This is a genomic window from Pseudonocardia sp. ICBG162, assembly GCF_020496225.1.
GTDB lineage: Bacteria > Actinomycetota > Actinomycetes > Mycobacteriales > Pseudonocardiaceae > Pseudonocardia > Pseudonocardia alni.
Map to the genome: position 1 here is coordinate 336,573 of NZ_JAHLJD010000017.1, position 56,311 is coordinate 392,883.

Genomic DNA, 56,311 nt, shown 5'->3' on the forward strand with positions numbered 1-56,311 from the left:
CCCGAGCGGCGCAACGCGCTGACCTGGGACATGTACGAGGGGCTGGTGGCGGCGTGCGAGCGGGCCGACGCCGACCCGGAGGTCCGGGCGCTCGTCGTGCGCGGCGAGGGCGGCCGGGCCTTCGCCGCGGGCACCGACATCGGCCAGTTCCGCGCGTTCACCTCGGGCGCCGACGGGGTGGCCTACGAGCGCCGGGTCACCGCCGTGCTCGACCGGGTGCGCGCCGTCGGCGTGCCCACCGTGGCCGCGGTGGCCGGGTACTGCGTCGGCGGCGGGCTGGGCATCGCCTGCGCGGCCGACCTGCGCATCGCGACGCCCGGGTCCCGGTTCGGCGTGCCGATCGCCCGCACGCTGGGCAACTGCCTGTCCGCGCGGACCCTGGACCTGATGGTCGAGGCCCTGGGCCGCCCGCTGACCGCGGACCTGCTGCTCACCGCGCGGATGCTGGAGACCGAGGAGGCCGCGCGGGTGCCGGGGTTCCTGCACGCCGTCGTCGACGACCTCGACGCGGGGCTCGACGCGCTCACCGGGCGGCTCACCACCGGCGCACCGCTGACGATCTGGGCGACCAAGCGGCTGCTGGACGACCGGTCCGCCGACGACACCGCGGTGGTCGACCGGGTCTACGGCTCGGCCGACTTCCGCACGACGGTCGCCGGTTTCGGGCAGGGCGGCACCCCGAGCTGGACCGGGACCTGATCCCGGGCTCCGGTCCGCCACCGTGGCGGACCGACGCCCCGGGGTGGGCGCCGGACCGCCGGCCCCGGGTGGCGGGACCGACGGGCCCGGACCGCGGTCAGCGGCGCCGCAGCGGCCGGGCCGGGCCGGTCAGCGGCGGGGTCGTCCCGCCCTCGGCCTGGACCTGGCGGCGGGCCTGCAGGTAGAGCGCCGGACCCGACACCAGCCCGCGCAGCTTGCGGGCGCCCGCACCCCCCGGCAGCGCGACGACGTCCTGCGGCGCCGGGTGCTCCTCGACCGTGACCGACCCGAACCGCTCCGGCGACGGCCCGGGCCCGCCGACGACGGCGGGTGTCTGCTGCTCGTGGCGGGCCCGCGCGACGGCCTTCGGCGCCGAGGACTCGCGGCGCACGATGTCGCGCAGCCGCCCCAGCGCGGCCGGGAACCGGCGCACCGCCAGCCGGCGCGCCCGCGGGTCCAGCGCCACCTTGCCCAAGAAGGCGCCCAGGCCGAGCGCGTAGCCGCCCATCTGGTCGCGCAGCTCGCCCGACGAGGGCCGGTGGTGGTGCCACACCCACGCCGAGGGCAGGTAGGCCAGGGTGCCGCCGTCGAGCACGATCCGGACCAGCAGCTCGATGTCCTCGCCGCCGCGGGTGGACCGGCCCGGGCCGAGCGCCTCGTCGAACCCGCCGAGCGCGCGGACCGGCTCGGCGCGCACCGCCAGGTTGGCGCCGATCCCGAACAGGCCCGGGGAGAACGGGAACACCGGGGAGTCCGCGGGCGGGTCGTCGAGCCGGAACCGGCGTGGCAGGAAGCCCTTGTTCCAGGCCAGCGCGACGTCGGCGGCCCGCTCCTCGGGGGTCTCCAGCCGCGCGGCGAGCACGGGCCCGCTCAGCGCGGTGAGCCCGGGGTCCTCGGCGAAGGACCCGGCGATCCGCGACGCCCACCGCGGGTCGGGCTCGGTGTCGTCGTCGGTGAACGCGACGACCGCGGTGCGGGCCTCGGCGAGGCCGCGGTTGCGCCCGACCGACACCCCGCGCCGCGGCTCGCGGACGTAGCGGACCCGCGGGTCGTCGCAGTCGCGGACGACCTCGCGGGTGCGCTCGTCGGGCGGGTCGTTGTCGACGACGAGCACGGTCACGTCGGGGTGGTCGCCGGCCAGCACCGCGGCCAGGCAGCGGCGCACGCTCTCCGGCCGCCCCCGCGTCGCGACGACGACGGTCAGCGGCTCGGCCGACACCGCGGGCTCCCCCGGCGGCTCGCGCCCGGCGACGGCCGCGGCGGCCCGGGCCAGGTCCGCGGCGCGCGCCCGGCCCTCGTGCAGCGGGACGTCGGCCTGGCCGACGGGGACACCGCCGTCGGTGACCAGCAGCCGGGCCGAGCCGAACCGCGGCGGGACGACGAGGTCGCCGGCACCGCGGCCCGTGCCGTGCACGGCACGGTGGTGGGCCAGCTCGCCCACCCAGACGGGGCCGCCTGCTCGGTCCGGCACTGCTGCGACCTCCCGGGTCGTGGGTCCTCTGTCGGTGGGTCCGTGTCGGTGGCCCGGCCCCGGGACCCGTCCGTTCGCGGACGTGCCCCCGTGTGCCTACGTCGCGGACCGCCGCCCGGTTCACCGTGTGCGGCCGACGTCACGTTGCGCCGCACCGGGTCCCGCCCCGGGCACCGGACCCCGGCGTCGAGCCGGCCGGTGCGCCGCGCCGGTCGCGGCCGGCACGCACCCCGATCGTGGCAGAGCACCCGGTACCCGCGCTCACCAGGCACGGGACACCTCCTGCACACTGCTCCGTCCGCCACGGCCCGGACGGCCTCCCGGCGCAGTCACCGGAGGAGGTGCCGCCCGGGCGTCGCCGGCGGGCGTGCCGGGTTCGTGACGGGCTGGTCCGTCCGGGGCTTTCCCGGTCACGGTGCGCACCGCGACATCGGCTCGCGCACACCGTTCGGCGCAGCACACCGACCGTACGACCCGAACGGCGCACCGCACCCACCGTTGGGCGTGGCTCCGGTGCGTGGGTCGCTCCGGACCGGCCGTTCGCCGCACACCCGGCGAGCCCGGTCGGTGTCCGTGTCACGGAGCGGTTACGGTCCCTCCTGGCTGGCCGACGAGATGTCGGCTGGTGCGCCTGGTCGGTCCCACGCTCCCCGCTGACCGACACTCCCCCTGGCGCCCACCCAGCACGCAGCGGGCGGAGCCGTGTCCGGTCACGAGGACCGGGGCGGATCCGAGGTGGCGAGGACCCCCGAATGACCACTGCACTCACCCCGGACCTCCATACACCCGAGAGCGACGTCCCCCGGCGTCGCCGGGACCGTGACGCCGGCGCGGGCATCTCCGCCGCCGAGCTGCTCGCGCGCTACTCCGAGGCCGGTTTCGACGCCCCCGCACCCGGCAGCCGTCGCGCCCGCCGTTCCGAGGTCCCCGGCCCGGGCCTGGAGCGCATCGACACCCCCGCGACCGGCCTCCCCGCCGCGTCCGGCGGCGACACCGTCATCACCCGCGACGCGCCGGACACCCCCGCCGGCGTCACCTCGCGGACCGCGATCGGCCTGCTCCGCGGCACCTCGGACACCGGGCCGCTCGGGCGCCACCCGCGCGCCGTCGTCGCGACCATGTCGGCGACGCTGGTCGGCGCCACCGCGGTCATGGGCGTCGTGTCGACGCTCAGCTCCCCGGAGCAGTCCCCCGAGACCTCCGCGGACATGGACCTCACCGGCGCGGCCAACGAGGCCACGATGAAGCTGTCGGTCCCGGCCGCGGGCTCCGAGCACGGCGGCACCGGCACCAGCGACGCCGCGTCCACCCTGACCAGCGGATTCGAGCACGTCACCGCGTCGGTCCCGCAGGCCTTCGAGAAGGCCGACGCGGCCCGCATCGCCGCCGTCGCCCAGAAGGAGGCCGCGGCGAAGGCGGCCGAGGCCCGGGCGAAGGCCGCCGCGGCGTCGGCCCGGCACGGCGGCGGGGACGACGACGGCGACGGTGACGGCGGCGGGCTCGGCGACATCGTCGGCGGCCTGACCGGCTCCTCCGACGGCGCCCAGGCGCTCGCCCAGGCCAAGCAGCAGCTCGGCAAGCCCTACAAGTGGGGCGCCACCGGCCCGAGCGCGTTCGACTGCTCCGGCCTGATGGTCTGGGCGTTCGAGCAGATCGGCGTCGACCTGCCGCGCACCTCCAGCGCGCAGTCGCAGATGGACGGCACCCCGGTCTCCAAGAGCCAGCTCAAGCCCGGCGACCTGGTGTTCTTCTACTCCCCGGTGAGCCACGTCGGCATCTACGCCGGCAACGGCAAGGTGCTCCACGCCTCCACCAGCGGCGAGCCGGTCAAGTACTCCGACATCGACGCGATGCCGTTCCACAACGCGGTCCGGGTCTGACCGACCGCGTCACCGAACGTCCGAGGCCGGTGCCCCTGGGGAGGGGCACCGGCCTCGACGCACGTCAGGGGCGGACCCGCCCGTGTCCGGTGGCGGCCTCGAACGCCGCCGCCACCTCCAGCAGCCGGGTCTCGGCCCGGGGGGCCGCGACGAGCTGCAGCCCGACCGGGGACCCGGCCGCGGTGAACCCGGCGGGCACCGACAGCGCGGGACACCCGGTGGCGCTGATCAGCGTCGCCGACCGCATCCACCCCAGGTAGTCGGGCTGCGCGACCCCGGCGACGGTGTCCGGGTACTCCTCCTCCACCGGGAACGGCTCGACCTGCACGGCCGGGCAGGCCAGCACGTCGTAGCGGGTGAAGAAGTCCGCGACCACCTCGTGCAGCCGGGACTGCGCCAGGTGCGCGCGGGTCAGGTCGGCGACGGTGAGCCGGCGCCCGGCGTCGACGTTGCCGTGGATGGTGGCCTTGACCTGCCCGGGGTGTGCGTCGACGACCGGCCCGAGCCCGATCAGGAACTGCCAGGCCCGCAGCGTGGTGAACACGTCGTCGGCCTCGTCGAGGTCCGGGCAGTCCGCGGTCACCTCGGCGCCGATCGCGCCGGTGAACACCCCGGGGACGTCGGCGAGCACCGCGGCCGGGCCGGGGTCGACCGGGATCCGCCCGCCCAGGTCGGGGGCCCACGCGACGCGCAGGCCGCGCAGGTCCACGTCCGGGCGGGGCGCGACGAACGGGCCGTCGAGGGACAGCGGCGCCCGCGGGTCCGGCCCGGCCAGCACCGACAGCAGCAGCGCGACGTCGGCGACGGTGCGCCCCATCGGCCCCTGCACCGCCAGCACCTGGCGCGACAGCGGAGCCGGGTACGACGGCACCCGCCCCGGGGTCGGCCGCAGCCCCACGACGTTGCACAGCGACGCCGGGTTGCGCAGCGAGCCGCCCATGTCGCTGCCCTCGGCCAGCGGCGCCATCCCGCAGGCCAGTGCGGCCGCCGCCCCGCCCGACGAGCCGCCCGCGGAGTGCCCGGGCCGGTAGGGGTTGTGCGTCGCGCCGAACACCGGGTTGACCGTGTGCGACCCGGCCGCCCACTCCGGGGTGTTGGTCTTGCCGAGCCGGATCGCCCCGGCCGCCGCCATCCGGGCCACGACCAGGTCGTCGGTGCGGGGGACGTGCCGGGCCATCAGCGGCGACCCGTGGGTGGTGCGCATCCCGACCGTGAGGTGGGTGTCCTTGTGCAGGGCGGGCAGCCCGTGCAGCGGTCCGTCCGGCCCGGAGCGGACCAGCCGGTCGTCGGCGGCCGCCGCGGCGGCGAGTGCACCGTCGGCGTCGAGGGTGACGACGGCGTTGACGTGCCCGTTCACCGCGTCGATCCGCTCCAGGCAGGCCCGGGTCAGCTCCCGCGAGGACACCTCGCGCGCGGCGACGAGCGCGGCCAGCTCGACGGCGGGGCGGTCGACCAGGGGGACGTCGGGTTCCGGTTCCACCCGCACACACCTACAGCGAACGCAGCCGCTCCGCGACCGCCTCGGGCAGCACGTCGGAGATGAACGCGCCCGCGCCGGACTCCGACCCCGCCAGGTACTTGATCTTCCCGGGTGCCCGGCGGATCGAGTGCAGGCGCAGGTGCAGCCGGGCGTCGGAGCGACCGTCGGACTCCAGCACCGGGGCCTGGTTCCAGCCCGCGACGTAGGGCAGCTCGTCGTCGTAGAGGGCGTCGAGGCGGCGCAGCACGTCCAGGTAGAGGGTCGCGAACTCGGCGCGCTGGGCCTCGTCGAGGGCGGGGAGGTCCGGGGTCGGACGGTGCGGGTACAGGTGCACCTCGACCGGCCAGCGCGCCGCCTGCGGCACGAACGCCGTCCAGTGCTCCCCCGCGACGACGACCCGCTCCCCCGCCCGCTCGGCGGCCAGCTGCGTGTCGAACAGGTTCTCCCCGGTCGCCTCCCGGTGCGCGGCGACGTGGGCGAGCATCCGCTGCGGGAACGGCGGGACGTAGGGGTAGGCGTAGATCTGACCGTGCGGGTGGGACAGCGTCACGCCGATCTCGGCGCCCCGGTTCTCGAACGGGAAGACGTAGCGGACCCCCGGCCGGGCGCCCAGCTCGGCGGTCCGGTCGGCCCACGCCTCCAGCACCAGGCGGGCGCGGTCGGGCGTCAGCCGGGAGAACGGGGTGTCGTGGTCGTCGGTGAAGCAGACGACCTCGCACCGGCCCGACGCCGCCTGCGGCACCGGGCCCGGCTCGGGCAGCGGCTCGCCGGGCGCCGACCCGAACGACGGGAAGCGGTTCTCGAACGCGACGACGCCGTACTCCGGGCTCGGCACCTCGGTGTGGCGGCCGTCGCGGCTGGGGCACAGCGGGCACTGGTCGGCCGGCGGCTTGTAGGTGCGGTCCTGCCGGTGCGCGGCGATCGTCACCCACTCCCCGGCCAGCGCGTCGTAGCGCAGCTGGGAGGCGGGCACGACCCGCGGGAGGTCGCGGGCGTCGACCAGGTCGGCCGGGTCGCGGGGGGCGTGGTCGGGGCCGTCGAACCAGATGATCTCCCGGCCGTCGGCCATCCGGGTGGTCAGCTTCTGCACCTTCTGCACGTACGTCACCTTCCGGGGCGGGCAATGATCACGTGGTCGACCTCGCCCTCGAGGACCGCACGGTCGGCGTCGGCCAGACCGGAGTCGGTCACGAGCACGTCGGCCTCGGACAGCTCGGCGATCGTCGAGATCCCGACGGTGCCCCACTTGGTGTGGTCGGCGACGACCACGAGCCTGCTGCCGGACTCGATGAGGGCGCGGTTGGTGTCGCGCTCGGTGAGGTTCGGGGTGGAGTAGCCCGCCGCGGCGCTCATGCCGTGCACCCCGAGGAACACCGTCTCCAGGTTCAGCGAGCGCAGCGCGGTGATCGCGACCGGGCCGACCAGGGCCTCCGAGGGCGTCCGCACGCCCCCGGTGAGGATCACCGTGGTCCCGCGGGCGTCGGCGCCACCGGTGTGGAACGCGTCGGCGACGGCGACGGAGTTGGTCACCACGGTCAGCCGCGGCACCGCGGCGAGCAGCTGGGCGAGCCGCCAGGTCGTCGTGCCCGCGGACAGCCCGATCGCGGCGCCGGGGGTCACCAGCTCGGCGGCCGCGGCGGCGATGGCGTCCTTCTCCTCCAGCTCGCACACCGACTTCGCGGCGAACCCGGGCTCGGAGGTGGTGTGCTCGCCGACGGCGGTCGCGCCGCCGTGCACCTTGTCCACCAGGCGTCGCCGGGCCAGCACGTCGAGGTCGCGGCGCACGGTCATCTCGGACACGCCGAGGTGGTCGGCGAGCTCGGACACCCGCACCGCGCCGCGGGTGCGGACCTGCTCCACGATCACCTCGCGCCGCTGTTCGGCGAGCAGGCTCATCGCGTCCGGGCCGGACACCGTCGGGACTTCACCCGCACAGAATGCAACACAACCGAACGTGCGGCAAGGGTCGACCGTGCGTGTCGGGACCCGGTCGCCGGCGGAGCGGAGGTCACCGAGCGGTCTCGAACTCGAGCGAAAGTGTTCACTTCTGATCGAGTGCGGTCTAGCTTGTGCGTTGGTCCGCGCAACGTGCCGTCGTGCACCACCGGCCGGCGGACCGGCAGCGCACGCACTCGACGGCGAGGAGCTACCCGAGATGGATCATCACGAGACGGCCCGGCGGGCCCCGGGGACGTCCCGGGAGGACGCGGCATGACCGCCCAGGAGGTCCTGCGCCTCAACCCGAACCTGGTCGACTACCTGCTGGTCGCGTTCTACTTCGTGCTGGTGCTCGGCATCGGCTTCGCGGCGCGGCGCTCGGTGTCCTCCAGCCTCGACTTCCTGCTGTCCGGCCGGTCGATGCCGGCCTGGATCACCGGTCTGGCGTTCATCTCGGCCAACCTGGGCGCGATCGAGCTGATCGGCATGGTGGCCAACGGGGCCCAGTTCGGCATCCCGACGGTGCACTACTACTGGCTGGGCGCGATCCCGGCGATGGTGTTCCTCGGCATCGTGATGATGCCGTTCTACTACGGCTCCAAGGCCCGCAGCGTCCCGGAGTTCCTGCTCAAGCGGTTCAACAAGACCACCCAGCGGGTGCAGGCGGTGATCTTCGCGGTCGCCTCGATCCTGATCGCCGGGGTCAACCTGTTCTCGCTCGGCCTGGTCCTGGAGGCGCTGCTCGGCTGGTCGCTGTACCTGGCGATCCCGGTCGCGGCCGTCGTCGTCCTGGGCTACATCTCCCTCGGCGGGCTGTCGGCCGCGATCTACACCGAGGTCCTGCAGTTCTTCGTGATCCTCGCGCTGCTGATCCCGCTGACCGTCGCCGGGCTCAACCGGGTCGGCGGCTGGGACGGCCTGACCCGCGCGGTCACCGAGGGCCCGAGCGGCGGTGCGGACCTGAACGCCTGGCCCGGCACCCCGCTCACCGAGATCGCGAACCCGTTCCTGTCGGTGCTGGGCATCGTGTTCGGCCTCGGGTTCGTGCTGTCCTTCGGCTACTGGACGACGAACTTCGCCGAGGTCCAGCGCGCCCTGTCGGCCAAGTCGATGTCCGCCGCGCGGCGCACCCCGATCATCGGTGCGTTCCCGAAGGCGCTGGTCGTGCTGGTCATCGTGACCCCGGGCATGATCGCCGGGATCCTGGTCCCGCAGATCGCCGCGGTGAAGTCCGGCGGCGGCGACGCCGTCGAGGGCATCACCTACAACAACGCGCTGTCGCTGCTGATGAAGGAAGTCCTGCCCAACGGGATCCTCGGCGTCGCGATCGCGGGTCTGCTGGCCGCGTTCATGGCCGGTATGGCGGCGAACATCAGCTCGTTCAACACGGTGTTCACCTACGACATCTGGCAGGACTGGGTGCGCCCGGGCCGCGCCGACCGCTACTACCTCGGCGTCGGCCGGCTGGTCACGATCGTCGGCTGCGTGCTCGCGATCGGCACCGCGTTCATCGCGTCCGGGTCGGCGAACCTGATGGACTACATCCAGTCGCTGTTCAGCTTCTTCAACGCGCCGCTGTTCGCGATCTTCATCCTCGGCCTGTTCTGGAAGCGGATGACCGGGCCGTCGGCCTGGATCGGCCTGCTCTCCGGCACCACCGCGGCGGTGCTGGTCGACATCCTGGTCCGCACCGACGTCTGGACGATGTCCAGCCAGGCGGGCAGCTTCGTCGGCGCCATCGCGGCGTTCGTCGTCGGTGTCGGCGTGTCCGCGGGGGTCTCGATGGTGACCACCCCGAAGCCGGACGCCGAGCTGGTCGGGCTGACCTGGAGCCTGACCCCGAAGGAGGCGCGCACCCACTCCACCGACGGTGACGACGCCGGCTGGTACCGCAGTCCGAACGTCCTCGGCGCGCTGGTGCTGGCCCTGACCGTCGTCCTCTACGTCGTGTTCGGCTGAGCGGAGACCTGCGATGAGCTCGAAGAGTGAGAACCACCCCGACCACCACGGGACCGACGCACCGGTGTCCTCGACCGCGGCGAACCTGTTCGACCTGCGCTCGGTGATCGCCCTGCTGTTCGGGGTCTACGGCATCGTCCTGCTGGTCATGGGGATCGTGTCGGGCAACGACCCGGAGAACCTCGCCAAGACCGGCGGGACGAACCTCAACCTCGACACCGGCATCGGCATGCTGGTCATCGGGGCGTTGTTCGTGCTGTGGGTGTACCTGCGACCGCTGAAGCTGGCCGCGCCGGAGCAGCAGGACTGACCGCACTCCCCCGGCCGGGGGCGCCCTCAGCGCTCCCGGTCGGCGGGGGTCGGGTAGACCGGGTTGAACGCCGCGAGGGTGTAGTCGTCGATCCGGCGCGCCACGCGGGTCAGACCGGAACGCAGGACGCGGAGGGTGTCGCTCATGGGTGGGGGTCCCTTCGATGTCGGCGGTGGAACCGCCTGGTGTGGACGAGGGAGCCCGCCGGGTGAGGCGGGCGGCCTCGTCACCGGACACGTCCAGGATGCACTGAATCGATCCCGACACGCCGCCGATCGCGAGCGCGGTCACGGTGTGAGGCCGGTCGCGGCGTGCGGGTGATCGCCCGCGACGGGAGCGCGGAGACCGAGATCGCCCGGTCGCGCTTCCTCTGCACCGTCGCCCGGGTCGCCGACGTCGGGGCCGCCCAGGCCGTGATCGACCGCGTCCGCCGGGCCGGTCCGGACGCCACCCACCACTGCACCGCGCTGCGCATCGGCGACCCCGGCACCGGGGACCTCACCGCCCGCAGCAGCGACGACGGCGAGCCCTCGGGCACCGCCGGCGTCCCGATGCTGGAGGTGCTCACCCGGCGCGGGCTGACCGACGTCGTCGCCGTCGTCTCGCGCTGGTTCGGCGGGACGAAGCTCGGCGCGGGCGGGCTGGTCCGCGCCTACTCCGGCGCCCTGACCGCGGCCCTGGACGCGGTCGGCGAGCTGCGCCGGGTCCGGCACCGGGAGCTGCTGCTCGCCGTCGGCCACGACCGCGCCGGGCGTCTGGAGCACGACCTGCGCCACTCCCCGTACCGGCTGGGCGAGATCACGCACGGCACGGACGTCACGCTGACCGTCGCCGTCCCGGAGGCCGAGACCGGTGAGTTCGCCGACTGGCTCGCCGCCCACACCGGCGGCGACGTCGAGGCGCTCGACGCCGGCCCGCGCGACCTCTACCTACCCTGAGCGCGTGCACATCCGCGCCGCCACCGACGACGACCTCCCCGCCGTCCTCGCCGTGCTCCGCCCGATCTTCGCCGAGGGCCGCACCTACACCGTCCCGCCCGACGCCGACGACGCCTGGGTCACCCGCATGTGGATGCTCCCGCCGCCCGCGCGGGTCGTCGTGGCAATGCGGGACGGACGGGTCGTCGGCACCGCGAAGACCGGGCCCAACCAGCCCGGGCCGGGCTCGCACGTCGCGACCGCGAGCTTCGCCGTCGACGCGGGCGAGGCCGGGCGCGGCACCGGCCGCGCGCTCGGCGAGCACGTGCTGGCCCTCGCCCGCGCGGACGGGTACACCGCGATGCAGTTCAACGCCGTCGTGGCGACCAACACCCGCGCGGTCGCGCTGTGGCACTCGCTGGGCTTCGCCACGGTCGGCACGGTGCCCGACGCCTTCACCCTGCCCGACGGCGCGACCACCGGCCTGCACGTGATGCACCGCTACCTGTGAGCCGCACGGCCTGAACCGTTGCAGCTCTGTACCAGCGGAGTTAGTCGTGCCTACACTGCGTCTTCGTCGGACCTCATCACCTCGCGGGGGCGCACATGACGAGCACGGGCACGGCCGCGGCGGCGGCACCGGTCAGCGTGGAGCAGCTGCGCCGGCGCGGCTGGCGCGGCAGGCTCGCCGTCCTCGGGCCCGCGTTCGTCGCCGCCGTCGCCTACGTCGACCCGGGCAACTTCGCAACGAACTTCTCCGCCGGTGCCGGCTACGGCTACCTGCTGGTCTGGGTGATCGTCGTCGCCAACCTGATGGCGATGCTCATCCAGTCGCTCTCGGCCAAGCTCGGGCTCGCGACCGGCAAGAACCTGCCCGAGCTGTGCCGCGAGCACCTCACTCCGTGGCGGAACCGGTTCATGTGGGCCCAGGCCGAGCTCGTCGCGATCGCGACCGACCTGGCCGAGGTGATCGGCGGCGCGGTCGCCCTGCACCTGCTGTTCGGGATCCCGCTGTTCACCGGCGGGGTGATCACCGGCGTGATCGCCTTCGTGCTGCTGGGCCTGCAGTCGCGCGGGCACCGGCCGTTCGAGCGGGCGATCGTGTTCCTGCTCGCGATCATCATGGTCGGGCTGGTGTCCACCGTGGTGCGCACCGACGTCGACGGTCCCGCGCTGGCCGCGGGCCTGGTCCCCGGCTTCGACGGCGTCGGCTCGCTGGTGCTCGCCACCGGCATCCTCGGCGCCACCGTGATGCCGCACGTGATCTACCTGCACTCCGCCCTGACCCAGGGCCGCCTGGTCGCCCGCGGGCCCGAGGACACCCGGTTCCTGCTGCGGGTCGGGCGCACCGACATCGCGCTCGGGATGGGCGTGGCCGGGCTGGTCAACCTGTCGATGCTGGTCGTGGCGGCCGCCCTGTTCGCCGGGACCGACGTGCCCGGCACCGACACCCTGGAGGGGATCTTCGCCGGGCTGGGCACCGAGCTCGACGCCGTCGCCGCGTACGGGTTCGCGATCGCGCTGCTCGCCTCGGGGTTCGCGTCCTCGGGCGTGGGGACCTACGCCGGGCAGGTCATCATGGCCGGGTTCCTGCGCCGCCGGATCCCGCTGCTGCTGCGCAGGCTGCTGACCCTCGCGCCCGCCCTGCTCGTGCTGGGCATGGGGATCGACCCGACGCAGGCGCTGGTGCTCTCCCAGGTCGTGCTGTCGTTCGGCATCCCGTTCGCCCTGGTCCCGCTGGTGTGGCTGACCGCCCGCCGCGAGGTGATGGGCGACCTGGTCAACCACCGCGTCACCACGGCCGCGGCGGTCGTCGTCGCCGCGGTCGTGGTGGGACTGAACGCCTTCCTGATCTGGGAGGCCTTCGTCGCCTGAGTCAGCGGCCGCGCCACACCGGGTCGCGCTTCTCGGCGAACGCGGTCGCGCCCTCGCGGGCGTCCTCCGAGGTCAGGACCGGGCCGATGATCGCGTCGTGGCGCTCCCAGCGGTCGGCGCCCCAGTCCGGGCTCTCCCGCACGATCCGCTTCGACGCGGCGACGCCGAGCGGCCCGTTCACCGCGATCCGCGCGGCCAGCGCCAGCGCGGCCTCCAGCGCGGTGCCGTCGTCGACGACGGAGTTGACCAGACCGGCGGCCTCGGCCCGCGCGGCGTCGATCGGGTCGCCGGTCAGCAGCATCTCCAGCGCCAGCGCCCGGGGCACCCGGTTCGCCAGCTCCAGCGCACCGCCGGCGGCGGCGACCAGGGATCGCTTGACCTCCGGCACTCCGAAGCGGGCACCGCGACCGGCGACGACGAGGTCGCAGGCCAGCATGATCTCGAACCCGCCGGCCAGCGCCCAGCCCTCGACGGCGGCGATCATCGGCGTGACCGGCGGGGCCTGGGTGATCCCGCAGAGCCCGCGCCCGGGCACCGACGGACGCTCGCCGCGCAGGAACGCCTTGAGGTCCATCCCGGCCGAGAACACCCCGCCCGCCCCGGTCAGCACGCCGACCCGCAGGTCCGGGTCGGCGTCGAGCTCGTCGACGGCCGCGGCGATCGAGCGCGCGACGTTCTCGTTCAGCGCGTTCTTGGCGCGGGGCCGGTTGATCGTGATCAGCAGGACGCCGTCCCGCCGCTCGACGAGCACCTCCTCCTCGGAAGCGGCCGGTCCGGAAGGAGTCAGTTCTGACTGCTCTGTCATGGGGCCACCCTAGATCGCGGGGGCCACCACCGGAACCGAGTGCTCCCAGTCCGCGAGCAGCGTCCGCAGCGCGGTCACCAGGGCCAGCGGCTGGTCGATCATCACGTGGTGCCCGGCCCCGGGGATCTCGACGACCGGCGCCGCCCGGCCCATCCGGTCCACGACCATCTCCCCCATGTCCGCCGGGACCAGACCGTGCTCGGCTCGGAACAGCGCGATCCGGCAGCCGGGACGCCCGAGGTCGCCGGGGGTCAGCGAGATGCCGGCGAAGATGGCCGGGTCGAACTTCCAGCTCCAGCCGCCGTCGACGGCGCGGATGCTGTGCTCGGCGATGTGGCGGTGCACGTAGGGCAGGTCGCCGGGCTGCTCGGGGATGGTGCGGAACCGCGCGATCAGCGCGTCGCGGTCGGGGTGCACCTTCGCCGGGCCGAACGCCCGCTGCTCACGGGCGGCCCGCTCCTCCGGCGACCGGTCCCGGACCGGGGAGTCGACGGCGACGGCGCCGGCCAGCTCGTCGCCGTAGCGCAGGGCCGCGGTGAGCGTCACGAACCCGCCCATGCTGTGCCCGATAAGCGTCGGCCGGGGGCCGAGGCCCGAGGCGTCGATCACGGCGCGCAGCTCGACGGCCCAGCGGTCCAGGTCGTAGGACGGTGCCCGCCCGGAGTCGCCGTGCCCGGACAGGTCGACCGCCACGACCCGACGCGTGCCCTCGGCCAGCAGCGGGGCGATGTGGTCCCACCAGTGCAGGTGCGCCGCGCCGCCGTGCACCAGCAGCACCCCGGGCCCGCCCGGGGTGCCCCAGCTGCGGAAGCGGACCTCGACGCCGTCGCTCTCGGTGCGGCCGGGCTCCCCCGGCTCGGCGAGTGCGTCGGTGAACCAGGTGGGCGGAGCGGTGGACACGCGGGGACCTCTGTTCGTGGGACGGGGACGACCGTTCGAACCTACGCCCCTCGTCAGTTCTGACCACGCCCGGTAACGGGGTGCGGGGGCCGGGCGACCTGCGTCACCGAGGGGCCGACGAGGAGGCGCGATGACCGGTACGGCGACGGGGACGGTGGTGCGGGCCGTGCCACGCGACCCCGGGGCGTGGGACCGCACCGACCGGCGCCTGGGGAGCGCACTGGTGTCGCTCGCGCGCGACGCGGACGCCCCGGCGGGGACCGCGGACGCGGTGCGCGGCTGGCGCCGGATGGCCGGTCCGCTGCGCGCCGCCCAGCACCGCCCCGGGTACGGCCCCGGGCCGTGCCCGGACCTGTGCCTGGTCCCGGTCGGACCGGCCGACGTCGCCGCGCTCGGCCTGCTCGCCGCCGCCCTCGGTGCCCGGACGCTGCCCGGCGCCGACGAGGGGCCGCTGCGCCGGGCGGCCGCCGCGGCCGGCACCACGGCCACGGCTCTGGTGCTGGAGCTCGCCCGGGTGCACGGCGTCCTGGACCTCGACCTGGGCGCCGACGGCGAGCTGCTCTACGCGCTGGCCGGGGTCCGCACCGCGGGGACCACGGCCGCGGCCGCGCACGACGCGGTGGCCGCCCGGGTCGGGGCGATGTGGGCGGCCGGTCGGGCGCCGCACCCCACACCCACCGTCGACGACCGGGGCTGACCCGCCGGCACGGTGATCGTGCCAGGGGTGGCGCCTTGTTGACACGTTTTCTACGATGACGGTGTGTCTCACAACGAGGTGGAGTCCGCGAGCCGCACCCGGACGGTGACCACGCAGGACGGCCTGGAGCTGGTCGTGGAGGAACGGGGCGACCCGTCGCACCCGACGGTCGTCGCGGTGCACGGCTACCCCGACGACCGGCACGTGTGGGACCGCATCGCCGCGGACCTCGCCGCCGACCACCACGTCGTCACCTACGACGTGCGCGGCCACGGGGGCTCGGCCGCCCCCGGCGCCCCGGCCGGCTACGACCTGGAGCTCCTCGCCGCCGACCTGCGCACGGTGGCCGACGCCGTCTCCCCCGACGCCCCGGTGCACCTGCTCGCCCACGACTGGGGCTCGATCCAGACCTGGCACGCCGTCACGCGCGAGGACGGCACCCCCTCGGCGATGGACGGCCGGGTCGCGTCGTTCACCTCGATCTCCGGCCCGTGCCTGGACCACGTGGCGCTGTTCCTGCGCCGCCGCGGGCTCCGCGACCTGCGGCCGGTGCTCACCCAGGCGCTGCACTCCTGGTACACCCTGGCGTTCCGGGTGCCGGTGCTGCCCGAGCTGATGATCCGCAGCGGGCTGCTCGGCGCGATGGTGGCGAGGACCGAGCGGATCCCCCGCCCCTCGGTGCGCGACGCGGTCAACGGCCTGGAGCTCTACCGGCGCAACCTGCCGCGGCGGCTCGGCCGCCCGCAGCCGCGCCGCACCGACGTCCCGGTGCAGATCCTGGCTCCGCTCGGCGACGCCTACGTCACCCCCGCGATGGCGACGAGCGCCGCCGGGTTCGCCCCCGACCTGCGGGTCCGCTACCTGCCCGGCGGGCACTGGATCGTCCGCAAGCGCGCGGGCGTGATCGCCCGGTGTGTCCGCGAGCTCGTCGCCGAGCGCAGCGGCGGGACCGCCGCGCCCGCGCTGGCCCGGGCGGGGGCCCGGGGCGCCGCCCTGGTCCGCACCGGGGGACGGCCGGGCCGGGCGTCGCGCTGGGAGGGCGGGCTCGCCGTCGTCACCGGGGCGGGCAGCGGGATCGGCCGTGAGATCGCCCGCCAGGTCGCCGACCTGGGGGGCCGGGTCGTCGTCGCCGACGTCTCCGAGGCCGGCGCCGCGGAGACCGTCGACCTGGTGACCCGGCGGCACGGGCCCGGCCGCGCGGTGGCCGCGGTCGTCGACGTCGCCGACGAGGCCGCCGTCGCCGCCCTCGCCGAGCGGGTCGCGGCCGAGCACGGGGTGCCCGACCTCGTCGTCAACAACGCCGGGATCGCCGTCGCCGGGTCGTTCGCCGACACCACGGCGCAGGAGTGGCAGCGGATCGTCGACGTGAACCTGTGGGGCGTCGTGCACGGCTGCCGGCACTTCGGCGCGCTGCTCGCCGCGCACGGCGAGGGCGGCACGATCGTCAACACCGCCTCGGCGGCGGCGTACCTGCCGTCGCGCTCGCTGCCGGCCTACGCCACGACCAAGGCGGCGGTGCTGATGCTGTCGCAGTGCCTGCGCGCCGAGCTGGCGGGCGCCGGGGTCGGGGTCACCGCGCTGTGCCCCGGGTTCGTCGACACCCCGATCACCGGGGCGACCCGCTTCGCCGGCACCGACGACGCCACCCAGGCCGCCCGCCGTCGCGACGCCGCGGCCGCCTACACCCGGCGCGGGTACACCCCGCAGCGCGTCGCCGCCCGCCTGGTCCGCGCCGTCGAGCGGGACCTGCCGATCGCCCCGGTCACCGCCGAGGCACACGTCGGGCTGCTCGCGTCCCGGCTGTCCCCCGGCCTCGTCCGCGCGCTCGCCCGCGTCGACGGCACCCGCTGAGAAACCCGTCCGAGAGGAGAACCGCCGTGAACAGCCCCGCCGCCGGTGACCCGGCCGCCGACCGCATCGCCCTGCAGGCCCGCGACGTCCACTTCGACTTCGCCGAGCTGCGGACCGACTGGATCCCCGGCGAGCCGTTCGCCTCGCATCTGATCGACGTGCTGCACCTGCTGCTGCCCGAGGGCGAGCGCTGGTTCGTGGAGGTCTTCTCCCGCGCGCTGCCGATGGTCCGTGACGAGGCGCTGGCCGAGGACGTGCGCGGGTTCATCGGCCAGGAGGCCGTGCACGCGACCTCGCACCAGGGGGCGCTGGACCACCTCGTCGAGGCGGGCGTCGACGTGACCCGCTTCGTCGAGCAGGTCGAGTGGATCTTCAAGGAGCTGCTCGGCGACCGCGGCCTGACCGGCGACGCGGCCCGGGAGTGGCTGGTGGAGCGGGTCGGGCTGATCGCGGCGATCGAGCACTTCACCGCCGTCCTCGGCTCCTGGATCCTCGACTCCGCCGCGCTGGACGCGGCCGGGGCCGACCCGCACATGCTGGACATGCTGCGCTGGCACGGCGCCGAGGAGGTCGAGCACCGCAACGTCGCGCACGACCTCTACACCCACCTCGACGGCCGCTGGCTGCGCCGGATCCGGGCGATGGCGGTCGCCGGCCCGGCGCTGGCGAAGCTGTGGGTCGACGGCACCCGGCACCTGTGCGCCCGCGACCCGCACCTGCGCGGGACACCGCAGCGCCGGGCCCGGCTGCGCGACTACCTGCGGGACTCCCGGCGCGGGCTCGTGCCCGGGCCGTGGCTGTTCACCCGCGCCGTCCTGACCTACCTGAGCCCGCGGTTCCACCCGGCCGCGCACGGCGACACCGACGCCGCGGTGGCCTACCTCGCGGTCTCCCCCGCCGCCCGCGCCGCCGAGGCGGGCCACACCGGCCCGGCCGAGGGGTCCGCGGCATGAGTCCCGCGCTGCTGCCCGGCACGGGCTCGACCGCGCCGCCGCCGCACCCGAACCGCGGGGCCACCGCGCTGTCGGTGCTCACCGCGGTGACCCAGACCCTCGCGACGGCCGGTGCCCGGCGCCGCCGCCCGGTCACCCCGGTGGACCGCACGCTGCTCGTCGAGGTGCACGCCGTGCGCCGTCCCCGCCCCGACGTCGCCGAGCTCGACCTCGTCCCGGCGGGCGCTGAGCCGCTGCCGGGCTGGCGGCCCGGCGCGCACGTCGACGTCGAGCTGCCCTCGGGGGTCATGCGCCAGTACTCGCTGTGCGGCGACCCGGACGACCGGTCGGTGTACCGGATCGCGGTACGGAGGGTGCCCGGGGGCACCGGCTCGCACGAGATGCACGCCCTGCGCCCCGGGGTGCGGCTGCGGCTGCACGGCCCGCGCAACGCCTTCCCGCTGGCCACGGCGCCGTCGTACCTGTTCGTCGCCGGCGGCATCGGGATCACCCCGATCGCGCCGATGGTCCGGGCCGCGCACGCCGCCGGGGTGCCATGGCGGCTGGTGCACACCGGCCGGGACCAGGCGTCGATGCCGCTGTCGGACGCACTCGCCGCGCTGGCCCCGGACCGGGTCCTGCGCCGCCCCGACGACGTCGAGGGTGTCCCGTCGGCGGCCGAGCTGCTGTCCGGGACCGGGGCCGACGCCGCCGTCTACTGCTGCGGCCCGCCGCCGATGATCGAGTCGCTGCGCCGGGCGCTGCCCGCCGGGCAGCGGTTCCACTCCGAGCGGTTCTCCCCGCCCCCGATCCGCGACGGCCGCCCGTTCACCGTCCGGATCGCCGGTGGCCCGGACGTCGCGGTCCCCGCCGACCGCACCGCGCTGGACGCGGTCCGCGAGCTGCGCCCGGACGTGCCGTACTCCTGCCGGCAGGGGTTCTGCGGGACCTGCCACGTCCGGCTCGTGGAGGGCACCACCGTGGGCGACCCGGCCGGGCCGGGCCTGACCGCGCTGTGTGTCGGGCGGGCCACGGACGGGACGATCGTCGTCGATCTCGGGCGCTGAGGCGTGGGATCCGTACCCTCGTCGGTGATGACCTCACCCGCACGTCCACCCCGGCGTATGACGCCCGAGGCCCGCCGCGCACAGCTCGTGTCCGCCGCGCTCGACCTCTACGGCGCCCGCTCGCCGGAGGAGGTGGCCGTCGAGGACGTCACCCGGGCCGCGGACGTGTCCCGGGCGCTGTTCTACCGGTACTTCTCCGGGATGGAGGAGCTGCACGTCGCGGCGCTGGGCAGCGTCGCCGAGGAGCTCATCGACCGGGTCGCGCTGCCCACCGACGGCCCGCTGGACTCCCAGCTGGCCGACGCGCTGGACGTGTTCCTCGACGTCGTCGGCCGGCACTCGCGGGCCTACGTCGCGCTGCTGCGCAGCGGCTCGGTCGTCTCCACCGGGGAGACCGACGCCATGGTCGACGGCGTGCGCGACCACATCGTGGACCTGCTGTGCGTGCGCGGCGGCGTGCCCGACCCGACCCCGCTGCAGCTGATGACCCTGCGCGGCTGGGTCGCGCTGGTCGAGGGCTCGGTGCTGGTGTGGCTGGAGGCGGGCCGGGTGCCCGCCCACGCCGAGCTGCGGGACTGGCTGGTGGAGCAGCTGTTCGCGATGCTCGGGGTCACCGTCGCCCGCGACCCGGACGCTCAGTTCTCCACGACGCCGAGCGCGTTGGGCACCAGCCGGTAGGCGTCCTCGGACGGGCTGTTCACGACCTGGTCGCGGAACACCATCGTCGAGGAGCCGCCGCCGTCGAGGTTGACGCCGTCGACGGCGCCCGCCCGGCGCAGCTGCTCGGCGGTCTCGGCCAGGGTGATCCCGACCGAGGTCGACTCGCGGCCGTCGGCGGTGAGCAGGATCAGCCGTCCCTGCGCGGTGAGGCCCGCGGCGCTGCGCGGGTCGCGCGAGCGGGCGTCCAGCCCGGCGACGGGTGTGCCGTCGCGCAGGATCGGTGACGCCCCGACCGCGGTGCGCGGCGCGGTCCCCGACGCGGCGGTGAGCGCCTGCCGCACGGTGACCCGGTCGCCGACGGCGAGCCCGCGCAGCGCGGCGGCGCCCTGGTCGCGGCCGGCGAGGACCTGCTCCCCGGCCGGGATCGCGCCCCCGCCGGGCGGGCCGACGGCGGTGACCGCGCCGTCGCGGACCACGACCTCGACCCGGTCCGGTGCGCACGGCGCGTCCCGGTCGGTGTCGCTGCCGCACAGCGTGGCGGCCCGGTCGCCCGCCCAGTCGGAGGTGAACAGCCCGATCCCGCCGACGGGCACGGCGTAGGCGTTGAGGGTGTCGATCCGCAGGCGGCCCTTCGGCCCGGTCGCGGACGCGTCGAGGGTGAGCCGGTCCAGGCGGGGGGTGCCGTCGTCGTCGATCGCGAGGACGTCGCCCTGCTGGGCGCCGGGGACGCCCGGGGCGAGCCGCCGCCCGGGCGGCACGGCGGAGGTGAGTGCCCGGCCGTCGCGGACCGAGGGGCCGGCCGGGGCGTTGCTGCGGGCCAGGTCGAAGAAGTCGCCGTTGATCGCGGCGACGGCGCCGCCGCGCCGGGCGTGCGCGGGCACCGAGGACCGCTCCCCGACCGTCGCGCCGGTGAGCAGGGTGGCGCGCAGCTCGGCCCGGTTCAGGTCGGCGACGACGATGTCGACGGTCACCGGCCCGGCCGGGGTGTCGACGCGCTCCTCGCGGTGGGTGATCGCGGGGGCCTGCGGGGCCGGGGCGACGGGCGCCGCGGCCGGGCCCGGGGCGGCACCGGGTCCGGTGGACGCGGGTGCGGCGGCGGGACCGGCGGACGCTGCCGCCGGCGCGGTGGCCGCGACGGGGTGCGCCTCCCGGGCGGGGGCCGCGGACGCCTGCTGGGTGACCGGTACCAGTACCCCGATCACGACCGCCGCCGCCACCGCCGCGCCCCGGCTGCCCGTCCACCCCACCATGCCCGCACTCCCCCGATCGCCACCCCGGCCGGGACCGAGGTGAACACGGCGGTACGGCGACGGCGCGGGGCGTCACGCGTCGGTGGTGCAGGGCCACCCGGTCGGGGTCGGGACGTCCCCCTGCGGGGTGGCCCGGCTCCGCGGAGCGCGACCGCCGGCACCATGATCGCCGGGAGTGGAGCGGCCGGGTGAGGGGACTGCTCCCCGCGCTCCACTCCCGGTGATCATGGCGTGGGGTCAGAGCGTGCGGTGCGCCGCCCCGGGGTGGTCCTTCGCGAGCCGGGCGCCGTCGCCGGTGCCGTAGCGCTCGCGCAGGGTGGGGCCGCCCGCGTCGGCGGCGGCGGGCATCCGGCCGCGGCGGCGCAGCTCGGGCACGACGTGGGTGACGACGTCGGCCATCGTCCCCGGGGTGACGGCGTAGGCCAGGTTGAAGCCGTCGAGGTCGGCCTCGTCGGCCCAGCGCTCCAGCTCGTCGGCGACCCCCGCCCCGGACCCGACGACGAGCGGCCCGCGCCCGCCGACGGTGATGAACTCCGCGAGCTCCCCCACCGTCCAGTCGCGGTCCGGCCCGGTGAACGACGCCAGTGCCGAGCGGGTCGCGTCGGTCTGCACGTACTCGAGCTTCTGCTCCGGCGACGCCCCGGCCAGGTCGACGCCGGACCAGCCGCCGAACAGCGCCAGCGCCGCGGACGGGTCGGTCAGCTCCAGGTACTCGGCCAGCGTCGCGCGGGCGGCCTCGTCGGTCTCCCCGGCGATCGCGGTGAGCATCGCGAAGACCTTCACCGAGCGCGGGTCCCGCCCGGCGCGGGCGGCCTCGGCGCGCACCGCGTCGACCGAGCGGCGGACCACCGCGGGCGACGGGCCGGACACGAACACGGCCTCGGCGTGGGTGCCGGCGAACCGGGCACCGCGCGGCGACGCGCCCGCCTGGAAGATCACCGGGGTGCGCTGCGGGGACGGCTCGGACAGGAACGGGCCGGGCACGTCGAACCAGCGGCCGTGGTGGGCGATGTCGTGCACCCGGTCCGGCTCGGTGAACACGCCGCGGGCACGGTCGCGGACCACGGCGTCGTCGTCCCAGGAGCCCTCCCACAGCTTGTAGCAGACCTCCAGGAACTCCTCGGCGAGCTCGTAGCGCTCGTCGTGCGGGATCTGCCCGGACCGGCCGAGGTTGCGCGCCGCGGAGTCCAGGTAGGACGTGACGACGTTCCACGCGACCCGGCCGCGGGTGAGGTGGTCGAGGGTGGTGAGCCGCCGCGCCAGCGCGTAGGGGTGCTCGTAGGCGACCGAGACGGTCACCCCGAACCCGAGCCGCGAGGTCACCCCCGCCATCGCGGGGACGAGCAGCAGCGGGTCGGCGAGCGGGACCTGCGCGGCGGCGCGGACGGCGGCGTCGCGGGAGCCGCCGTAGACGTCGTAGACGCCGAGGACGTCGGCGAGGAACAGCGCGTCGAAGCCGCCGTCCTCCAGCATCCGGGCCAGCGAGGTCCAGTGGTCGAGGTCGGTGTAGCGGTGCCCCTCGTCGGACGGGTGGCGCCACAGCCCGGCGGACTGGTGGCCCACACAGGCCATGTCGAAGGCGTTGAGCAGGATGCGGCCGGTCATGCCGACACCTTCTCCCGGGCGGTGCGCAGCCCGCCGCGGTGGGTCTCGCGGAGCAGGACGGTGGAGACGATGCAGATCGCGAACAGCACCCCGAAGTACCCCCAGATCAGCCACGGGGTCCCGCCGCCCGCATAGAGCAGCGCGGTGGCGACCAGCGGCGTGGTGCCGCCGATGACCGACCCGATCTGGTAGCCCAGCGACGCCCCGCTGTAGCGCAGCCGGGTGTCGAACAGCTCGCCGTACCAGGCCGCCTGCGGGCCGTACATCGCGTCGTGGAAGAGGTTGACCAGCACGACCATGCCGACCACGACCAGCACGGTGGACCCGGTGTCGAGCAGCAGGAAGAAGGCCCCGAGGAACAGCGGCGCCCCGATCGCGCCGACCAGGTAGACCGGCTTGCGGCCGACCCGGTCGGACAGGACCGCCCACAGCGGCGTCGAGAACAGCCCGATCGCCGAGGCGATGATCACCGCGGTCAGCCCGGCGCCCTCGGCGGCGCCGGAGTCGCCCTGGGCCAGATAGGTCAGCGCGAACGTCGTCGCCAGGATGTAGACGGAGTTCTGGGCGATCCGGCTGCCGACGGTCAGCAGCACGGTGCGCCAGTCGGTGCGCAGCACCTCCAGCACCGGGCGGCGGGACAGCGTCCCGGCGTCGCGGGCGGCGGTGAACACCGCGGGGTCGGCGAGGGTGAGCCGGATGGCCAGCCCCACCACGACGAGCACCGCGCTGAGCAGGAACGGGATCCGCCAGGCCCCGGCGAGGAACGCCTCCTTGCCCGCGATCGCGAGCACCGCGGTGTAGACGCCCGACGCGAGCAGCATCCCGGCCGAGGAGCCGATCTGCGGGAAGCTGCCGAACAGGCCGCGCCGGCGCTCGGTCTCGGCGTGCTCGACGGCCATCAGCACCGCACCGGCCCACTCCGCGCCCACGGCGAGCCCCTGGGCCAGCCGCAGCACCACCAGCAGCACCGGGGCCAGCAGCCCGACGGTCGGATAGGTCGGCAGCAGCCCGATGAGCGTCGTCGCGACGCCCATCAGCACCAGCGACCCGACCAGGACGGCACGGCGGCCGACCCGGTCGCCCAGGTGCCCGGCGACGACGGCGCCGATCGGCCGCGCCCCGAACCCGGCGGCGTAGGTCGCGAACGACGCCAGCACGCCGGTCGCCGGGTCGGCGTCGGTGAAGAACAGCGGGGCGAACACCAGCGCCGCGGCGGTGGCGTAGAGGTAGAAGTCGTACCACTCGATGGTGGTCCCGACGAGGCTCGCGACGGCGGCGCGGCGCGGGGTGGCGCCGGACGGCGGGGCGGGATCGGACACGGCGGAGCTGGACACGGGACCTGCCGGTGGGTGAGGCGGAGCGGGGAGTCGGTGCGCGGGGCCGGGGTCAGCGACAGGCGTGCGACGACAGGCGGCCGTGGTCCAGCCACCGCCGGCGGGTCAGCTCCGAGTGCTCCACACCGCCCACCCGAACAGACGACCCCCGCCCGGCGCAACGGAGCGGGACCGGAGTCACCTCCGCCCGGCCACCCGGACGTGCAGCCGGACCCACGCCCCGGCGTCGAGGTCGCGCGGCAGCGCCCGCGGCCCGAGCCCGCACTCGCGCGCCCAGTCCCGGGCGAGGGCGCGGCCGAACCGCCGCCCGACGACGTCGACGACCCCGCGGCCGCGGCCGGTGAACACCGCGTCGACCAGCCGGTGGTGATCCCGGGGCCGGGCGTCGAGCAGCGGCACGTCGCGGCGGGCGATCTCCAGCACCCCGCCGTCGACGGCCGGGACCGGCCGGAACGCCCGGGCCGGGACGCGGTCGTGCAGGGTGAAGGTGAACCACGGCCACCAGCGGGCGGTGAGCGCGCTGGTGCCGCCGACCGCCGCCCGCTTGCGCGCCACCTCCCACTGCACCAGCAGCAGCGCGTGGGCCCAGCGCGGGGCGCCAAGCAGGCGTCGCAGCAGCGGGGTGGTCAGGGCGTAGGGGACGTTGGACACCACGTCGACGGGCCGGTCCAGGCGGGCGTCGAGCAGGTCGCCGTGGACGACGGTGACGGCGTCGCCGAACCGCCGCCGCAACCGGGCCACCCGGTAGGGGTCGAGTTCGACCGCGGTCAGCGGCCTGCCGGGCAGCCGCAGCAGCGCGGCGGTCAGCGCACCGTCGCCGGGGCCCAGCTCCAGCAGCGGCCGGGCCGGGTACCCGGCGACGACCGCGGCCAGCGCGGCCGGGACGGAGGCGTCGACGAGGAAGTTCTGACCGTGCTCGTGACGGCCGAGCGGGCGGGGCAGGGGGGATCGCACAGGAGGCTCCCGGGGTGGGAGCCGGGGGCGCGGCGGGGCGCCGCCCGGCAGGGGTACGAGGACCGGCTGCTCGGACGGCGGCGCCAGGAGATCGGCAGGGATCAGGTGTGGCGCCGCCGTCGGGCGACGCGCAGGCGTATCGAGGCCACGGGGCGACGGTAGGGGCGCCGGGGTCGCCGGCGCACCCGGATTTCAGTCCGTCAGGTCGGCGGGCGGCGCGGGCCAGTGCGGCAGGACGTGACCGGGGTAGTCGTCGGTGACGGTGTCGGGGAAGGCGGGCGGGCGCTTCTCCAGGAACGAGGTGACACCCTCGGCGACGTCGCGGCCCTGCCCGAGGTGCGCGATCGCGGCCGAGTCGGCGCGGTGGGCGTCCCACGGGGTGGGTGAGCCGAGCATCCCCCACAGCAGCTGACGGGTCAGCGCGACCGACACCGCTGAGGTGTTGTCGGCGATCTCGCGGGCGATCGCGCGGGCGGCGCCGAGCAGCTCGTCGTCGGGCAGGACACGGGAGACCAGGCGTCCGTCGAGGGCCTCGGCGGCGTCGAACACCCGGCCGGTCGCGGCCCACTCCATGGCCCGGGAGACGCCGACGATGCGCGGCAGGAACCAGCTCGATGCGGCCTCGGGGACGAGCCCGCGGCGGGCGAACACGAACCCGAACCGGGCCGAGGCCCCGGCCAGCCGGATGTCGGCGGGCAGCGTCATCGTCGCCCCGATGCCGACCGCGGGCCCGTTGACGGCGGCGATCACCGGGGTGCGCAGGGCCGCCATCCGCATGGTCACGGTGCCGCCGCCGTCGCGGACGACGCCGCCGATGGTGCCGACGCCCGCCCGGTCGGCGGCGCGCTGCGGGTCGGTGGGGTCGAACGACGCCCCGCCGCGGCCCAGGTCGGCGCCGGCGCAGAAGCCGCGGCCGCGGCCGGTGAGCACGATCGCGCGGACGGTGTCGTCGGCGTCGGCGCGGTCGTAGGCGGCGATCAGCTCGCGGGCCATCGTCGGGGTGAACGCGTTGAGGCGGTCCGGGCGGTCGAGGGTGATCGTGGCGACCCGGTCGTCGACGTCGTAGGAGATCTCGGTGAAGGCGGGAGCGTCGGTGCTCATGATCGGCGAGTCTGCCCCGCCCCGCGCCCGGGCGACAGTGCCCGCGGCGTCCGCAGCCCGTCCGCAAGTGGGCTGCAAGCGGCCGGACGCACGGTGGTCGGGTCGCGCCGGACCGACCGGACGCGCCCCTTCCGGAAGGACCCACCGTGACCCTGCAGGACGCCCCCACAACCCCCACCGCCCCGGCCGTCCCCGCCGTCGACCCCGCCCGGCGACGCCTGGTGGTGGGCGGCGGCGTGATGCTGCTCGCCTCCGCCGTGCTCTCGCTCGCCGGTGGCGTCGCCCACCCCGTCGTCGACGGGAACGCCCACTCCGTCGCGTCCCTGCTCGCCCCCGGCTCGCCGTGGGCGCAGCTGTCGATCTACGCCGGCGCGCTCGCGCTGATGATGGGCCTGCCCGCGGCCTGGGGCTGGTTCGCCCCGCGGGCCGGTGTGCTCGGCACGCTCGGGTTCGGCCTGTACTTCCTGGGCAACGCGCTGAGCGCGCAGGGCCACCTCGTCGTCGAGGGGCTGGTGGCGCCCGCGATCGCGCAGGCCGCCCCGGAGCTGGTCCCCGACGACGGCAGCATCCTCGCCGCCCCCGGTTTCGCGCTGCTGCAGATGGTCGGCGGGCTGGTCTTCCTGGCCGGGCTGGCGCTGATGGGTGTGGCGCTGATGCGCACCGCCGGGGTGCCGCGCTGGATCGGCGCGGCCGCGCTGGCCGGGTCGCTGCTGCTGTTCGTGCCGCTGCCGGAGGCCCCGGTGCTCAGCGGGCTGCACGTGGAGCTGCTGCGCGGGATCGCCGTCGCCGGGCTCGGGGTCGTCATGATCCGCGAGGTGCGGGCCGCCCGGTGAGGCCCGCCGCGTCATCCGGCGGTCGCGAACCGCCGGGTGCGCACCGTCACGCCGCCGTCCGGACGGCCGCCCGCGATGGCGGCCGCCCGGATGCAGGCGTGCGTCCACATGTTGAACTGCACCTCCTTGGCCACCCGCAGGGTGTTGTAGAGCACGTGCGACAGCCGGTCCCCGGGCCGCGCCCAGGACTCGATGTCGAAGCGCAGCATCTCCGGGTGGTCCGGGTCGCGACGGGTGCGGAAGTCGATCCGGCCGGCCTCCAGGTGCCCGTCGAGGGTGACGAAGGAGAACCCGGTCGGCCCGGCGGCGGCCACCCGCACCGGGCCGTCCCACGGGCCGGGCATGCGGATCAGGAACTCGTCGCCGACGGTCATCCCGCCGGGCTCGCCGTGGGTGCGGCGGAACACCGCGAACTCCGGTGACCAGCGGTCGGGGTCCGCGGCGAGGCGCGTCATGAGCTCCTCGGGGCCGAGCCGGGACCCGCGGATGCGCACGGTGTAGCGCCGGTGCAGCAGGGTGCCGTACCCGTCCGAGGGGCGCTGGACGTCGTCGCCCTCGGCGCCCTGCGGCGAGGCGGGCGGCAGGTCCCCCAGGTCCCCGACGACGTCGCTGCGGTGGATCGGTGTGGTGCGCCAGAAGTAGCGCCACGACACCAGCGCCAGGCCCACCGGCCAGCGCAGCACCGCCGACACCCGCCGGGACCGCCGGTCACCCGTCACCGGGGTGGACCGATCGCTCGTCGTGGCCGTCCTAGGAGTCCGCACCACGTAGACATACCCCCTGTGCGGGATTACATCCGCCGGGAGCGGGGAAGGGACCGCCATGACGGTCGGACGTGTCCTGCACCGGGTCGGGTTGCGCGGTGCCCAGCTCCAGTGGTTCTCCCTCGGCTCGGTGGGCTTCTCCATCGCGCTGTGGCTGCGCGCGAAGACCGTGGACCAGGACGAGCGCGGCAACGCCGAACGCCGCGCGGTCTTCGTCGGCCTGTGGCCGTCGATGTTCTGGCTGATCGGCGACTCGATGCGGCGCGAGGAGAAGGGCCGTCGGTCCTGAAGCGCCCCGCCCCCGGGGACCGTCGCGCCGACCTGGACGGGCTCGCCGCACGCGGCGTGAACTTCGACGACGCCGAGACCCCCACCGACACCCACGACCCGCGCTGGCACGTCGACCACGGCCGGGCCCTGGTCGGCACCGAGCCACCCGGCGACCCGGTCCCCGACGGCCCCTGGGAACGTGCCTGCGCGGTGCTGCGCGACTACCAGTTCACCGCCCCGAACCGGCTGCGCGGCGTGTTCCGCCCGTCCGACCCGCTGCTGGGTCGGGACATGCTGCTGGAGGGCCGGTTCGGGCCGATGCGCTTCCACCTCGGCGTCCGCGTGACCGGTCTCGTCGACGAGACCGTCGACGGCCGGCGCGTCTGGGGCTGGACCTACGAGACCCTGCACGGGCACCTGGAGGAGGGCCGGCTCACCTACGAGGTGGTCAAGGACCTCGCGACCGGCGACGTCGAGTTCGTCATCCGCGCGTTCTCCCGGCCCGCGCACATCCCGAACCCGCTGTTCCGGCTCGGCTTCGGGCTGTTCGGCCGCGCGGTGCAGCTGGAGTTCTACCATCGGGCCGGGCAGCGGGTCCGCGAGCTCGTGGCCGACGCGGCGGCGGGCAGGCCGCTGCCGCAGCCGCTGCCGGGTGCCGACGGCGTGACCGTCGCCCCACAGAACGGCGGGCGGCACTGGACGGACCCGTTCGCCGTGCTCGTCCGGCATCCGGGGTCGTGACCGCAGGAGAGGACCCCGAGATGGACGGCGACATCCGACGCCCGAACCCCTTCCGGTGGGTGGCCTACGCCTTCGGGGCCCGGCTGCCGGCCCGGAACCGGCGCTGGGTGCTGCACGACGTCACGACCCGCACCTGGGTGCTGCGCCACCTGCTCCGCACGACGGTCCAGCTGATCCCGCTGCTGGCCCTGCTGTTCCTGGTGGTGCCCGGCCCGGCGTGGGTGCGGCTGGGCGCCATCGCCTCCGGCGCGGTGATCGGCTACTTCTACTCGATGGTCTACGTGGTCGAGGCGTGCGAGACCCGGGTGATGAAGGCCGGCTACCCGGTGGGGGCGGCGGCGTCGACCCGGGAGGCGCGGCGCGCCGAGCAGCACGTCGACGCCCGGCTGCGCCACGACCGGGAGTTCGGGGAGGACCGCGACCGGGACGACCGCCGGGGCTGAGCGCCGCCCCCGCCGCGGCGCGCCCCGGCCGCGGTCACGCCGCGCCGTCGAGCCGGGCCCGGTGCTCCTCGGTGAGGTGCAGGTCACGGGCGTCGAGGGCCTCGTCGAGCTGGGCGGCGCGGCTGACCCCGACCAGCGGCCACGCCGGCCCGACGGCATGCTCGCCCGCCAGCCCGGTCCGGCCGTGGCCGCCGGTGGCGATCCAGGCGAGCACGACCTGGTTGCGGGTCGCGCCGGTGTCGGCGGCGACGGCGTCGAGCGCGGCCAGCCGCGCGGTGGTGCCGGGGTGGTCGTAGGCGTCGGGCAGGGCGCGGTCGGTGCGGGTCAGCGCCCCGTTGACCAGCGGGGTGTAGGCCCACAGGGTCAGGTCCTGCGCGGTCGCGAGGTCCGCGGCGTCGGCGGTCAGCAGCATGTGCCCGGAGTCCGGCAGCGCCGCACCGGGCCGCGGGACCACGTAGGAGTGCCGGTACTGGACGGCGTCGAACCCGGCGACGCCCTGGGCCGCGGCGCTCGCACGGGCCCGCTCCACCCGCCACGCGGCGTGGTTGGACGCGCCGAGCCGCCCGGCCAGTCCGTCGGTGACCAGCGCGCCGAGCGCGGCGACGGTCTCGTCGAGGCCGGTCGCTCGGTCCTCGGTGTGCGCCCAGAACAGGTCGACGGCCTCGACGCCGAGCCGGGCTGCCGGCGGCCGCGTCGCGCACCGCCGTGGCGCCGAGCCCGCCGCGCACCCCGGTCTTGGTGGAGATCCGGACCCGCTCGCGCACCCCGGGCCGGGCGGCGAGCCAGGCGCCGAGCACCCGCTCGCTCGCCCCGATCTCCCCCGCCGGGTCGTTCCAGAAGGCGTAGACGTCGGCGGTGTCGAGCCACACCCCGCCGCGCTCGACGAAGCGGTCGAGCAGCGCGAACGAGGTGGCCTCGTCGACGCGGGTGCCGAGGTTCATGGTGCCGAGGACGATCTGCGGCGCGGTCGGCGAGGTCGCGGGGGTCATGGGAGGAGCATCCAGGTCGATGCCCCGCGACGGGGCGCCGGGATGTGCCACGATGACCGTCGTGGATCCCGATCTCGACCCGGTGTTCACCGCGCACGACGTCGCGGTGGCCTACCTGTTCGGGTCGCGCGCCACCGGGACCGCGCGGCCGGACAGCGACCACGACGTGGCGGTGCTGTTCGCCGGTGAGCCCGCTCCCGTCGCCACCGAGCTGCTCGCCGCGGACCTGGCCGCCCTGCTCGGGACCGGGGTGGACGTCGTCGACCTCGGGCGGGCGGGCCTCGAGCTGCGCGGCCGGGTCGCGGAGTCCGGCCGGCTGCTGTTCAGCGCCGACGAGGTCGCACGGGTCCGGTTCGAGGTGGACGCCCGGATGCGCTGGATCGAGTTCCGCCCCGTCCTGGAGGAGACGACCCGTACCTTCCTCGCCCGTGTCGCGCGGGAGGGGTTGCGCTGATGGTCGACATCGACCGCGTGCGCCGGTTGCTGGTGATGCTGGATCGCTACCGGGACCTGCTCGCCGAGGACGCCCCCGACCCGTTCCGCCGCCGCCGTAGTCCTGCGGGGTCCGGTGGGCGCCTTCGCCACCCGCATCGCCGCCCTCGCCGCCTGACACCGGGCCCGCGCCGGTCCCCCGGCACGCCGCGGCGCCCCGTCCCGACGCGCGGCCCCCGGTGCACGGGGTGCCGCGCGGCGTCACGGGGCGCCGCGGGCGGAGCGGATCAGGGGATGACGACCGGCCCGGTGGTCGGGGCGGGGTCGTCGGCCCAGCGGTGCCCGGTCTCGCGCGGGGTGACGCCGTCCTCGGACCACGCGGCCAGCAGCTGCGCGACCTTGGCGTGCATCACGGTGCGCAGCCGGTCGAAGGAGTTCTGCGGGTCGTCGTCGACCTCACCGAGCAGCAGCCACCAGGCCCAGGCGACCGCACCGGCGTTGGCGACGAAGTCCGGCAGCACCGGCACGCCGCGGGCGGCGAGCATGGCCTCGGCCTCCGGGGTGGTCGCGGCGTTCGCGGCCTCGACGACCACGCGGGCGCGGACGTCGTAGGAGTTGTCCGGGGTGATGGCGTAGGAGATCGCGGCCGGCACCAGGATGTCGACCTCGGCGGAGAGGATCGCGGTGCGCGGGAGCTGCTCGACACCGGCGGGCAGCCGGGTGCGATCGATCTCGCCGAAGCCGTCGCGCAGGTCCAGCAGCGCGGGCACGTCGAGCCCGTCGGCGCAGTGCAGGGTCCCCGCGGCGTCGGCCAGCGTGGTGACCTTCATCCCGGCCTCGTACAGGTAGTAGGCGGCCGCACCGCCCATCGTGCCGACGCCCTGGATCGCGACCGTGGTGTCGGCGGGGATCTGCCCCCAGGACACCGCGGAGGCCAGGCAGGCGTGCGCGACGCCGTAGCCGCCGATCACGTCGCCCAGCTCGAACCCGCCGTCGACCTCGGCGGTCAGCCCGGTGCGCACCCGCTCCAGGGTGGCGGCCGGGTCGGCGGCGCGGCTGATCGCGGCGTGGTAACTCTGGCCGAGGCCGATCTTCTCGAAGACCTCGTCGATCAGGTGCTGCGGGACGCCGAGGTCCTCCGCGGTCACCCAGTGCGCGTCGATCCAGGGGCGCATGGCCTCGCAGAACCGCTCCAGCACCTCGACGGCGCGCGGGTCCTTCGGGTCGAAGTCGATGCCGCCCTTGGCCCCGCCGATCGGCAGGTCGAAGGTGGCGGTCTTGTTGGCCATGCCGCGTGCGAGGTCCTCGACCTCGGACAACGTGCAGCCGGCCCGCATCCGGGTGCCGCCGGTGGCGAGCCCGGCCCGCAGGGTGTGCACGACCAGGTAGCCGACGGCGCCGGTCACGGCGTCGTTCCACTGCAGGCGCATGTACGGCTCGGGGCGGCGGACGACCGGAGCGACGGTGGGCGCCGGGGCGCCGGAGACGTACGGGGCGGCCGAGACCGCCGTCTGCGGGGTGCTCCCGGCCGGGTTCTGCATCGTCGTCATGGCGACCCACCTCCTGCTCGTGCTGCACCGGTCGTCGCCGCCAGGGGCCGTTCCGGTCTCGTCGACATCGCGGACCTCGTCGTCCCCCGGCCGCAGTCGTTCCCGACCGGTGGCCCCAGGTTGCGGTCGCACCCGGCCCCGCGTCCATTTACGGATCATTCACGGCGCTGTTCACCGTTCCTGCACAGCGCAATAGGCTCAGCCACATGGAGCTGTCCCTGTCTCGGCTGCGGATGCTGCGTGAGCTGCACCGGCGGGGAACGATCACCGCGGCGGCGACCGCGCTGCACTACACCGCCTCCGCGGTGTCCCAGCAGCTCGCCCAGCTCGAACGCGACGTCGGGAGCCGCCTGTTCGAACGGAGAGGGCGCCGGGTCCAGCTCACCGACCTCGGGGTCCTGCTGGCCGAGCACGCCGAGGAGATCCTGGCCTCGGTCGAGCGCGCCACCCAGGCGATCGAGGAGGCCGGGGAGACCGTTGCGGCGAAGCTCACGGCCGGGGTGTGGGCGTCGGTGGCCTCCGGCCTGCTGCCCGACGCGCTGACCGCGCTGGCACGCACCCATCCGGGCATCGAGGTTCGCACCCGGGAGCTGGCGCCGGAGGAGACCGCGGCGGCGGTCCGCGACGGGGAGCTCGACCTGTCGTTCGTCATCGACTACTCGAACTACCCGATGACGTGGGACAAGGGTCTGGAGCGCGCCGTGATCGCGGTCGAGCGGGTCTACGCGGCGGTGCCGGCCGGGGCGGTGCCCGCCGCGAGCGTGATGCTCGCCGAGCTGGCCGAGCACCCGTGGATCGTCTCGCCCGCCCGGTCGCACTTCGGGCACGCCGCCCGGCTCGCCTGTCAGAGCGCGGGCTTCGAGCCGCGGATCGACCACGAGGTGGAGGAGCAGGCCACCGCGATGGCGATGGTCGCGGCCGGGCTCGGCGTCACCCTGGTGACCGACCTGGGCCTGGCGCTGCGCCCGCCGGGCGTCGACATCGTCGCGCTCGGCGACGCCCTGACCCGCACCGTGTCGCTGGCCTACCGCACCACCACCGCGCGCCGGGCCGCGGTCCCGCTGGTGATCGAGGCCGTCCGGACGGCGGCGGCCCAGAAGGGGGTCGGCGCCGAGGCGCCGCTCCCCACGGCGCCGGAGTCGCTCGGGCTCGCCTGAGAACCCTTTCGGGGTAGAACCGTCGAACGGTCCGAACCGTTTCCGTCCCCCCGTCCGAAGAACGGTCGTGCTGACCGAGAACCGGACCGAGGGAAACGCGCCCCGTGCCGTTCCGTCGCGTTCCGCGGCGATCCTGGTGGAACTGCTGGCGATCGCCGCGGCGGTGGCGTCCGGGCACCTCGTGGCGGCTCTGGTGGCGCCGGCGTCGTCGCCCTTCGTGGCCGTCGGCGACGCGGTCGTGCGGCTCTCGCCGCAGCCGGTCGTGGAGTTCGCCAAGTCCGCGTTCGGGACCGCCGACAAGCCGGTCCTGCTCGCCGGGATCGGCGTGCTGCTGGTGCTCGCCGGTGCACTGGCCGGGCTCGCGGCGCGACGACGGCCCGCGGTGGGGACCGCGGCCGTCGCCGTACTGGGGCTGCTCGCGGTGGCCGCGGTGCTGACCGGTCCGGTGCCGACCGCGACCGACCTGGTCGCCCCGATCGTCGCGCTGGTGGTGGGGGTGGCGGTCCAGCGGGGGCTGGACCGCCTCGCCCGCCGGTCCGGCGGCGACACCCGCGACGCCCCCGATCGCGGCACCGACGGCGGGAGCGGTGCCGGGGTCCCCCGGCGCACCGTGCTCGCCGGGGCCTCGGCCGCCGTCGCCGCCGGGACGCTCGTCGCGGGCGGCGCCGGCCTGGCGCTGTCCTCCTCGGGCAGCGGGATCGCGGCCTCGCGGGCCGCGCTGACCGGCAGGCTGGCCGCGGCGACGCTCGCCGAGACCGCCCCGCCGGTGCCCGCCTCGGCCGCGTTCCCCCAGCTCGGCACCGTCCCGTTCGTGACGCCGAACGCCGACTTCTACCGGATCGACGTCGCCCTGACGATCCCCGCGGTCCGGGCCGAGGACTGGTCGCTGCGGGTGCACGGCCGGGTCGGGCGCGAGCTCGTCCTCACCGTCGACGACCTGCTGCGACGCCCGTTGGTGCAGCGCACGATCACGATGACCTGCGTGTCCAACACGGTCGGCGGGAACCTGGTGTCCACCGCGGACTTCGTCGGTGTCGAGCTGGCCCCGCTGCTGCTGGAGGCCGGCGTCGACCCGTCCGCGGACCAGATCGTCTCCACCAGCCGCGACGGCTGGACCGCGGGCACCCCGACCGCGACCGTGCTGGAGCCCGGCCGCGGCGCGCTGCTCGCACTCGGCATGAACGGCGAGGCGCTGCCGGTCGAGCACGGCTTCCCGGTGCGCATGGTCGTCCCGGGTCTCTACGGCTACGTCTCGGCCACCAAGTGGCTCGCCGACATCGAGCTGACGACCTTCGCCGAGCGCAGTGTCTACTGGCGCGACCGGGGCTGGGCCGAGCGCGCCCCGATCAAGACCCAGTGCCGCATCGATGCCCCGGTCGGGTTCTCGAAGCTCCCGGCCGGACGTGTGCAGGTCGCCGGGGTCGCGTGGGCGCAGCCGGTGGGGATCACCGCCGTCGAGGTCCGCGCCGACGACGGTCCCTGGGTGCGCGCCGAGCTGGCCACCGAGGTCAACCCGAACACCTGGCGGATGTGGCGGGCCGAGCTCGACCTCTCCCCCGGCAGCCACACCCTCACCGCCCGCGCCACCGACCGCCGCGGGCTCGTCCAGACCGACGTCCGCGTCGAACCGATCCCGGACGGCGCGACGGGCTGGCCCAGCACCATCGTCACCGTCGTCTGAACCGATTCCCGAGGCTCTCGGAAAAAGATTCCGAAAAATCTTCCGGAACACCCGAACCGTCCGGGCCGACAGCCCGAACAACTCATCGGAAGTCCATACAGGACAGACAGTTTCCTCGAAAGGGAATCAGCCATGCGCGCCTCTCGCACCCTCGCCACCGTCGGCCTGCTCGCCGCCCTCTCGCTCGGCCTCACCGCCTGTGGCGGCGGCAGCGACTCCTCCGCCCCGCCGGCGGCGGCCCCGGCCTCCTCCTCGGCGCCGGCGACCACCGCCGCCGCCGACGGCGTCACCACCAACGCCGACGTCTTCGGCCCGGCCTGCAGCCAGCTGCCGCAGGGCGACGAGCCCGGCTCGCTGAACTCGATGGGCCCGCAGCCGGTGGCCACCGCCGCGAGCACCAACCCGCTGCTGACCACCCTGGTCACCGCCGTCGGCAAGGTCCCCGGCCTGGCCGACACCCTGAACCAGCAGAAGGGCATCACCGTCTTCGCCCCGGCGAACGACGCCTTCACCGCGGTGCAGAAGCAGCTCGGCGACGAGAAGTTCAACGCCCTGCTGGCCGACACCTCCGCGCTGCAGGGCCTGCTCTCCTACCACGTGACCCCGGAGCGCCTGGACGCCGCGGGAATCGTGGAGAAGAAGACCCTGACCGAGCTGGCCGGCGGTGACCTCACCATCGGCGGCACCGCCGAGGCCCCCACCGTCACCGACGGGCAGGGCAACACCGCCAACATCCTCTGCGGCAACATCCCGACCGCGAACGCCACCGTGTTCGTGATCGACAAGGTCCTCATGCCCAAGAGCTGACGACCGACAGCACGACACGACGGGCCCGGGGTGCGAACCCCGGGCCCGTCGTCGTACGAACACCCTGGTGTGACCGCGACCCCGATCCGCCCCGCCGAGTCCCTCACCCGGCCGCGGGCGGTGGTCACCGGTCTTCTCGGCGTCGGCTCGGCCCTCGCCGTGGGCGACCTCGTCGCGGGGCTGGTGGCGCCGGCGTCGTCGCCGTTCCTGACCGTCGGCGACCAGTTCGTCCGGCTGACCCCGGAGTGGCTGAAGCAGTTCGCGATCGCCACGTTCGGCACCGCCGACAAGCTCGCACTGCTGACCGGGATGGCGCTGGTGATCACCGGGCTGGCCGTGGCCGCCGGGCTCCTGGCCCGGCGACGGCCCGCCCCGGGCGTGGCGGTCGTGGTCGCGATGGGGGTGACCGCCCTGGTCACCACGGTGCTCGCACCCGCGTTCCGGCCGGTCGACCTGCTCGCCCCCGCCGTGGCGCTCCTCGTCGGGCCGACGGTGTTCCTCGCGGTGCACGCCGCGTTCACCCGGGCGGCCCGGGACGGCCTGGGCGCCGCAGCGCCGCTGTCGCGCCGGCGGGCCCTCTCGCTGGCCGGCGGGGTCGCGGTCGTGTCGCTGGGGGCGACCGTCGCCGGGCGGCTGCTCGCCGCCGCGCCGTCGACGTCCGGGCCCGCGGCACTCGCGCTGCCGCCCGCCCCGCCGGTACCGGCGCTCCCGCCGGACGCGACCCTGCCGGGCGCACCGGCCTGGCTGACCCCGACCGCGGACTTCTACCGGATCGACACCGCGCTGCAGGTCCCGCGGGTCGACGCCGCGTCGTGGACCCTGCGGGTGCACGGCATGGTCGAGCGCGAGCTGACCCTCTCCCTGGACCAGCTGCGGGCCCGCCGGGTCGTCGAGGTGCCGATCACGATGGTGTGCGTGTCCAACCCGGTCGGCGGCGCGCTGATCTCCAACGCGCGGTTCACCGGGGTGCGCCTGGCCGACCTGCTCGCCGAGGCCGGGGTCGCGCCCGGGGCCCAGCAGCTGCTGTCCACCAGCGTCGACGGGTTCACCACGGGCACCCCGGTCGACGTCGTCACCGACGGCCGCGACGCGCTGCTCGCGTTCGGGATGAACGGTGCGGCGCTGCCGGTCGAGCACGGATTCCCGGTGCGGATGGTCGTCCCCGGCCTCTACGGTTACGTCTCCGGCTGCAAGTGGATCACCGACATCGAGGTGACGACCTGGGACGCGGCCACCCCGTACTGGGCCGAGCGCGGCTGGGCCCGCGAGGGCCCGGTGAAGACCCAGTCCCGCATCGACACCCCGGTTGCCGGCGCGTCGGTCCCGGCCGGGCGGGTCGCCGTCGCCGGGACGTCGTGGGCGCCGCACATCGGCATCACCCGGGTCGAGGTCGCCGTCGACGGCGGGGCGTGGGTCCCGGCCCGGCTCGGCGCCGACCTGGGTGCCGACACCTGGCGGATGTGGCGCACCGAGATCGAACTGGGACCCGGTGAGCACACCCTGCGCGTGCGGGCGACCGACCGGACCGGCACGGTGCAGACCGAACGGGAACAGGTCTCGATCCCCGACGGCGCGACCGGCCGGCACACGGTGCCGGTCACCGCGGTCTGACGGGCGGGCCCTGCCCGCGCTCCCCGCCCACCGATCCGGAAGCCGATGCGCCCCTCAGACCACCCCGCACCACCGGTCCCCCGCCGGCCGGTCGTCGCCACCCTGCTCGCCGGACTGGTCGCGGGGCTGCTCGCCGCGCTGGTGCCGTTCGCCCCCGTCGACACCCGCACGACGACCGTCACCTGGCCCCGGGCGGGCGAGCAGCCGGTGTCGACGACGGCGGCGTTCCAGCCCTACGCCCCGGAGTCGGTGCGCGTGGAGGTGCCGTGCCGGGTGCTGCGCACCGCACAGGCCCGCTCCGCCGACTCCGGTGCGGCGACGACCGTCGTGGGCTCGGAGCGGCCCGGCGCCACCGGGATCGGGTTCGCCGTGCTCACCGCACCCGGCGGGGAGCTGCGGGTCCTGGTCGGGGGCCGTGAGCTGCTGCGCGCCCCCGTCCCGCCCGGCGACGACTGCGGGCTGGTCCTCGACACCGACGAGGCCGGGTCCCGGGTCACCCTCGGCGACGCCGCCCCGCGCGCCTTCTCCGGCGACGTCGTACGCGCGGTCGCCGCGTTCACCACCCAGCTCTCCCCCGCCGACGCCGACGGCCTGCGGGTCACCGCGCGCACCGCGGACTGGTTCGCCGCCGCGTCGTCGCCGGCCAAGACCGCGCTGATCGGGCTGCAGTGGCTCGCCGCCGCCGTCGCCGCGGTGCTGCTGGCCCGCCTGGCCGGTGACCGGTTCCGGCGCCGCCGTGGCGCGGCCCGGCTCCGGCGGGCCCGGCTGGCCGCGGTGGGCACCCCGGCCGGGATCGGGCGGGCCGCCGCGGACGTGCTCGTCGTCGTCACCCTCGCGGTGTGGACGGTGCTCGGGCCGCTGTCCACCGACGACGGCTTCACCGAGGCGATCGCGCGCAACGCGACCGGCACCGCGACCGGCGACTTCGGCAACGTCTACCGCTGGGGCAACGCCTCGGAGGCGCCGTACACGCTGGTGATCCGTATGGTCCGGGCGCTCGCCGAGACCGGGGTGGGGCCGCTGGTGCTGCGCGTGCCGTCGGTGCTCGCCGGGATCGCGGTGTGGCTGCTGCTGTCGCGGGTCGCGCTGCCGGCGGTGCTGGCACGCCACCACCGCCGGGCCTGGGTGCGGGGCACGCTCGGCGTCGCGCTGCTGGCGTGGTGGCTGCCGCTGAACCTCGGGGTCCGCCCGGAGCCGTTCGCGGCGCTCGCGACGACCGCGGCGCTGTGCTGTGCGCTGCGCGCCGCCGCCCGGCCCGGGCGCCGCGGCGGGACGTGGACCGCGGCCGCCGCCCTGGCCTCGGGGCTGGCACTGGCGGTGACGCCGTCGGCGGTGACCGTCGCCGGTCCGCTGGTGCTGCTGCTCCCGGCGCTGTGGCGGCGGGTCACCCGCCACGGCGGCGGGGGGCTCGCAGTCGGGGTCGCGGCGACCGTCGCCGCGGCCGGGATCGCCGCGGCCGGGCTCACCCCCGTCTTCACCGGGCAGAGCCTGTACACGGTCGCGCGGGCCACCGAGATGCACCAGTTCTACGGCCCGGCCACACCGTGGTTCCAGGAGCTGCGCCGCTGGAGCTACCTGCTGGGGTTCGGCACCGAGCAGGGCGGCCTCGGCCGCCGGGTGCCGGTGCTGCTCGCCGTCGCGATGCTGGTCGCGGCGCTGCCGCTGGTCGCCCGCGGCGCGCACCGGTGGGGTCCGGGTCTGCGGTGGACACCGGTCCCCCTGGCCGGGCTCGCACTCGGGTTCGTGCTGCTCACCCCGGCGCCGTCGAAGTGGACCCACTACTTCGGGACGCTCGCCGGGACCGGGGCGCTCGCCGTCGCCGCGGGGGCGGTGCTGGTGGTGACCGCGGCCCGGCGGCCCGCCGACCCGACCGTGCGCGGCGCGGCCGCCGCCGGGACCCTGGCGGCGGTCGTGCTGGCCGCGCTGGCCTTCTCCGGACGCAACGAGTGGTTCCTGTGGTCGGGCTGGGGCGTGCCGCGCGCCGACGGGCCGTTCGCGCCGCTGAACTCGCCCGCGGTGTGGGCCGTGGTGGCGGTGGCGGTGCTGGTGGTGTCCACCGTCGCGGGACGACGACGGCACCGGACACGGCGGGAGTCCACGGCCCGGGCCGCGGCGGCGCTGCCCGCCGGGGTCGTGGTGGTCGCCCTGGTCACCGGGGTGTCGGTGGTGGTGGCGTCGTTCGTCGTCGCCCCGGTGCGCCAGGGCGGGGGCTACAGCGTCGGCGGACAGATGTGGAGCGAGCTGACCGGCCGCGACACCTGCGGGATCCTCGACCACGTCACGGTTCCGGTCGACGCGGGCGCGCTGCCCGCCGCGGGCGGCGCCGACACCCTCACCGGGTTCGCCGAAGGCCGTGGCTGGGTCGACGCCCCGCCGCGCGGCGAGCTCGCCTGGGGCAGTCTCGACGGCGGCCCGGGCACCACCGGCGAGCTCCGGACCCGCTGGTTCACCGTCGCGCCGGGACCGGGCGACCGGGTGCTGTCGGTCGACGTTGCCGGGCGGACCGGGCAGGGCAACACCCTGGAGCTGGAGTACGCCCGCGCCGGGTCGCCGGGCCCGGACGGGCGCGTGTCGCTCGACGACACCGCGACCGGTGCCCGCGGCACCTACCCCACCGAGCGGGTGCAGGAGGCCGTGCCGCTGGACCGGCCGGCCTGGCGCACCGTGCGGGTGCCCGTCTCCGCGTTCCCGGCGGACGTCGACCGGGTGCGGGTGCACGCCGTCGACACCGCCGTCGGGCCGGGCGGCTGGGTGGCCGCGGCCGCCCCGCGGATGCTCACCCCGGCGCCGGTGGTGCCGATGCTGCGCGACGCCGACGGCCCGGTCTACGTCGACTGGTCGATCCTCTGGTCGGCGCCCTGCCTGCGCGACCTGCCCGCCGTCCGGGCCGGGCTGGTGCAGACCCCGCGCTACCTGGTGCTGGGCCCGTCGTCGCTGGGGTTCGCCGTGGACGTGTCGTTCGCCGACGTCGCCGGGGGCAGCTTCGCGGCGATGCGCCGCACCACCACCGAGCAGGTCGTCGCGACCCGGATCGACACCGCCGACGACCCGGACCAGGCCGACTGGGGATCGATCACCCGGATCGACACCGACCTCGCCGTCGACGCCTACGACGTCTCCTCGGTCCCGGTGCGCCGCTGGGGCTGGGAGGGCGACCGGACCCCGGTCGGGTACCCGGCCCTTCCGGCACCGTGACGACCCTCCGGTCGGAGGGGCCCCGCGGCCGCGTCCGGCTGATAGACACATGCGGACACCCGCACGCAACGAAGCGAGGGACACCGTGGCCTTCCCCGGTCTGCAGCACGTCGCCCTGACCGTCAGCGATCTCGAACGCAGCACGCGCTGGTACGCCGCGCTGTTCGGCGCCGAGCCCGTCCTGGACGAGGACGAGGAGGGCGGCCGCTTCCACCACACCGTCTTCGCCCTCGACGGTGGGATGCTGTTCGGTCTGCACACCCACCAGGGCCGCGAGTCCGGCGAGCCGTTCGACGAGGAGCGCACCGGCCTCGACCACGTCGGCTTCGCGGTCGGCTCGCACGCCGAGCTGGAGCAGTGGGCGCAGAAGCTGACCGAGCTCGGGATCGCCCACGAGGGCGTCAAGAAGGCGCACTACGGCAGCGGGGTCTCCTTCCGCGACCCGGACAACATCGCCCTGGAGTTCTTCACCGGACCGGAGTGAGCCGGCGGGTGGGGCATGTCCGGACACGCCCCACCGGTGTCCGTCCGGTGGACGGTTCCTTGCTCCGGACCGGGTATCGCGATCGAATCATGCGGTGATGCGCACCCTGCTGGAGCCGTTCTGGCCCGGTCGGCGGATCGTCGCGTTCGACGAGCTGTGTCGGTGGGCCGCGTAGCGACCCCCGGGTCGCCGCGTGGCCGCCCCGTGCATCGCGCGCGGGTCCGACGCCCGCGCCACCGACCGCCCACTCCGGAGGACCCCGTGTCCGTCACCGACGAACTGCTCGAGAACAACGCCCGCTACGCCGAGAACTTCTCCGGCCCGCTCCCGCTGCCGCCGGCCCGCAAGATCGCGGTGGTTGCCTGCATGGACGCCCGGCTCGACGTGTACCGCGTCCTCGGTCTGAACGAGGGCGACGCCCACGTCATCCGCAACGCGGGCGGCGTCGTCACCGACGACGAGATCCGCTCGCTCGCGATCAGCCAGCGGCTGCTGGGGACCGAGGAGATCATCCTCATCCACCACACCGACTGCGGGATGCTGACCTTCACCGACGACGCGTTCAGGGCCTCGATCCGCGACGAGACCGGCATCAAGCCGCCGTGGGCCGCCGAGGCGTTCGACGACCTCGACGCCGACGTCCGTCAGTCGCTCGCCCGGATCCGGGCGAACCCCTTCGTCCCGCACACCGACGCCGTCCGCGGTTTCGTGTTCGACGTCGCGACCGGGCGGCTGACCGAGGTGGAGTAGGCCCGTCACACCCCGCGTGCGGTCGCCGCACCCGTCGCGACGGGTGCGGCGACGTCGCGAGGGGTGCGGCGGCAGCGGGTCAGGACGGCAGCAGCACCAGGACCGCCGCGCCCGGCACCCCGGCCTCGCCCAGCAGGTAAGCCGTCCGGTCGGCACCGCCCAGGCGCACCCGGGGCCGGCCGAACGCGCCGACGCCGCGGCACTCCCACAGCGGCGTCCACTCCGGTGCGTCGGCGCGCAGGGCGGCGCGGACCCCGCGGGTCCCCGGGTCGGTGGGGTCGAGATCCGAGGCCATCCGGAACCGGCGGTGCAGCGCGGCGAGCAGCCCGTCGGGACCGGGGCCGGGACACGACGTCACCGCCGGGCCGGGGTCCGGCCCGAACCGGGCCCGCGCCGACGGGTCGGCCGCCAGCTGCCACAGCACGTGCCGCCGCCCCGGGTCGTCGTCGGCGGGCCGGCCGACCGCGGCCTCCCACGCGTCGTTGGCGGCGACGACGCCGAGCCGGGCGTCGAGCAGCACCGCCGGGTGATCGGGCCAGCTCGCGAGCACCGGGGCCAGCTCCTCCGGCGCGGTGCCCGCCGCCGGTCCCCCGTCGCGGGACAGCCGGGTCAGGTGGGCGATCCCGGGGGCGTCGATGCCCAGCACCCGGCCGACCGCGGTGAGGACCTCGTCGGAGGCGGTCACCCGCCCCTGTTCGAGCCACGTGTACCAGGTCAGACCGACCCCGGCGAGCGCCGCGACCTCCTCGCGGCGCAGCCCCGGCGTGCGCCGGCGGCCCCGGTCGGGCAACCCGACCGTCGCCGGCGCGACCCGCTCCCGGTAGGAGCGCAGACAGGCGCCCAGCTCACGGCGGCGGTCGGCCGTCGCCGTCCGGGACCGGGCCGTCGCCGATCCTGTCACCACGGGTACCCCCATCGGTTCGCTCCTGGTCCGGGCCCGGCCGTCGTCGCACGGTGGGTCCATGATCGGTATCGGTGTCAACCTCGCGGCCGGGCTCGAGGATTCCGGGTCGGCGAACCTGGTGGAGGAGATCGTGGACCGCGCCCGGGCGGTCGCCGCGGCGGGACTGCGCACGGTGTGGCTGCCGCAGGGCTACGGGTTCGACACGCTCACCCTGTACGCCGCCGTGGCCCGGGAGGTCCCCGACGTCGAGCTGGGCGCGTCGGTCGTCGTCGTGCAGCCGCGCCACCCGCGGGTGCTGGCCGCGCAGGCGCTGACCGTGCAGGCGGCATCGGGCGGGCGGCTCACGCTGGGGCTCGGGGTGAGCCACCCGGGGTTGCTGGAGGTCTACGGCGTGCCGTTCACGCGGCCGGTGGCCGCACTGTCCGACCACCTCGACGTGCTCGCCCCGCTGCTGCGCGGCGAACAGGTCCCCGGCTCGTCCGGTCCCGGGTCGGACCCGGCGGACACCGCGGTGCCGGGCGCCGCGCCGGAGGTCCCGCTGCTGCTCGGCGCGCTGGGCCCGCGGATGCTGCGGCTGGCGGGCGAGCGGACCACGGGCACCATCACCTTCCTCACCGGGCCGCGGACGATCTCCGGGCACGTCCGGCCGTTGCTCGACGCGGCGGCCGCAGGACGGCCGTCGCCGCGGGTGGTCGTCGGGGTGCCGGTGTCGGCGACGACCGCACCGGACCGGGTGCGGGCCGCCGCCGCGGCCGACTACGCGGCCTACGCCCGGCTGCCGTCCTACGCGGGGGTGCTGGAACGGGAGGGGCTGAGCTCGCCGGGCGGGCTCGTCGTCGCCGGGGACGAGGACGTGATCGCGGCCGGGATCGCCCGCTACGCCGACGCCGGTGCCACCGACCTGCTCGTCAGCCCGCTGGGCGACGCCACCGAGCGGGCGCGCACCGTCGCGGTCCTCGGCCGGATCGCCGCGTCCTGAGCGCCGCATCTCGGCGACGCCCGGATGCGCGGTCGCCCGCACGCCGACCGGCCCGCCGGCACCGGGGCGCGCGCCGAGATGCAGCCCAGCGGGCGCACGGGGTCGCCCTGCGCCTCCTGAGCTGCATCTCGGTGTCATCCCGGGCCCGCCGGGACGCGACTCGTGCCGCGTCCCGGCGGGACGGTCAGGCGACGCGCGGGCGGCGGCGCAGCGCCGTGCGGGCCGCCGCGAGGTGCTGGGCCACCTCGGCGGTGATCAGCTCGGCGTGCAGGGCGTCGTTGCCGGGGTCGCCGCCGCCGCGCAGCGCGCGGTGGCGCCGCACGAGGGCGTCGAGACCGTCGAGAAGCTGGGTTCCCGGATCAGCGGTGGGCAGGGTCGGAACGCTCATGGGATGTCTCCTGGTGACGAGGTGTCGGTGTCGATCCGTCGGGTCGATCGACCGGCCGACACAGCGTCGTGGACACCCTCACGTAGTCGATGTGACGCCGCCGGGACAGGACGGTGTTGATGTACCAGCTCACGGCGCCGCGGCTTTCCTGCCGGCGATCGCGGCTAGCAGCTCTCGGGTGTAGTCGTCCCGCGGGTCGTCGAACAGCTCCGCGGTGGGCCGCAGCTCGCGGAGCCGACCGTCGCGCATCACGCCGGTACGGTGCGCGACCCGCCGGACCACGGCGAGGTCGTGCGAGATGAACAGGTAGGACAGGCCGTCGCGCTGCTGCAGCTCCGCGAGCAGCTCCAGCACCTGGGCCTGCACCGAGACGTCGAGCGCGGACACCGGCTCGTCGGCGACGACGAGGTCCGGCGACAGGGCCAGCGCCCGGGCGATCGCGACGCGCTGGCGCTGCCCGCCGGACAGCTCCTCGGGCCGCCGGTCGAGCGTCCCGGACGGGAGTGCGACCCGGTCGACGAGCTCCGCGGCGCGGTCGGCCTGCTCGGCGGCCGAGCCGACGGAGAACGCCCGCAGCGGCTCGGTGACGATCTCGCGGACGGTGAACCGGGGGTCCAGCGAGGCGTAGGGGTTCTGGTAGATCAGCTGGGCGCGGCGGCGCAGCGCCCGCCACGCCTCGCCGCGGACGTGGGTGACGTCCTCGCCGCCCAGCAGCACCTGCCCGGAGGTGGGGTCCTCCAGGCGCAGCAGCAGCCGCGCGGTCGTCGACTTGCCCGATCCGGACTCCCCGACCAGGGCGACGGTCTCGCCGCGGGCGATCGTGAACGACACCCCGTCGACGGCGCGGTGGGTGCTCCGCCGCCACGAGCCGCGGACCCGCGGCAGCGGGAACTCCTTGACCAGGTCGCGGACCTCGGCGACCGGGGTCCCCGAGGTGTCGACGGCGGCCGGCTCCGGTGGGGCGGTGAGCGCGAGACCGGGGGCGGCGGCGAGCAGCTCCCGGGTGTAGGGGTCGCGGGCCCCGGTGAGCAGCTCGGCCGGGGTGCCCTGCTCGACGACCCGCCCGTGCCGCATGACGACGATCCGGTCGGCCCGGTCGGTGGCGACGGCGAGGTCGTGGGTGATCAGCAGCAGCGCGGTGCCGAGGTCGCGGCGCAGCGCGTCGAGGTGGTCGAGGATCCGCCGCGCCACGGTCGCGTCGAGGGCGCTGGTCGGCTCGTCGGCGACGACCAGCGCGGGCCCGGCGGCGAGGGCGATCGCGATGAGCACGCGCTGGCGCATCCCGCCGGACAGCTGGTGCGGGTACTGCCCGGCGCGGGTGTCCGGCTCGTCGAGCCCGGCCTGCCCCAGGAGCTCGACGGCACGGGCCGGTGCGGAGCGGCGGTCGGCGAGCCCGTGGGTGCGCAGCACCTCCGCGACCTGCACGCCGACCTTCTGCACCGGGTTCAGCGCGACGCCCGGGTCCTGCGGGACGAACCCGATCCGGGCGCCGCGCACCGACCGGTACGCCCGCTCGGACAGCCCGGCGAGGGTGGTGCCGTCGAGGGCGACGGTGCCGGCGGTGACGGCGCCTGCGACGGGCAGCAGCCCGAGCACCGCGGCGGCCAGGGTGGTCTTGCCCGACCCGGACTCCCCGACGACGGCGACGACCTCGCCGGGCGCGACGGTCAGGTCGACCCCGCGGACGGCGTGCACCGTCCCGCCGCCACCGGCGTAGGCGACCTCCAGGCCCTCCACCTGCAGCAGGGCTCTCATGCGGACCGCCCCCACTCGCCGTCCAGGGCGCGGGAGATGCGGTTGACCGACAGCACGGTCGCGGCGATGACCAGGCCGGGCATCGCGCACACCCACCAGGCGACGGCCAGGTAGTTGCGGCCGTCGGCGACCAGCGAGCCCCACTCCGAGGCGGGCGGTGGGGCGCCGTAGCCGAGGAAGCTCAGCGCGGACACCGCGAGGATCGCGAGGCCGAACTCCAGCACCGCGAGCACGACGACCGGCCCGGCCGCGTTGGGCAACACGTGCCGCCACAGCGAGACGTACCAGCGGGTGCCGACCGCGCGGGCGGCCTCGACGTAGAGGGCGCGGCGCACCCGCAGGGTCTCGGCGCGCATCACCCGGGCGAAGCTGGCGACGCTCGCCACGCCGACCGCGATCGCGACCTTCACCGTCCCGAAGCCGAGCGCGGTGATCAGGGCCAGCGACAGCAGGATCGCGGGGATCGCGAGGAGCACGTCGACGCCGCGCATGAGGATCTCGTCGACCCAGCCGCCGGCGAACCCGGCGAGCAGCCCGATCAGCCCGCCCGCGACGAGGGCGACGGCGACCGCGATCACCGTGGCCTGCAGCGACAGCGAGGCGCCGTGCACGACCCGGGTCCACACGTCGCGGCCGAGGTGGTCGGTGCCGAACCAGTGGCCCGGCCCGGGCGGGGCGAGCCGGTGCGCGGTGTCGCCGACGGCGGGGTCGCCGGGTGCGAGCAGCGAGGGCACGAACGCCGCGGTCAGCACGAGCAGCACGACCGCCGCGGCGAACACCAGCCCGGGCCGGGACCGCAGGAACCGTCCGAGCCGGGCCCGCGGCCGTCGTCCGGCCGGGGGCGGTGCGTCGCGGACGCCGGGCGCGACGAGGGGTGTGTGGTCGAGCAGGGTCATCGGGTACTCCCGGAGGCGACGGCGACCCGCGGGTCGAGCAGCGGGTAGGCGAGGTCGACGAGCAGGTTGACCACGACGAACGCGAGCGCCGCGAACAGCACGACCCCCTGGACGACGGGGATGTCCTGGGCGCCGACCGAGGCGACGGTGAGCCGGCCCAGGCCGGGCCGGGTGAACACCGTCTCGACGACGACGGACCCGGCGAGCAGGTTGCCGACGACGTACCCGAGCACGGTGAGGGCGGGGATCGCGGCGTTGCCCAGGGCGTGCCGCAGGTGCACCGCGGCCTCCCCCACCCCCTTGGCGCGGGCGGTCGTCACGTAGGGCGCGTCGAGTGCCTGGGTGAGGCTCTTCGCCAGCACCTGCGCGACGAGCGCACCGGTCGGGAGCCCGAGGGTGACCGCCGGGAGGATCAGCGACTCCGGTCCGCGGTCGCCGACCGAGGGCAGCCAGCCGAGGGAGAACGAGAACAGCTGCACCAGCATCAGCCCGACCCAGAACACCGGCAGCGACACCGCCAGCGACGGCAGCGACGCCAGCACCTGCCGCAGCCACGGCGTCCGGGCCCAGGTCGCGGCGAGCGCGACCGCGGTGCCGCCGACGACGGCGACGAGCAGCCCGGCGGCGGCGATCTGCAGGGTCGGCGGGAGGGCCTCCGCGACCGCGGTCCGCACGTCCTGCCCGCTGGCGAACGACGTCCCGAGGTCACCGTGCAGCGCCGCCCAGAGCTTCGTCACGTACTGCACCGGCAGCGGCTGGTCGAGGCCGTAGCGGGCGCGCAGGGCGTCCAGCTCGGCCGGCGACACCGGCTCGCCGTCGCCCGAGGCCATCGTCGCGACCGGGTCGCCGGGCAGCAGGTAGAGCACGACGAAGCTGACCGTCCACGCCGCCCAGAGCACGACGGCGGCGAGCCCGAGGCGACGCAGCAGGTACGGGACGGTCATCGCGCGTCGGACTTCCAGGCGTCGTGCAGCTGGATGCGCGAGGACGCGTCGAACGCGACGCCGTGCGCGTCCGGGCCGACGCCGAGCACGGTGGTGAGCTCGACGACGGGCGCGGTGTCGAACCGCTCGGCGAGCAGCTTCTGCGCCTGCCCGGCGAGTGCCGCGCGCTGCGCCGGATCGACGGTGGCTGCCTGCGCCACCAGCGGGGCCTGCAGCGGACCGGCGGGCAGCCGGTAGCGGTTGGTCCCGTCGGCGCCGTAGGTCGACCGCAGGATGTCCGGGTCGGCGCGGGTCAGGTTGCCCCACGCGGCGACGAAGTCCCCTCCGTCGAGGACGGCCTGGGTCTCGGCGATCTGGATCTCGCGGAGCTGGAGGTCGATCCCGATCCGGCGCAGCTGCTGCTGGATCAGCTCCAGCGCGGGCTTGGTGGTGCCGATGTTCTGGGCGAACGTCAGCGGCACGGTCAGGCGCTGCCCGCCCTTGGCGCGGATGCCGTCGGGCCCGGGCACCCACCCGGCGCGGTCGAGCGCGGCCGTCGCGGCGGCCGGGTCGTAGCCGACGAGCGCGGACTGGTCGGCGTAGGACGGCGTCGTCGACGACAGCGGGGAGGTCGCCGCGCGCGTCTGGCTCGGGTAGACCGCGGCGACGACCTCGTTGCGGTCGATGCCCCGGCTCACCGCCTCGCGGACGGCGGCGTCGGCGCCGAGCGGGGTGCCCTGGTTGAACGTGATCCCGAACGGCAGGCCCGGGTTCGGCCGGGCCGGGAGCTGGACGCCGGCCCCGGTGAGCGGGGCCTCGTCCTGCTGGCCGACGCTGGCGATCGCGTCGACCTCGCCGGACTGCACGCTGCCCGCCCGCACCCCGGACTCGGGGACGACGCGGAACTCGGCCCGGTCGAGCCAGGCCTCGCCGGGGTGGGTGAACAGCTGCGAGCCCCAGTCGTAGCCGGCCCGCTTCGCGAGCACGGTGACGTCGTTCTTGGCGTAGCGCTCGATCGTGAACGGGCCGGAGCCGACGACGCCGGCGCAGCGCTCGTCGTCGGAGCGGGCGGCGCTGGCCGGGGACAGCAGGCCGAGGCTGTGGGTGGAGGTGCCCTGCAGGAACTGCACGTTGGGCTTCGCGAACCGGACGGTGAACCCGGTGGGGCTCGTGACGTCGGTGCCGGTGTACCCGGCCAGGTACCCCTTGGGGAGGCTGCCGCGGGCGCCCAGCTTCACCGCCCGGTCGAGGTTCGTCCTCACCGCGGCCGCGTCGACCGGCGCACCGTCGGAGAACGTGGCCCCGGGGCGCAGCGTGAACGTCCAGGCGGTGGCGTCGGCGTTCGACGACCAGCGGGTCGCCAGCCAGGGCACGATCGCCCCGGTGGACGGGTCCTGGTCGGTGAGCGAGTCGACGACCTGGCGCAGCGAGTAGATCGAGTCGTTGCTCTGCACCTGCTGCGGGTCGGCGCAGCCCTGGTCCGAGGAGACCGCGAACACCAGCGTCCCACCCGGCTGCGGCGGGCCCGCGTCGGCGGCGGCGCCCCCGGCGCCGGAGCCGCAGGCGGTGAGGGTGAGCGCGGTGGCGGCGAGCAGCACCGCCGACCGGCCGGCGGGCAGGTCCCGCCACCATCCGCGACGACGGCGCGTCACGACGCCACCGCCGGGCGGCGCTCGCCGAACCGCGACGGGCTCGCGAGTCCGAGGTGCTCGCGCAGCGTCGCGCCGGGGGTGTAGTCGGTCCGGAACACTCCGCGCTCCTGCAGGATCGGGACGACCTTCTCCACGACCTCGTCGAGGCCGGACGGGGTGACGTGGGAGCCGAGGATGAAGCCGTCGGAGGCGTCGGCCTGCACGTAGCGGTCGATCTCGTCGGCGACGTGCTCCGGGGTCCCGACGAACACCGCGCGGTCGAAGACGTGCTTGACGGTCTCGCGCAGGGAGTACCCGTGGGCGGCGGCGAGCTCGCGCCAGGCGGCGACGGTCGCGTGGGCGTCCTGGGTCAGCGGGGCCCGGCCCTCGATCCACTTCGGGGCGTCGGGGGTGGGGTCGACGTCGGGCAGCGGGCCGTCCGGGTCGTAGGCGGACAGGTCCCGGTTCCACACCATCTCGGCGAGCACGATCGAGGTCCACGGGTCGACCTGCTGGTCGTGGATGTGGGCGTGCCGTTCGCGGGCCTCGGCGTCGGTGTCGCCGAGGACGACGCCCGCGCTGGGCAGGATCCGCACCTCGTCGGGGTCGCGGCCGGCCTTCCGGACGCGGGCCTTGACGTCGTCGTAGAAGGCGCGGGCCTCGTCGAACTTCTGGTAGCGGGAGAAGATCGCGTCGGCGGACGCGGCGGCGAAGTCGCGCCCGGCCGGGGACTCCCCGGCCTGCAGCACCACCGGGTGGCCCTGCGGGCTGCGCGGGGTGGTGAAGCGCCCGGCGATGTCGAACTGGTTGCCCGAGACCGCGAAGTCGCCGACGTGGCCGTCGCGCAGGAAGGTGCCCGACGCGGGGTCGGCGACGACGGCGTCGGAGCCCCAGGAGTCCCACAGCGCGCGGACCGCGGCGAGGGTCTCCCCCGCGCGCTCGTAGCGCTGGTGGTGGCCGAGGAACGCGCCGCGGCGGAAGTTCTCGCCGGTGGGGGCGTCGGAGCTGGTCACGACGTTCCACGCGGCCCGGCCGCCGGAGAGCAGGTCGAGCGTGGCGAACTTGCGGGCCAGCTCGTAGGGCTCGTTGAAGGTGGAGTTGATCGTCCCGGCCAGCCCGATGTGCTCGGTGACCGCGGCCAGCGCGGCGAGCACGGTGAAGGTGTCCGGGCGCCCGACGACGTCGGAGTCGAACACCTCACCGCCGCGGGTGCGCAGCCGCAGCCCCTCGGCGAGGAAAAGCAGGTCGAGCCTCCCGCGCTCGGCGGTGCGCGCCCAGTGCTCGAAGGACTCCCAGTCGATGTGGCTGCCGGAGGCGGGGTCGCTCCAGACGGTGTCGTGGTTGACGCCCGGGAAGTAGGCGCCGAGCACGATCTGCTTCCTGCCGGTCCTGGTCATGCGGTCGCTCCGGAGAGGGTCGGTACGGCGGTGGGATCCGCTCCCGGGGCGTAGCGGCTGACCGGGCGGGTCAGGCCGAAGCGCGCGCGCAGGGTGGTCTCGCCGTAGGTGGTGCGGAAGGCGCCGCGGGCCTGCAGCTCGGGCACCAGGCCGTCGACGACCGCGTCGAGGTCGGTCGGGAGGACGGCCGGGCGCAGGCGGTAGCCGTCGAGGCCGGCACGGCGCCAGGACAGCAGGGTGTCGGCGAACCCGGTCGGGGTGGTGGCGAGGACGACGGCGTCGGAGGAGATCGGGTCGAGGGCGTCGAGGCGGGCGAGCCGGTCGCGGGCGGCGCGTTCGGTCGCCTCGAGGACCACGACGACGTCGCCGAGGATCCGCAGCGGCGGTGCGGTGCGGCCCACGGCGGCCTCGGCGGCCCGGACCTGGGCGACGATGCGGGCGGCGTCGTCGGCGTCGTGCGGGGTGGTGAACACGACGTCGCCGACCCGGGCGGCGAGCAGCGCCGGGGCGTAGCCGTGGGCCAGCGAGACGACCAGCGGCTGGCCCTGCGGCGGGCGCGGCACGATCGACGGCCCGGCGACGCCGAAGTGCTCCCCGGCGAAGTCGACCCGGTGCAGCTTGTCCCGGTCGACGAAGCGCCCGGTCAGGGCGTCGCGGATCTCGGCGTCGTCCTCCCAGGAGTCCCAGAGCCTGCGCACCACCTCGACGGCGTCGGCGGCCTCGCCGAACAGCTCGGCGACGAGCTCACGGGCGGCCGGGGTGTCGAGGTCGGCGCGGCGCAGGCCGGGGACGGTGCGGCGGCCGAAGTGGGCGGCCTCGTCGGCGCGCACCGAGGTCTGCACCCGCCAGCCGGCGCGGCCGCGGCTGTCGTGGTCGAGGGTGGACAGCGCCGACGCGACGTGGAACGGCTCGGTGTGGGTGGTGGTGACGGTCGGGACCAGCCCGATCCGTGAGGTCAGCGGCGCGAGGAAGGCGGCGACGAGGGAGGCGTCGAGCCGGCCCTGCACCCGGTCGGTGCGCCGGTCGGCGCCGCTCAGGTGGTCCCCGGACTGCAGCCCGAGTGCGTCCTCGATCGTGAGCAGGTCCAGCAGCCCGCGCTCGGCGGTGCGGGCCAGGTCGGTCCAGTAGCGGGCGGTGAACAGCTCGCCGGGGCGGGCGCCGGGCTCGCGCCAGGCGGCGGGGTGCCAGCCGGCACCCTCGAGCGCGACGGCCAGGTGCAGAGGGCCGTCGCCGGTGGTGGTGTCCGATGTGGACATACGGCATCGCTTTCTCGTCGCACGGGGGCACGACGGGACGACAAGGACGTCGGGGCGGCCCGCGGGACGCGGCGGCCGGGACGGGTGGCCGTCGTGGACGGCCGGGACGGGGTGGGCGGGGCGCCCGGCGGGACGCCGGTCAGGCCCGACAGGTGGCGCCCGCGACCCGCATCAGGTCGACGTGGCGGCGGTACCGGGGATGGTGCGCGGCACGCACCTGCTCGGCGACCGTGCGCATGGGTTCCTCCATCGAACCCGGCTGGAGCACCCGCTCCCGCGTGCTGCGGGGGGTTGCTGCGGCGTCGTCGAGCCGGGTCTCTCGGCCGCTCCGGATGGTGTGCGATCCGACTGTAGGTTTCCGGTGCCCGACGGTGTCAACCCGCATCACAGTCGAGTGACCTGCGCCGCAGCAAGTCTCCCGACCTGCGGAACCGCCACCCGGATGCCAGGGAAGATGTCCGGACACGCTGACCGTGTTCCTGGTTGGTGGACGCCGGGTTGTCCGGAGAGGTGACCACCGCGCACCCTGGTCGGGTGACGATGAGCCAGCGGCGGCCCTCGCGCCCCGCACGGCTCGTGGGGGACGCGACGGCCCCCGTCACCCAGCGGCAGGCGCGCACGGCGTGGCGCGCTGTGCCCCTGCGCCCTACCGGCCTCGAGCCGTTCTGGCCGAGCCGGCGCGCGCCCGCCTACAGCGAACTCTGTCGCTGACCGGTCTCCCGTCCCGCGGGCCGTAACGCCACGCCCCCGGCGTGCGAGGCACCCGCCGGACCGGGAACCGCCCGCCGGACACCACTCCGGCCCGCCACCCGTCCCGTACCCCGGCACGCCCTCCCAGGGCCGGCCGGCCCCGGCGCGCAGCGGTCGTCCCGACCGCCCGCCGCCCCCACGGAAGGACCCCGTCCCGCGATGTCCCCGCACGTCCTGCGTCCCGGATCCCGGGCGCGCACCGCCGCCGTCCTGCTCGCGCTGCTCACCGCGCTCGGGCTGCTGGCCGGCTGCTCCCGCGCCGACGAGAGCACCACCGCCGCGGGAGCCACCTCCCCCGCGACCGAGGTCCGCCTCGGCTACTTCCCGAACATCACCCACGCCCCCGCGCTGGTCGGGGTGAAGCAGGGCCTGTTCGCCGCCGAGCTGGGGAACACGAAGCTCACCACCCAGACGTTCAACGCCGGCCCGGACCAGGTCAACGCCCTGCTCGGCGGCTCGATCGACGTCGCGTTCATCGGTTCCGGCCCGGCGATCAACGCCTTCACCAAGTCGAACGGCGAGGCCGTGCGCCTCGTCGCGGGATCCACCTCGGCCGGCGCCCAGCTGGTGACCAGCCCGGACATCACCTCCCCCGAGCAGCTCAAGGGCAAGATCATCGCGACGCCGCAGCTGGGCAACACCCAGGACATCGCGCTGAAGACCTGGCTGTCGGAGAACAAGCTCCCGATCGGGCAGGGCCCGGCCGCGGTGACCGTGCAGAACATCGAGAACCCGCAGACCCTCGACCTGTTCAAGCAGGGCAAGGTCGCCGGCGGCTGGCTGCCCGAGCCGTGGAGCTCGCGCCTGGTCGACGCCGGGGCGAAGGTCCTGGTCGACGAGAAGTCCCTGTGGCCCGGCGGGAAGTTCCCGACGACCGTCGTCATCGTCCGGACCGAGTTCCTCCAGCAGCACCCGCAGACCGTCGAGGCGATCCTGCGGGGCGAGCAGAAGGCCATCGCGCTCATCCGCGACAACCCCGCCGAGGCGAAGACCGTCTCCAACGAGGCGATCGGCGAGATTACCGGCAAGCCGCTGGCGGCGAACATCCTCGACCGCGCCTTCACCGAGCTGTCCTTCGACTCCGATCCGCTCGCCTCGACCTTCCCGCAGCTGGCCAAGGACTCGGTCACGGCGGGCATCGCGAAGAGCGAGGCCAACCTGACCGGCTTCCTCGACCCGGCCGCGGTCGACGCGGTCCGGACCAGCTCCGGGGAGGCCGCCGTGGACCCGGCCGGTCTCGCCGCCGCGAACTGACCTTTCCGATCGACGAGGGGAACCACCGATGACCGTCGACCTGACCACCCGGCGCCCGAGGACCCGCGGCACCGCCGTGGAGCTGTCCGGGGTCGCCAAGACCTTCGGCACCGGCACCGGGGCCGTGACCGCGCTCAACGGGATCGACCTGCGGGTCGGCGACGGCGAGTTCCTCTGCGTGCTCGGCGCGTCCGGCTGCGGCAAGTCGACGCTGCTGAACCTGCTCGCCGGGCTCGACGAGCCCACCGCGGGCGCGGTCCGGGTCGGGTCGGCGCGGCCGTCGTTCATGTTCCAGGAGGCCGCGCTCATGCCGTGGCTGACCGCGCTGCGCAACGTCGAGCTGCCCCTCAAGCTCGCCGGGCACGGCCGGTCGGCCCGGCGTGAGCGGGCCGAGGAGCTGCTCACCCTGGTACGGCTGGAGGGCCTGGGCGACAAGCGTCCGCACGAGCTGTCCGGCGGCATGCGCCAGCGCGTGTCGCTGGCCCGTGCCCTGGCCGCGGCCACCGGCCTCGGCGACACCCACGGCGCCGGGGGGCTCCTGCTGATGGACGAGCCGTTCGCCGCGCTCGACGCCATCACCCGCGACGTCCTGCAGGGCGAGCTGCTGCGGGTCTGGCGGGCCACCGGGACGACGATCGTGTTCGTCACCCACGACGTCCGCGAGGCCGTCCGGCTGGCCGAGCGGGTCGTGCTGCTGTCGTCGCGGCCGGGGACCGTCGTCCGCGAGTGGACGGTGCCCGCCGGCGGTCACGACGCCGAGGCCCAGGCCGAGCTGCACGACGACATCACCGGACGGCTGCGGGCGGTGATCACCAGCCATGCCGCGTGAGGAGTCCTCGATGACCGTCGTCGACGACGACCGCGACTCCGCGGCCGCCGTCGCCGGGCTCGACGCGCTCGACACCCCCGTCGAGCGGACGACGCCGTGGTGGCAGCGGTTCCTGCGGACCTGGCTGCCGCCGATCGTCGCGCTCGTGGCGATCGTGGTGGTCTGGCAGATCGTCTGGGCCTCGGCGGTCACGCCCGAGTACCGGCTGCCCGCCCCGGGCGCGGTGGCCGAGGCGTTCGGCGAGACCGTCGTCAGCGGCGAGATCTGGTCGATCCTGTGGACCTCGATCAGCCGGGCCGCGCTCGGCTTCCTGCTCGCCCTGGTGATCGCCACCCCGCTCGGCGTCGTCGTCGCCAAGGTGCCGCTGGTCCGTGCCGCGATCGGGCCGCTGCTCACCGGTCTCCAGTCGCTGCCGTCGGTGGCCTGGGTGCCGGCCGCGGTGCTGTGGTTCGGGCTGACCAACACCACGATCTTCTTCGTCGTCCTGCTCGGCTCGGTGCCCTCGATCGCGAACGGCCTGGTCGCGGGCATCGACCAGGTGCCGCCGATCCTGCCCCGGGCCGGCCAGGTCCTGGGCGCGACGGGCTACCGGATGGCCCGCTACGTCCTGCTCCCCGCGGCGCTGCCCGGCTACCTCGCCGGCTGCAAGCAGGGCTGGGCGTTCTCCTGGCGCTCGCTGATGGCCGCGGAGATCATCGCGGCCGGACCCGCGCTCGGGGTCGGGCTGGGCGCCTACCTGAAGAACGGCGCCGACGTGAACGACATCGTGCAGGTGTTCGCCGCGATCCTGCTGATCCTCATCGTCGGCATCGGGGTCGAGCTGCTGGTCTTCCGCCCGCTGGAGCGACGGGTGCTGCGCGCCCGGGGGCTCGCCCTGACCGTCTGACCCCGGCCACCCCGCGACGCCCGAGCGGGCCGCACGCACCCGCCCCGGTGCGTGCGGCCCGCTCCGTCGTCCACGGGGTGTCCGGACGTGCCCGGACACCCCGTCCCACCAGGCGAAACCCGGTGACCACAATCCCAACTCGAAGGGTTGGGTTTCGGCCCCGGGCGGGTTACGGTTCTCCCATGACCGTTCCGGTTCCGCTGACGACACGCGCGCACGTCGACCTCGCGCGCGTCGCCTCGGCGCTCTGTCGCTTCTGACGCGTCGCTCCTGACGGGTCGCTCCTGACGGCCGACCCCGGGGGCCGGTCCTGACGACCGGGTCCCGACGGCCGGGCCGGATGCCGGACGCCCACCACGGGCGCCCCCGCCACCGGCCCCGCAGCACCCCGCCGTGCGCCTCCGCACCGGGGACACGACACCACCGGCGGCCCACCCCGCCCGGACACCGCTCCGGGACCGGCAGTCCGCCGCAGCACCGCGCCGCAGCACTCCACCGCAGCACCGCACACCGCGGGCCGGCTCGTCGAGCCCACGGCGCCCGTCCGCCACCCACCGCACCCGCCTCCCCGTCCGCGCGACCGCGGACGGTCGACGCGGCGTGCCCCGCCGACGTCCCCAGGAGATCCCATGACGATCGCGACACCGCGGGAACGCGCTCCCGCTCCGCCCGAGGTCGAGACGCTGCACACCCGGGCCTCCCGCGGCCCCGACCGGGTACCGCGCTGGGTGGTCAGGACCGCCTCGCCCCTGGTCCTGATCGGGCTGTGGCAGGTGCTGTCGAGCACCGGCGTACTGCCCCGCGACGTCCTGGCCTCCCCCGCGACGGTGGCCGTCACCGCCGCCGGGATGTGGGCGGACGGGGCGCTGCAGAGCGCGGTCGCCGTGTCGGGCGTCCGCGTCCTGTCGGGCATCGCGATCGGCGTCGTCGCCGCGGTGCTGCTCGCGACCCTGTCGGGGCTGTTCCGCCGCGGCGAGGACGTCATCGACGCCCCCGTCCAGATGCTGCGCACGGTGCCGGTCATCGGGCTCATCCCACTGCTGATCATCTGGTTCGGCATCGGGGAGGAGC

Annotated in this window: 52 protein-coding genes, 2 pseudogenes and 1 riboswitch (2 of these 55 only partly in view); of the genes and pseudogenes, 30 read left to right on the top strand and 24 right to left on the bottom strand. The window is 75.7% G+C overall.

All coding sequences use genetic code 11. The features are described from left to right. Positions 1-699: the 3' portion of an enoyl-CoA hydratase gene (locus KPL60_RS15670; RefSeq protein WP_226366286.1), read on the top strand. It extends 60 nt beyond the left edge of the window; the window shows 699 of its 759 coding nt (coding positions 61-759); its start codon lies off the left edge, out of view; it ends in the stop codon at positions 697-699. 97 nt (positions 700-796) lie between these two features. Here the strand turns inward: KPL60_RS15670 and KPL60_RS15675 are convergent, their stop codons facing one another. After that, on the bottom strand, positions 797-2,170 hold the full coding sequence (locus KPL60_RS15675; protein WP_226366287.1) for a glycosyltransferase family 2 protein: 1,374 nt from the start codon (positions 2,168-2,170) through the stop codon (positions 797-799). Between the two features lie 752 nt (positions 2,171-2,922). Between KPL60_RS15675 and KPL60_RS15680 the strand changes: the two genes are divergently transcribed. After that, positions 2,923-4,050 (top strand): C40 family peptidase, encoded by a 1,128-nt coding sequence (locus KPL60_RS15680; RefSeq protein WP_226366288.1) that lies wholly within the window; start codon positions 2,923-2,925, stop codon positions 4,048-4,050. Positions 4,051-4,114: 64 nt separating this feature from the next. Here KPL60_RS15680 and KPL60_RS15685 read toward each other — a convergent pair whose 3' ends face one another. Genes KPL60_RS15685 through KPL60_RS15695 form a run of 3 tightly spaced genes read right to left on the bottom strand, consistent with a single transcriptional unit; the run spans position 4,115 to position 7,426 of the window. Next, on the bottom strand, positions 4,115-5,530 hold the full coding sequence (locus KPL60_RS15685) for an amidase family protein (RefSeq protein WP_226366289.1): 1,416 nt from the start codon (positions 5,528-5,530) through the stop codon (positions 4,115-4,117). A 10-nt stretch (positions 5,531-5,540) separates the two neighbouring features. After that, positions 5,541-6,599, bottom strand: a complete 1,059-nt coding sequence (gene galT / locus KPL60_RS15690) for a galactose-1-phosphate uridylyltransferase (protein ID WP_226366602.1) — start codon at positions 6,597-6,599, stop codon at positions 5,541-5,543. A gap of 35 nt (positions 6,600-6,634) precedes the next feature. After that, positions 6,635-7,426, bottom strand: coding sequence for a DeoR/GlpR family DNA-binding transcription regulator (locus KPL60_RS15695; RefSeq protein WP_226366603.1), 792 nt, complete (start codon positions 7,424-7,426; stop codon positions 6,635-6,637). A 315-nt stretch (positions 7,427-7,741) separates the two neighbouring features. On the opposite strand from KPL60_RS15695, the gene KPL60_RS15700 reads away from it, so the two are divergent. From KPL60_RS15700 to KPL60_RS15720, 5 genes are all read left to right on the top strand, one after another. Next, positions 7,742-9,427 (top strand): sodium:solute symporter family protein, encoded by a 1,686-nt coding sequence (locus KPL60_RS15700; protein ID WP_226357876.1) that lies wholly within the window; start codon positions 7,742-7,744, stop codon positions 9,425-9,427. Positions 9,428-9,440: 13 nt separating this feature from the next. Beyond that, positions 9,441-9,737 carry a hypothetical protein gene (locus tag KPL60_RS15705; RefSeq protein ID WP_226357877.1) on the top strand — a complete coding sequence of 99 codons (297 nt, stop codon included), beginning with the start codon at positions 9,441-9,443 and terminating at the stop codon, positions 9,735-9,737. Positions 9,738-10,048: 311 nt separating this feature from the next. Then, positions 10,049-10,675 carry a YigZ family protein gene (locus KPL60_RS15710; RefSeq protein WP_226366290.1) on the top strand — a complete coding sequence of 209 codons (627 nt, stop codon included), beginning with the start codon at positions 10,049-10,051 and terminating at the stop codon, positions 10,673-10,675. 4 nt (positions 10,676-10,679) lie between these two features. After that, a complete protein-coding gene (locus KPL60_RS15715) occupies positions 10,680-11,165 on the top strand; it encodes a GNAT family N-acetyltransferase (RefSeq protein ID WP_226357879.1) in 486 nt (161 codons plus the stop codon). Positions 11,166-11,260: 95 nt separating this feature from the next. After that, on the top strand, positions 11,261-12,529 hold the full coding sequence (locus KPL60_RS15720; protein ID WP_226357880.1) for an Nramp family divalent metal transporter: 1,269 nt from the start codon (positions 11,261-11,263) through the stop codon (positions 12,527-12,529). A gap of 1 nt (position 12,530) precedes the next feature. Here KPL60_RS15720 and KPL60_RS15725 read toward each other — a convergent pair whose 3' ends face one another. Both KPL60_RS15725 and KPL60_RS15730 read right to left on the bottom strand, forming a co-directional pair. Continuing rightward, a complete protein-coding gene (locus tag KPL60_RS15725; RefSeq protein ID WP_226357881.1) occupies positions 12,531-13,334 on the bottom strand; it encodes a crotonase/enoyl-CoA hydratase family protein in 804 nt (267 codons plus the stop codon). 9 nt (positions 13,335-13,343) lie between these two features. Beyond that, positions 13,344-14,234, bottom strand: a complete 891-nt coding sequence (locus KPL60_RS15730; RefSeq protein ID WP_226366291.1) for an alpha/beta fold hydrolase — start codon at positions 14,232-14,234, stop codon at positions 13,344-13,346. Between the two features lie 130 nt (positions 14,235-14,364). Here KPL60_RS15730 and KPL60_RS15735 point away from each other — a divergent pair, with 130 nt between their 5' ends. The 5 genes from KPL60_RS15735 to KPL60_RS15755 all read left to right on the top strand — a co-directional run bounded on the left by KPL60_RS15735 (position 14,365) and on the right by KPL60_RS15755 (position 19,459). Next, positions 14,365-14,931 (top strand): hypothetical protein, encoded by a 567-nt coding sequence (locus tag KPL60_RS15735; protein WP_226366292.1) that lies wholly within the window; start codon positions 14,365-14,367, stop codon positions 14,929-14,931. Positions 14,932-14,994: 63 nt separating this feature from the next. Then, complete coding sequence (locus KPL60_RS15740; protein WP_226366293.1) at positions 14,995-16,782, top strand: SDR family oxidoreductase; 1,788 nt, start codon at positions 14,995-14,997, stop codon at positions 16,780-16,782. A 26-nt stretch (positions 16,783-16,808) separates the two neighbouring features. Continuing rightward, complete coding sequence (locus KPL60_RS15745; protein ID WP_226357885.1) at positions 16,809-17,735, top strand: metal-dependent hydrolase; 927 nt, start codon at positions 16,809-16,811, stop codon at positions 17,733-17,735. Continuing rightward, entirely contained in the window at positions 17,732-18,781 is a 1,050-nt protein-coding gene (locus KPL60_RS15750) for a PDR/VanB family oxidoreductase (protein ID WP_226366294.1), read from the top strand. Before KPL60_RS15745 ends, KPL60_RS15750 begins: the two co-directional genes overlap by 4 nt. Before the next feature lie 27 nt (positions 18,782-18,808). Further along, entirely contained in the window at positions 18,809-19,459 is a 651-nt protein-coding gene (locus KPL60_RS15755) for a TetR/AcrR family transcriptional regulator (RefSeq protein WP_226357887.1), read from the top strand. Here KPL60_RS15755 and KPL60_RS15760 read toward each other — a convergent pair. From KPL60_RS15760 to KPL60_RS15780, 5 genes are all read right to left on the bottom strand, one after another. Next, the gene (locus tag KPL60_RS15760; protein ID WP_226366295.1) at positions 19,417-20,691 is read right to left on the bottom strand and encodes a phosphodiester glycosidase family protein; all 1,275 of its coding nucleotides are present in this window, start codon (positions 20,689-20,691) and stop codon (positions 19,417-19,419) included. The genes KPL60_RS15755 and KPL60_RS15760 overlap by 43 nt on opposite strands. A 237-nt stretch (positions 20,692-20,928) precedes the next feature. Next, positions 20,929-22,296, bottom strand: a complete 1,368-nt coding sequence (locus KPL60_RS15765) for an LLM class flavin-dependent oxidoreductase (protein WP_178373978.1) — start codon at positions 22,294-22,296, stop codon at positions 20,929-20,931. Continuing rightward, entirely contained in the window at positions 22,293-23,630 is a 1,338-nt protein-coding gene (locus KPL60_RS15770) for an MFS transporter (RefSeq protein ID WP_226366296.1), read from the bottom strand. The genes KPL60_RS15765 and KPL60_RS15770 overlap by 4 nt, the downstream gene beginning before the upstream one ends. Positions 23,631-23,807: 177 nt before the next feature. Continuing rightward, entirely contained in the window at positions 23,808-24,572 is a 765-nt protein-coding gene (gene erm, locus KPL60_RS15775; protein ID WP_255656059.1) for a 23S ribosomal RNA methyltransferase Erm, read from the bottom strand. A gap of 204 nt (positions 24,573-24,776) precedes the next feature. Then, a complete protein-coding gene (locus tag KPL60_RS15780; RefSeq protein ID WP_226357892.1) occupies positions 24,777-25,685 on the bottom strand; it encodes an enoyl-CoA hydratase-related protein in 909 nt (302 codons plus the stop codon). Positions 25,686-25,831: 146 nt separating this feature from the next. Here KPL60_RS15780 and KPL60_RS15785 point away from each other — a divergent pair, with 146 nt between their 5' ends. After that, positions 25,832-26,518, top strand: coding sequence for a hypothetical protein (locus KPL60_RS15785; protein WP_226366298.1), 687 nt, complete (start codon positions 25,832-25,834; stop codon positions 26,516-26,518). An 11-nt stretch (positions 26,519-26,529) separates the two neighbouring features. Here the strand turns inward: KPL60_RS15785 and KPL60_RS15790 are convergent, their stop codons facing one another. Then, positions 26,530-27,237, bottom strand: coding sequence for a DUF1990 family protein (locus KPL60_RS15790; protein ID WP_226366299.1), 708 nt, complete (start codon positions 27,235-27,237; stop codon positions 26,530-26,532). A gap of 103 nt (positions 27,238-27,340) precedes the next feature. On the opposite strand from KPL60_RS15790, the gene KPL60_RS15795 reads away from it, so the two are divergent. The 3 genes from KPL60_RS15795 to KPL60_RS15805 are packed head-to-tail and all read left to right on the top strand — an operon-like array spanning position 27,341 to position 28,736. Further along, complete coding sequence (locus KPL60_RS15795; protein ID WP_062403384.1) at positions 27,341-27,571, top strand: hypothetical protein; 231 nt, start codon at positions 27,341-27,343, stop codon at positions 27,569-27,571. Positions 27,572-27,627: 56 nt separating this feature from the next. Then, positions 27,628-28,293: a DUF1990 family protein gene (locus KPL60_RS15800; RefSeq protein WP_226366300.1), complete on the top strand. Its 666-nt coding sequence runs from the start codon at positions 27,628-27,630 to the stop codon at positions 28,291-28,293. Then, positions 28,290-28,736, top strand: coding sequence for a DUF5313 family protein (locus tag KPL60_RS15805; protein ID WP_308016764.1), 447 nt, complete (start codon positions 28,290-28,292; stop codon positions 28,734-28,736). Before KPL60_RS15800 ends, KPL60_RS15805 begins: the two co-directional genes overlap by 4 nt. 34 nt (positions 28,737-28,770) lie before the next feature. Here KPL60_RS15805 and KPL60_RS33795 read toward each other — a convergent pair. Both KPL60_RS33795 and KPL60_RS35125 read right to left on the bottom strand, forming a co-directional pair. Further along, a pseudogene (locus tag KPL60_RS33795) lies at positions 28,771-29,400 on the bottom strand (aldo/keto reductase); the annotation flags it as partial. Positions 29,401-29,518: 118 nt separating this feature from the next. Next, positions 29,519-29,725, bottom strand: a pseudogene (locus KPL60_RS35125) (aldo/keto reductase); the annotation flags it as partial. A 61-nt stretch (positions 29,726-29,786) separates the two neighbouring features. On the opposite strand from KPL60_RS35125, the gene KPL60_RS15815 reads away from it, so the two are divergent. Further along, positions 29,787-30,179, top strand: coding sequence for a nucleotidyltransferase domain-containing protein (locus KPL60_RS15815; protein WP_226366301.1), 393 nt, complete (start codon positions 29,787-29,789; stop codon positions 30,177-30,179). A 265-nt stretch (positions 30,180-30,444) separates the two neighbouring features. Here the strand turns inward: KPL60_RS15815 and KPL60_RS15820 are convergent, their stop codons facing one another. Next, positions 30,445-31,587 (bottom strand): Glu/Leu/Phe/Val dehydrogenase dimerization domain-containing protein, encoded by a 1,143-nt coding sequence (locus KPL60_RS15820; protein ID WP_073574454.1) that lies wholly within the window; start codon positions 31,585-31,587, stop codon positions 30,445-30,447. A 326-nt stretch (positions 31,588-31,913) separates the two neighbouring features. Here KPL60_RS15820 and KPL60_RS15825 point away from each other — a divergent pair, with 326 nt between their 5' ends. From KPL60_RS15825 to KPL60_RS15855, 7 genes are all read left to right on the top strand, one after another. Next, positions 31,914-32,864 (top strand): LysR family transcriptional regulator, encoded by a 951-nt coding sequence (locus KPL60_RS15825; RefSeq protein ID WP_226366302.1) that lies wholly within the window; start codon positions 31,914-31,916, stop codon positions 32,862-32,864. A gap of 67 nt (positions 32,865-32,931) precedes the next feature. Further along, positions 32,932-34,545, top strand: a complete 1,614-nt coding sequence (locus tag KPL60_RS15830; protein ID WP_226366303.1) for a molybdopterin-dependent oxidoreductase — start codon at positions 32,932-32,934, stop codon at positions 34,543-34,545. A 132-nt stretch (positions 34,546-34,677) separates the two neighbouring features. After that, on the top strand, positions 34,678-35,352 hold the full coding sequence (locus tag KPL60_RS15835) for a fasciclin domain-containing protein (protein ID WP_226366304.1): 675 nt from the start codon (positions 34,678-34,680) through the stop codon (positions 35,350-35,352). Between the two features lie 69 nt (positions 35,353-35,421). After that, positions 35,422-36,963, top strand: a complete 1,542-nt coding sequence (locus KPL60_RS15840; RefSeq protein WP_226366305.1) for a molybdopterin-dependent oxidoreductase — start codon at positions 35,422-35,424, stop codon at positions 36,961-36,963. A gap of 45 nt (positions 36,964-37,008) precedes the next feature. After that, on the top strand, positions 37,009-40,158 hold the full coding sequence (locus tag KPL60_RS15845; protein ID WP_226366306.1) for an arabinosyltransferase domain-containing protein: 3,150 nt from the start codon (positions 37,009-37,011) through the stop codon (positions 40,156-40,158). 85 nt (positions 40,159-40,243) lie between these two features. Beyond that, a complete protein-coding gene (locus tag KPL60_RS15850) occupies positions 40,244-40,642 on the top strand; it encodes a VOC family protein (RefSeq protein ID WP_202968206.1) in 399 nt (132 codons plus the stop codon). A 261-nt stretch (positions 40,643-40,903) separates the two neighbouring features. Beyond that, positions 40,904-41,392 (top strand): carbonic anhydrase, encoded by a 489-nt coding sequence (locus KPL60_RS15855; protein ID WP_226366307.1) that lies wholly within the window; start codon positions 40,904-40,906, stop codon positions 41,390-41,392. A 79-nt stretch (positions 41,393-41,471) separates the two neighbouring features. On the opposite strand, the gene KPL60_RS15860 is transcribed toward KPL60_RS15855, so the two are convergent. Beyond that, complete coding sequence (locus KPL60_RS15860; protein WP_226357904.1) at positions 41,472-42,308, bottom strand: helix-turn-helix domain-containing protein; 837 nt, start codon at positions 42,306-42,308, stop codon at positions 41,472-41,474. Positions 42,309-42,354: 46 nt separating this feature from the next. Between KPL60_RS15860 and KPL60_RS15865 the strand changes: the two genes are divergently transcribed. Continuing rightward, a complete protein-coding gene (locus tag KPL60_RS15865; protein WP_226357905.1) occupies positions 42,355-43,275 on the top strand; it encodes a TIGR03564 family F420-dependent LLM class oxidoreductase in 921 nt (306 codons plus the stop codon). A 184-nt stretch (positions 43,276-43,459) separates the two neighbouring features. Here the strand turns inward: KPL60_RS15865 and KPL60_RS15870 are convergent, their stop codons facing one another. The 8 genes from KPL60_RS15870 to KPL60_RS35130 form a co-directional block, all read right to left on the bottom strand. Then, positions 43,460-43,663, bottom strand: coding sequence for a hypothetical protein (locus tag KPL60_RS15870; RefSeq protein WP_226366308.1), 204 nt, complete (start codon positions 43,661-43,663; stop codon positions 43,460-43,462). Positions 43,664-43,792: 129 nt separating this feature from the next. Further along, entirely contained in the window at positions 43,793-45,418 is a 1,626-nt protein-coding gene (locus tag KPL60_RS15875) for an ABC transporter ATP-binding protein (protein ID WP_226366309.1), read from the bottom strand. Beyond that, the gene (locus KPL60_RS15880) at positions 45,415-46,314 is read right to left on the bottom strand and encodes an ABC transporter permease (RefSeq protein ID WP_226357907.1); all 900 of its coding nucleotides are present in this window, start codon (positions 46,312-46,314) and stop codon (positions 45,415-45,417) included. Before KPL60_RS15880 ends, KPL60_RS15875 begins: the two co-directional genes overlap by 4 nt. Next, the gene (locus KPL60_RS15885; RefSeq protein ID WP_226357908.1) at positions 46,311-47,258 is read right to left on the bottom strand and encodes an ABC transporter permease; all 948 of its coding nucleotides are present in this window, start codon (positions 47,256-47,258) and stop codon (positions 46,311-46,313) included. The genes KPL60_RS15880 and KPL60_RS15885 overlap by 4 nt, the downstream gene beginning before the upstream one ends. Then, positions 47,255-48,889: an ABC transporter substrate-binding protein gene (locus KPL60_RS15890; protein WP_226366310.1), complete on the bottom strand. Its 1,635-nt coding sequence runs from the start codon at positions 48,887-48,889 to the stop codon at positions 47,255-47,257. The genes KPL60_RS15885 and KPL60_RS15890 overlap by 4 nt, the downstream gene beginning before the upstream one ends. Further along, entirely contained in the window at positions 48,886-50,265 is a 1,380-nt protein-coding gene (locus tag KPL60_RS15895; protein ID WP_226366311.1) for an NtaA/DmoA family FMN-dependent monooxygenase, read from the bottom strand. The genes KPL60_RS15890 and KPL60_RS15895 overlap by 4 nt, the downstream gene beginning before the upstream one ends. Then, positions 50,262-51,521: an LLM class flavin-dependent oxidoreductase gene (locus KPL60_RS15900; protein WP_226366312.1), complete on the bottom strand. Its 1,260-nt coding sequence runs from the start codon at positions 51,519-51,521 to the stop codon at positions 50,262-50,264. The genes KPL60_RS15895 and KPL60_RS15900 overlap by 4 nt, the downstream gene beginning before the upstream one ends. Positions 51,522-51,660: 139 nt before the next feature. Then, positions 51,661-51,759, bottom strand: a complete 99-nt coding sequence (locus tag KPL60_RS35130) for a putative leader peptide (protein ID WP_318299301.1) — start codon at positions 51,757-51,759, stop codon at positions 51,661-51,663. Between the two features lie 5 nt (positions 51,760-51,764). Further along, positions 51,765-51,860: riboswitch (SAM riboswitch) on the bottom strand. Positions 51,861-52,430: 570 nt separating this feature from the next. Between KPL60_RS35130 and KPL60_RS15905 the strand changes: the two genes are divergently transcribed. The 5 genes from KPL60_RS15905 to KPL60_RS15920 all read left to right on the top strand — a co-directional run. Next, positions 52,431-53,525 (top strand): ABC transporter substrate-binding protein, encoded by a 1,095-nt coding sequence (locus tag KPL60_RS15905; protein ID WP_226366313.1) that lies wholly within the window; start codon positions 52,431-52,433, stop codon positions 53,523-53,525. Between the two features lie 28 nt (positions 53,526-53,553). Next, a complete protein-coding gene (locus KPL60_RS15910; protein ID WP_226357913.1) occupies positions 53,554-54,354 on the top strand; it encodes an ABC transporter ATP-binding protein in 801 nt (266 codons plus the stop codon). Further along, on the top strand, positions 54,344-55,240 hold the full coding sequence (locus KPL60_RS15915) for an ABC transporter permease (protein WP_374228690.1): 897 nt from the start codon (positions 54,344-54,346) through the stop codon (positions 55,238-55,240). The genes KPL60_RS15910 and KPL60_RS15915 overlap by 11 nt, the downstream gene beginning before the upstream one ends. Positions 55,241-55,422: 182 nt before the next feature. After that, positions 55,423-55,500, top strand: coding sequence for a putative leader peptide (locus tag KPL60_RS35135; RefSeq protein WP_374228713.1), 78 nt, complete (start codon positions 55,423-55,425; stop codon positions 55,498-55,500). Between the two features lie 369 nt (positions 55,501-55,869). Continuing rightward, positions 55,870-56,311, top strand: partial view of an ABC transporter permease gene (locus KPL60_RS15920; protein WP_226366315.1) — the 5' portion only. The gene runs 404 nt beyond the window's last position; the window shows 442 of its 846 coding nt (coding positions 1-442); the start codon lies at positions 55,870-55,872; its stop codon lies beyond the right edge, outside the window.

Excerpts from the sequence above, each read along its gene's own strand:
- KPL60_RS15680 (WP_226366288.1), top strand. The coding sequence starts at position 2,923 with ATGACCACTGCACTCACCCCGGACCTCCATACACCCGAGAGCGACGTC.
- galT (WP_226366602.1), bottom strand. The coding sequence starts at position 6,599 with ATGGCCGACGGCCGGGAGATCATCTGGTTCGACGGCCCCGACCACGCC.
- KPL60_RS15695 (WP_226366603.1), bottom strand. The coding sequence starts at position 7,426 with ATGAGCCTGCTCGCCGAACAGCGGCGCGAGGTGATCGTGGAGCAGGTC.
- KPL60_RS15700 (WP_226357876.1), top strand. The coding sequence starts at position 7,742 with ATGACCGCCCAGGAGGTCCTGCGCCTCAACCCGAACCTGGTCGACTAC.
- KPL60_RS15705 (WP_226357877.1), top strand. The coding sequence starts at position 9,441 with ATGAGCTCGAAGAGTGAGAACCACCCCGACCACCACGGGACCGACGCA.
- KPL60_RS15720 (WP_226357880.1), top strand. The coding sequence starts at position 11,261 with ATGACGAGCACGGGCACGGCCGCGGCGGCGGCACCGGTCAGCGTGGAG.
- KPL60_RS15725 (WP_226357881.1), bottom strand. The coding sequence starts at position 13,334 with ATGACAGAGCAGTCAGAACTGACTCCTTCCGGACCGGCCGCTTCCGAG.
- KPL60_RS15735 (WP_226366292.1), top strand. The coding sequence starts at position 14,365 with ATGACCGGTACGGCGACGGGGACGGTGGTGCGGGCCGTGCCACGCGAC.
- KPL60_RS15750 (WP_226366294.1), top strand. The coding sequence starts at position 17,732 with ATGAGTCCCGCGCTGCTGCCCGGCACGGGCTCGACCGCGCCGCCGCCG.
- KPL60_RS15755 (WP_226357887.1), top strand. The coding sequence starts at position 18,809 with ATGACCTCACCCGCACGTCCACCCCGGCGTATGACGCCCGAGGCCCGC.
- KPL60_RS15760 (WP_226366295.1), bottom strand. The coding sequence starts at position 20,691 with ATGGTGGGGTGGACGGGCAGCCGGGGCGCGGCGGTGGCGGCGGCGGTC.
- KPL60_RS15765 (WP_178373978.1), bottom strand. The coding sequence starts at position 22,296 with ATGACCGGCCGCATCCTGCTCAACGCCTTCGACATGGCCTGTGTGGGC.
- KPL60_RS15780 (WP_226357892.1), bottom strand. The coding sequence starts at position 25,685 with ATGAGCACCGACGCTCCCGCCTTCACCGAGATCTCCTACGACGTCGAC.
- KPL60_RS15795 (WP_062403384.1), top strand. The coding sequence starts at position 27,341 with ATGACGGTCGGACGTGTCCTGCACCGGGTCGGGTTGCGCGGTGCCCAG.
- KPL60_RS15820 (WP_073574454.1), bottom strand. The coding sequence starts at position 31,587 with ATGCGCCTGCAGTGGAACGACGCCGTGACCGGCGCCGTCGGCTACCTG.
- KPL60_RS15825 (WP_226366302.1), top strand. The coding sequence starts at position 31,914 with ATGGAGCTGTCCCTGTCTCGGCTGCGGATGCTGCGTGAGCTGCACCGG.
- KPL60_RS15835 (WP_226366304.1), top strand. The coding sequence starts at position 34,678 with ATGCGCGCCTCTCGCACCCTCGCCACCGTCGGCCTGCTCGCCGCCCTC.
- KPL60_RS15845 (WP_226366306.1), top strand. The coding sequence starts at position 37,009 with ATGCGCCCCTCAGACCACCCCGCACCACCGGTCCCCCGCCGGCCGGTC.
- KPL60_RS15860 (WP_226357904.1), bottom strand. The coding sequence starts at position 42,308 with ATGGGGGTACCCGTGGTGACAGGATCGGCGACGGCCCGGTCCCGGACG.
- KPL60_RS15865 (WP_226357905.1), top strand. The coding sequence starts at position 42,355 with ATGATCGGTATCGGTGTCAACCTCGCGGCCGGGCTCGAGGATTCCGGG.
- KPL60_RS15870 (WP_226366308.1), bottom strand. The coding sequence starts at position 43,663 with ATGAGCGTTCCGACCCTGCCCACCGCTGATCCGGGAACCCAGCTTCTC.
- KPL60_RS15875 (WP_226366309.1), bottom strand. The coding sequence starts at position 45,418 with ATGAGAGCCCTGCTGCAGGTGGAGGGCCTGGAGGTCGCCTACGCCGGT.
- KPL60_RS15880 (WP_226357907.1), bottom strand. The coding sequence starts at position 46,314 with ATGACCCTGCTCGACCACACACCCCTCGTCGCGCCCGGCGTCCGCGAC.
- KPL60_RS15885 (WP_226357908.1), bottom strand. The coding sequence starts at position 47,258 with ATGACCGTCCCGTACCTGCTGCGTCGCCTCGGGCTCGCCGCCGTCGTG.
- KPL60_RS15895 (WP_226366311.1), bottom strand. The coding sequence starts at position 50,265 with ATGACCAGGACCGGCAGGAAGCAGATCGTGCTCGGCGCCTACTTCCCG.
- KPL60_RS15900 (WP_226366312.1), bottom strand. The coding sequence starts at position 51,521 with ATGTCCACATCGGACACCACCACCGGCGACGGCCCTCTGCACCTGGCC.
- KPL60_RS35130 (WP_318299301.1), bottom strand. The coding sequence starts at position 51,759 with ATGCGCACGGTCGCCGAGCAGGTGCGTGCCGCGCACCATCCCCGGTAC.
- KPL60_RS15905 (WP_226366313.1), top strand. The coding sequence starts at position 52,431 with ATGTCCCCGCACGTCCTGCGTCCCGGATCCCGGGCGCGCACCGCCGCC.
- KPL60_RS15910 (WP_226357913.1), top strand. The coding sequence starts at position 53,554 with ATGACCGTCGACCTGACCACCCGGCGCCCGAGGACCCGCGGCACCGCC.
- KPL60_RS15915 (WP_374228690.1), top strand. The coding sequence starts at position 54,344 with ATGCCGCGTGAGGAGTCCTCGATGACCGTCGTCGACGACGACCGCGAC.
- KPL60_RS35135 (WP_374228713.1), top strand. The coding sequence starts at position 55,423 with ATGACCGTTCCGGTTCCGCTGACGACACGCGCGCACGTCGACCTCGCG.